Origin of the sequence: Verminephrobacter aporrectodeae subsp. tuberculatae (assembly GCF_026127385.1) — a bacterium.
Taxonomy (GTDB): domain Bacteria; phylum Pseudomonadota; class Gammaproteobacteria; order Burkholderiales; family Burkholderiaceae_C; genus Acidovorax; species Acidovorax aporrectodeae.
Genome location: NZ_QZCX01000001.1, coordinates 1 through 57,671, shown reverse-complemented (window position 1 = coordinate 57,671; position 57,671 = coordinate 1). Strand labels below are relative to the sequence as shown.

The following is a 57,671-nucleotide window of genomic DNA, read 5'->3' as shown; positions in this document are numbered from 1 at the left end:
GACGTCATTGCCCGCGCGCAGCAGCACGGTATTGCCGGTGATGCTGCTGCCGGCGACGCGGGTGCTCTGGCTGCCGTCGGCGCGCTGCGTGGATTTGTTCGAGAACAGGCCGCTCCTGCGGTCGTAGCTCTCGCTCGCCTGGCCGTGCCCGGTCGTCGCGTTCTGGACCGTGACGTCGTTGCTTGCGATCAAACTCGCCTGGCCCGTGCCCGCAGCGATCGTCGCGCCCACCGCGGTGACGTTGCCCTGGCCATCCGCCTTGGCGCCGTTGGCAATCAGGGTCGCGTTGCGCCCGGCAGTGAAGGCGCCGCCGACCAGGGTCTCGTTGGTCTGGGCGATGCGGTGATAAGCATCCTTGCGCGCGTTCTGCTGATCGATGGTCAGGCTGTTCTTGGCCGCTTCGATGTGGACGTTGCGGCCTTGGACCGTCAGATCGGTCCCCGCAGTGGCGTTCGTTCCGCTGAAGTGCGCGTCGCCGACCGCAGAGATGCTCAGGGCCTGGCCGGCATTGAGCGTCGTCAGCTGCTGCGTCGTCGCGGCGCTGTGGTACTGGCTCGATCGGCCCTGGGCGCCGCCTTGGCCGAGAGGCACGTTCAGCGCATAGCCGGTTTGCAGCGCATGGCTCGTGATCGCGCCGCCGGCCGTGGCCACCAAGTCGCCGCTGGCCTGGACGCTCGCACCCCGCAGGTCGATGTTGTTGCGTGCGGCCAAGCGCACGCTATCGGCGCTCAGGGTGGCTACCCGGTCAACGTTGGTGTGCGTCCCCGTGCTGCTCCCGTTGGGCCCGGCGATCTCGCGCGCGCTGGTCTGCGTCGTCGTGCGCAAGATGACGTCGCGTGCGTTGAAGGCGATGTGGCTTGATGCGCCAAGGCCCTGCACCACGCCGCCGGCGTTGTCCAGCGTCTGCTGCGCGTCCACGCTGATTGCGTTGCCGGCCAGGGTCCCCGTATTCACGACGTTGCGGCCAGAGATCGTCAGCCTGCCGTCGCCCGCGAGCGCGTCGCCGGTGGCGAGGATGGTTCCGGTATTGCTCAGATCGCCCGGGCTGCGCACGCTGACGTTTGCGCCGGCGATCAACGCGCCGGTGGGCGTCAGATCCCCGGCCACCGGGCGCCGCAGATAGACCGTAGGAACCAGGGTCTGGACGGTGCTGCCATCGGGCAGATGGGTCTCGCGGGCTTGCAGCCACACGATGTCGGTGGTCAGCAGCGCCATTTGCTCGGCGGACAAGGCCACGCCCGGAGACAGCTGGTAGCGCTGCGCGAACATCACGCCCGCGTCCAGCAGGTCCTGGTACTCGTCTTCGGTACTTTGGTAGTTGGACAGGAAGCGGCGCCCCGTCAGGGCCATGATCTGATCGTCGATCAGGCGCTGCTCGGCAAAGCCGTCGCCGTACAACTTCAGAGTGCGTTCGGGGTTGATGCTCAGCTGCGTGAGCATGTAGGCGCTGCTGATCCAGGTGCGGTAGTTGGTGAAGGCCGGGTCGGTCTCGACCAGCGCAGCGCGCGGCAAGTGGTTCAGCGTAAACAGCTGGTTGTCCGGCGCGCGCACGGCGCCGGTGGCCATGACGGTGGTGTAGCCAGCGGCCTTGATCTGAGCCGGGCCCGTGCGCCGGGCGCTGGTGGTGTCCACCGCCGCGGCCTGGATTGGCTGCACCTTGGCCGCGTCCGCGAAGCGCGTCAGCGACGTGGTGATTGCTGCCAGCTGGCCCGCGCGCAGGCCCGCGGCGAGGACGCTGCCGGGCAGGGCGGCCTGCGGCGCGGCGTCCAGGCTCGCCGTGAGGGAATTGGTGGTGGTGCTTCTCGGGCGGGTCCCGGCGTTCGCTGCCACCGCGGGGGTCTGCGCGTCCGGGCGCTGGCCTGTCTCGACGTTCACGGCAGCGCCGCGGGCGATCAGGGTGCCCGCCACGTCCGGGGCGCCGGGGGCCCGGGTCGTCGTGGTCGTCTGGACTTGCGGCGCAGCGCCTGCGTCTGCGCTGAGCGTGCCGCCGCGCGTCGCGTCCGTGACCGCGTCTGCGGGGTTTACACGGCGCGCGGCGCTGGCGCTTGCGCCCACGTCCGGCACGCTGGCCGTTGCCCCACCCACGGGCGTGCTCGTTCCCCCGCGGGTAGGGGTCTGGGGACTGCCGTGGCTCTGGAGTTGCACGATCGGCAGGTTGAAGCTTTGCGTCACGGACGCATCCGGGATGGGCTGGGGGGCGCTGACCTCCCGGCTGTGTTCGTTCCCGAATAAACCGGTCAAGCCGCCGTGGTGTTTGCGGCGGCTGAACACCATCGTGCCGATGCTGGTGGTCACGCGCGTTCCGGCGGACGCGTGGTTGTTCACGCCTGCGGCATCGACGGAGCCGCCGGCAATGATCACGCTGTCGCTGTTCGTGCCACCGTTCAGGCTGATGTTTCCGCCCGCGAGCACATAGCCCGGCTTGCTGGACTCGACGCTCGTTTCGTTGATGGTCCTGCCCGTGATACGGGTTTCGTACCAATTGGCCACGCTGCGGGTTTCGAGATTACTGTTGAATGCCTCGATGGACGCGTCCAGCTGCGTCTGCTTGGCAGCGACTGCCGTGGCGCGAGCATCGACGCTCTCCCAATACGCACCGCAGGCGCCGCCACTGGTGCGTTCGGTTCTTCCTTGTTCGCCCCCCGAGGTGCTGGTGCAGCCGCGGTCGGAGATCGACACATCGGTCGGCAGGACGGGCTGCGCGAGCGTGCTCGGGGAAGCGATGCCAAAGCGCGTCCAGATCGGGTCGTCGTCGCTGTAGAGGAAGCTGGACGTGCAGGGGTCCAGGATGTTGCTGCATGTCTGCTGCCCGCCCGGGCGGATCCAGAGCGAGCCAAAGGTGTCAGCCGGGTAGGTTCTGCTGGGCAGCACGTACGTGCCGGCCTTGGAGGCAGTCCAGTCCAGTTCGGATGCGTTGTACCGGGTCGTGTCGTGCTCGGGGGTGATGTACAGCTCCGAGACCACCTCGTTGCGCATTTGTGTTCCCGTGCGCAGGTCCGCATTCGTATTGCTCAGGGTGCCGGTGATGGCCACGTTGCGCATGGCGTTGATCGTGGAGCCATGGTTGCGCGCGGCCCCGTTGATCTGGATGCTGCCCAGGGAGAAGACCTGCGCGCCGTCGGTGTTGTGCAGCGCGCCGTGGAGCGTCACGTCCCCGCCGCGCGAGGCGATGACGGCGCCGCCGCCCGCACCGGCGCTGTTGTGGGTGGCGCCGGTGATGGCGATGCCGTCGCCGTAGATGCGGCCGGTGTTGTTCACCACAGCGGCGGTGATGCGCGTCAGGCCGTCCGTGCTATTGATCAGCCCCTGGTTGTTTACGTTGGCGCGCGCGCTGAGCGTGGTCGTGCGCGAGTCGATGGTGGCGCCGCTCTGGTTGTCTATGCTTTGCGCGCTCAGGCTCAGGTCGTCGCGCGTGCTCACGCGGCCCTGATTCGTGTAGCTGCCCGTGGTCGAGATGCTCAGCTTGCCGTTGCTGCTCACCGTGCCGGTGTTCACGTAGTCGCCTTGCAACTGCAAATCCATGGCGCCATTGCTGGCCAGCACGCCGTCGGTGCCAAGCCGCGCGACCTTCAGCGTCATGCGCTGCTGCGCGTCCACGCGGCCCGCGGTATTCGTCAGCACCGGCGTGTCCATGGTGACGCTGTCACCGGCAATCTGGCCCTGGGTGTTGTCCAGACTGCGGCGCGCCTGCACGCTCGTCTCGTTCAGACTGACGATCGCGCCGCGCGTGTTGTCGATAGTCGCGGAGCGGATGCTGGCGCTGCCCCCGGCGAGCAGGCCCGTGGTGTAGCTGCCGTTCTTGGTGTTGCTGTTGTCGATCGAGGTGGCGCTGACGCTCAGGTCCTGCGCGGCGTAAATCGTCCCGGAGTGGCTGTTGTCCAGCGCGGCGGCGCGCACGTCCAGGTCCGCGCCGCTCAGGATGCTGCCGCCCTGGTTGTTCAGCGTTCCGCGCGTGCTGACCGAGCTATTGCCCTGGCCCAGCAGCGTGCCGCCCCGGTTGTCGATGCTGCTCGACTGGGTGACGTGCAGGCCGCCATTCGCGCCGACGTAGCCAGCCTGGTTGTCGATCGCGCCGGCCGCGACGTGGATGGAGCCCTGGCTGACGATGCCGCGCGTGCTGCCGCTGCGCGTGTTCTTCAGGGCGTGGCCCTGGGTGTCGATGCGGACGCCGCCTGCGCCCGACTCGATCACCCCGGCGTCGTTGTCCAGGTCCAGGGTGGTCATGGACACCGAGTGGCTGCCGGAGATGACGCCGGCGCTGTTGTGCACGGCGCCGCCGACGTGGACGTTCTGTCCGGTGACCTGGCCGCTGGTGTTGAGCAAGCTGCCGCTGCCGGCCTGCGCCGTGGTGCGGGTCGCGCCGGAGATCGTTGCGGACCGGTTGTCTATCCCTTCGGCCGTGATGCTCGCGGCCCCGGTATTCGCGATCAGGCGCCCGCCCGCGTTGTTCACGCTGCCGCTCAGCTGGGCCGTGAGGTTGCGCCCGGCGACGATGCTGCGGCCCGCGTTGTCCAGCGAGCCGCCGCTGATGCGCACGTCGGTGGCCGCGCTCACCGTGCCGCTGGCGTTCGCGATGCTGCCGCCGCTCAGGCTGAGCGCGCCCTGCGTGCTGTACGTCTGCCCGCCCGCGTTGTTCAGGACGCCGCTGCCCGCGCTGACCGTGGCTTGGCCATTGGCCGCGATCACGCCATCCTGGTTGTTCACGCCGGTGCCGCGCACGCTCGCGTCGCCCGTGGCCTGCAGGGTCGCGCCCTGGTTGTGCAGCGCGCCGCTGCCCGCGTCCAGCGTCAGATTGCGCGCCGTGATGCGTCGGCCGGCCGTGCTCATGCCCTGGGAGCGCACCGTCAGGTCGCGCCCGAATTGGTATTCCTGCGCGGCGAAGTCGAAGTGCGCACCTTGCCCCAGGGTCAGGTCGCGCCCGGCCAGGGCCTGCATGCCCGCCGTGGTCCCGGCGCCCGTGCCGGTGGCGGTCAGGTCCTGTCCCGCGCGCAGATTGGCGTTGCCGAGGTGCAGCGCGCCGTTGCTCGCCACCACGCTGACGTCGCCCAGGCTCGTGATGCGCGCGCGCGTCGCGTCAATGCGGGTGCCGGTGACGGCGACCGACTGGTTCGCCGAGGCCGTGGCGTCCGCGAAGCGCGTCAGCGACGTGGTGATCGTCGCCAGCTGGCCCGCGCCGTCGGTGTTGTGCAGCGGGCCGTTGATCGCCGCGCCCCCGCCGCACGGGAACATCCCGACGGCGCAGGAAAGCACCAGCGCGAGCAGCTTCGAGCAAAGCGAGGCGATGGCAGCGCCGCGGCCCGCACCGGGGCGGTTGTTGCTTGCGCCGGTGATGGCGATGCTGTCGCCGGGGATGCGGCCGGTGTTGTTCACCACGGCGGCGGGAATGCTCGTCAGGTCGTCCGAGCTGTTGATCAGCTCCTTATTGTTGGGATAACCCATGACCCATTGAGCAGGGGCGCATACCTCGGTCCGAAGTCCACTGGGGGGCTGCTTGCCTGGATCAGAGGTTCGTTGGTAAGACGAATAAATCCTGATCTCAGCAATTTCTTCAACTCGGCTCGCCGCGCAGAGAACAGCGCAAAATTGTCTGCCACGTCGAAAATATTTTCAGTGAGAGTCACCAAGTGTCCATCGCCCATTGCCTCGACGGCAAAGCCATTGGCGCGCAGCTTTTCTGCGTCGATTTCCTGGGTGTATTCCCGGCCAAAGAAGGTTGCCCAGGCCAGGTTTGGAATGCCTCTGTCCTTCAGAATTGCAGCCGGCGGGCCCATGAGGAAGTCGTCTGTGGCAATAATCGCGTGCTCGTCTGCCCCAAATGCATCGTCCCTTGTTTCAACATCGGTGAACAAATGCAGAATCGCGAACTGCGGGTTGGCGAGTTCAACAAGGCGGTGAAACAAGCCGCTCCAGTCAATTTTTCTGTCGGCGTCAGCATCACCCTTGAGCCATCCGGGACGAAGCTCTCCGAACTGGTTCACCATGGTATGGATCATGTCATATCGATACTCCACCGCTTCGGACCGCGTCCACCCGCAATCCCATTTGACGGATACGCGACCACGCCCGGATTTATTCGCGTTTATGATGCCTTCCTTCGCCCAGTATTTCTCGCATGCAGCGACGCCACGAAACAGTTTCCAGATTTTTGCGTCGGAATCAAGGCGACCAGGAGCCAAGCGTGAATCGGTTTCATAAAATGCCTCCAGCACTTTTCTGCCAAACTCCCATTTTGTGGTGTCGATATCAGTAACGATGGAAATTTTAATATATGGCACCCTCATTGCAGATTTTGGTCTTCTCAAAATCCGAATCGTTTCTATGGTTGTTGGCGGATTGATTTGGTAAACGGTGCCCTGCACCTCATGAACTCTATCCCACAGCTCTTTTGATATGACCTGATTCAATGGAGTTACCAACAGGGAGTATGGAGCTTTCGTACTGGCAGCGATCTGCAGTTGTGCTTTGAACGTACTATCCAATGACAGGCTTACCCCGCTATTTCCTCCGATCATGCCAGCGGGCTTCCCCGTATTGTCGGGATCGGGCGGGGTCACATGCCTTGATGTGGAGTTCTCCGGGAGTTCGGTTGCTTGGTTCAGAGGTTCATTGGTGAGACGAATAAATCCTGGTCTCAGCAGTTTCTTCAACTCGACTCGCCGCGCAGAGAACAGCGGGAAATTGTCTGCCACGTCGAAAATATTTTCGGTGAGAGTCACCAAGTGTCCATCGCCAATTGCCTCGACGGCAAAGCCATTGGCGCGCAGCTTTTCTGCGTCGATTTCCTTGGTGTATTCCCGGCCAAAGAAGGTCGCCCAAGCCAAGTTTGGAATGCCTTCGTCCTCCAGAACTGCAGCCGGCGGGCCCACGAGGAAATGGTCTTTGGCAATGCTTGCGTGCTCGTCTTCCCCAAATGCCCTGCGCCTGGTTTCAATATCGGTAAACAAATGCAGAATGGCAAACTGCGGGTTGGCGAGTTCAATAAGGCGGTGGAACAGGCGGATCCAGTCGATTTTTCTGTTGGCGTCAGCATCACCCTTGAGCCATCCGGGACGAAGCTCGCCGAGTCGGTTTACCAAGGTATGACTCATAGTATAACCATACTTCACCGCTTTGGACCGCTTCCACCCGCAACTCCATTTGGTGAATGTGCGTCTATGCCCAGAGTCTATGATGGCTTCCATTGCCCAGTACTTCTCGCATGCAGCGATGTCATAAAACGGTCTCTTGATTTTTGCATCGTTATCAAAGCGATCAGGCACCAATCGTGGATCGGTTTCGCAAAATGTCTCCAGCACTTTTCTACCGAACTCCCATTTTGTGGTGTCGATGGCAGTAACGATAGAAATTCGAATATATGATTTTTCCATTACTTAGGCCTTTCTGTAATTCGAGTCATTAATCCAGTTTCCTGATTTAATTGGTAAACGGTGCCCTTCACCTCAACAATTCTATCCCACAGATCTTTTGATATGACCTTATTTTCTGGACTCACCACCAAAGTATATCGAAGTTTCTCATCGACAGCATGCTGCAGTTGCGCTTTGAACTGACTATCCAATGACAGACTTACCACGTTCTTTGCCTCGACAATAGTGGATCGCCCCAAAACGTCAGGAATAGTGGTGACTTGTGTCCCATCGCGCAGGGTCACTTGTTTTGGTGTGAAGTTCTCCGGGAATCCGGGTATCTTGTGGAGTGCGTTTTGAAACTCACGGCCCTTGAGCCAATTTTCCCCAATCTGCGATCCGCCGCCAATAGGTTTTTTCCATTGGATGCCGTTGCCTGTGTCGCTACGCGACACAATCTCCTGCTTGCCCGCGCTGTTAAGCGTGAAGTATTGGCCGCTAGGGCGTTGCTCGCTAGTCCGTTGAAAGACCGGGGTGACGCCATCTGCTGCGGTCCCGGCGTGGGTCAACGAGCCCTTGTCTGGGCCGGTAAAAGTGCCGTCGTCCGAGTTGAATTTGTATCCATGCTGCGTAGCGAGTGCGATGGTCTTGGCATCAGTTGCCGCCGCCGCATTGCCCGTGGCGATGACGGGGTCCTTGAACGTGACGGTGGTGTTGTCGGGGAGAGGGCGCGTCGTTGGTGCTGGGGTCGATGTATTCGGCGTGCCTGCCACGGGCAGCGGGTTGCCCTGCGCATCCGTGGGGGTCGTCTTTCCGTACCCGGAAATTTGTTGCCCGTAGTTTGGCGATTCCCCCTTGGCAGACGTTGCGGGCGCCGCCGCATTGCCTGTGACGGTGGTGTTGCCGGTGGTGTTCGTTGGTGCTGGGGTCGATGTATTCGGCGTGGCGCCTGCCGTGGAAAGCGGGCTGCCCTGCGCATCCGAGGTCGTCTTTCCGTATCCAGGAGTTCTCTGCCCGTAGCTTGGCGATTCAGCCGCGGCAGACATTGCGGCCCTGTTCGGTCCTTTGCCTCCAAATATCGGCCTGCCGGGCATCGCGCTCATTCCCCCGCTCAGTGCAGCGGCCAGTGCGTCGCCGTTCGTTGCCTTCTCCAGCACCAAGTTGCGTTTCAAATAATCGGGGTCTCCCGTTTTTGCGTACAGCAGCTGCAAGTTGTCCTTGCCGAGGGTGGCGATCTGCCGAATGTGGTTGTCGGCGGTTTTGATCTGCAAGGACAGATCGGCGCGTTTCCGCGCGTCTGTCGTGCCACTGAGCTCGGCTTGCCATGCGTCCTTTAGCGTGGCCAACCCCGCCATTGTTTTGCCAAGGTCGTCTTGAATCTGATGGGCCTGCTCGACGCTGATAGAAAACTGAGTGCGCTGCTGACCGAGGGCAATCTGCTCGGTGCTGGTCGCAAACAGCTCGTCCCGAACGGCAGCGTTGCGGCTCACGGACACTGCATCGAGTGCCTTGACCGCTTGGCAGGCATCCGCGCTGCCCCCGCGGCATTCCCTTTGCTTGCGGGCGCGTTCGCTGAGCTCCAAGTGGTTCAGATAGTTGTTCTCAGTCGCCCCCTTGGCCGTTTGCCCGGACAGCGCAACGTCGGTGGCCGTGCCCCCCGTGGCCTTGCCGACCACGGTTCCCAGGGCGGCCGAGCTGGCCAGCATCAGTTGCCGGTGCTCCTCGCTGCCGCGCGGGATGCCGTTGGCTTCGAGGTAGTTGGCCATGGCACCCACGGCCAATTCGTTGGCTGCGCCGCTGACGAATCCGGCGCCGGCGTTGCCGCCTCCGACCAGGGCAAGGCCGGCTCCGAGCGCGCCGTGCAAGAGCACTTTCTGTGCGGAGCCCTCCACCCAACCGTTCTTTTGCGCAATGTCGCCAATCGCTTGCGCGCCCATGCTGCCGATGATTCCCGCGGCCCGGATGTCGTCCTGCGCCTTTTGCTGGTTCTTCGCAATGTCCTGCGCCTCTACCAACGTCAGGTTGTTTTTCAGGCTCTGGTTGGCTGTGCTCGGGTCGCGCGCCGTCAGGGTGGCGAGCGCTTGCGCGCTGCTGCCGTCGGGGTCCTCGCCGGTGAGCGTCACCTGGCCCGGGCTGATGACGCTCTGCGTCTGACTGCGTGCGCTGCCTGAATCGGGCAGGCCGGCCTTGGCGGCGCTACTGCCCAGAATATTGCTGGCCGCGTTGCCCGCAATGGTGGCGATGGCGCCGGCGCCGCCATAGCCGGCGCTGATGCTGTCCGCGTTCGCGTGGGTGTCCTGCTTGTTGTCCAGGTCGATGAAGCGCAGGCTTTCGGTTTGCAGGTGGTTTTTCCCGCTGGGCGCGGTGCTGGTGATGGCGCCGCCCTTGAGTTCCGTGGCGCCCTTGACCCGTATGTCGTAGCCGCCCTCGCCCGCGGCGATGCCGCTCTGCCCGGTGGCGCTTTGGTAGTTGTGGTCTACGGTGGTCTTGCTCGCGCTGACGCTGCCCGTGACGGGCACGCCGTAGCACAGGGGCGGCACGCAGACGCTGACGTTGACCCCGCTGCTGCTTTGCTGGCTCTGGTACTGGCTCTGGTCTTGCAGGGTCTCGATGAGCAGCTTGCCCTGGATGTCGGTGGTGACCCGCTTGCCCGCGAGTTGCGCGCCCCGGATGTCGGTGTCGCCGCCGGATCGGACGTGCAGATGGTTGCTCGCCAGCACCTGCGTGTTGTCGTACGTGATTTCTGACCCATTCGCCTGGCCGCGCGACTGGCCTGCGTTGAGCTGGAAGCTGATGCCGGTTTGCTCGCCGACCCCCAGGGTGACGCCCATGCCAAGGCCGCTGGACTTGTTTTTCGACTGCTGCTGCGTGCTGTTCGTGGCGGCACCCAGGTCGAGTTTTTTGGCGGCGTCGAGCGTGATGTCCTGGGCCTGGAGCTTGGCGCCCCGGGCTCTGAGGTCGCCTTCGCGGGACGTAATGTCCATGCGCGCGGCCTGCACGCTGCTGCCGCGGCTGGTGCTGTCGGATCGGCTGGCGTGCTCCTCGCTCTTGCTTACGCTGAGGGTGGCGCTTATGCCGATCCCGGCGCTGGTATCGGTCAGAGCCTGGGCGCCGCCTTGCTGCACGATATTCGCCAGCTTGTACGCGTCATAGCCAGCCTTGAGCGTCTGGGCCGCTTGCAAGCGGCTGCTGCTGGAGGTGTTGTCTGCGCCGGTGATCCGGTCGCCGATCATCGTCACGGCCGTGCCCAGGGCGCCGGCGAGCTGGCTGCCCGCCGTCACACTCCTGCTGCGGGAATCCATGGCGCTGTGGCTGGTGTCCTGCGTGGCTTGCAGGTCCACCGCATTGCCGGTGACGCTCACCCGGTCCTTGGCCAGCAGCACGGCGCCCTGGCCGATGACGTTGCCCTGGCCCGTGCCCTGGTACTGCGCGTCGGTGCCGGCGGTGAGCGTCAGATTGCCGCCGGTGGCCGAGAGTCCGCTGGTGTGCTCGCGCGTGCTGGTCCCGTGCCCGGCTTGGGACGCGCTGTTCTTGCCGAACATCGTGAAGCGCCCGCTGAGGCCCGTGGGGGCGAGCCCGATCACGGTGGAACGGCTCTGCGCCTGGGTTTGCGTGTTCTCCGTATCGGTCGCGGTGTACAGCAGGATGTTGCGCCCGGCGCGGACGGCGACGTCCTGGTCGGCGAGCACCGTGCTGGCGACGAACGTGGCGTCGCGGCCCGCCGTGATGGCCACGTTGGCGCCGCTGATGCTGCTGCCCACCTGGGTCGTCGATTGCAGCGCCTGCGTCTGTTTTTGCGCGGACTTGCCGAAGCTGATCTGGCCCAGATTCGCCGACAGGCCGCGCCTGTTTTGCTCGAACAAGCTGCTTGCGCTGCTGCTCTCCTGCGCCGTCGTGACGTTCACGTCGCGCCCGGCGCTGATGTATGCGTTGCCGGTCGCGTTGATCTGGCTGGCTTGCAGCGTGACGTCATTGCCCGCGCGCAGCAGCACGGTATTGCCGGTGATGCTGCTGCCGGCGACGCGGGTGCTCTGGCTGCCGTCGGCGCGCTGCGTGGATTTGTTCGAGAACAGGCCGCTCCTGCGGTCGTAGCTCTCGCTCGCCTGGCCGTGCCCGGTCGTCGCGTTCTGGACCGTGACGTCGTTGCTTGCGATCAAACTCGCCTGGCCCGTGCCCGCAGCGATCGTCGCGCCCACCGCGGTGACGTTGCCCTGGCCATCCGCCTTGGCGCCGTTGGCAATCAGGGTCGCGTTGCGCCCGGCAGTGAAGACGCCGCCGACCAGGGTCTCGTTGGTCTGGGCGATCCGGTGATAAGCATCCTTGCGCGCGTTCTGCTGATCGATGGTCAGGCTGTTCTTGGCCGCTTCGATGGAGATGTTGCGCGCCTGCACCGTCAGATCGGTCCCCGCGCTGGCGTTCGTGCCGCTGAAGCGCGCGTCGCCGGCTGCCGTGATGCTCAGGGCCTGGCCGGCATTGAGCGTCGTCAGCTGCTGCGTCGTCGCGGCGCTGTGGAACTGGCCCGATCGGCCCTGGGCGCCCTCCTGGCCGAGAGGCACGTTCAGCGCATAGCCGGTTTGCAGCGCATGGCTCGTGATCGCGCCGCCGGCCGTGGCCACCAAGTCGCCGCTGGCCTGGACGGTAGCGCCCCGCAGGTCGATGTTGTTGCGCGCGGCCAAGCGCACGCTATCGGCGCTCAGGGTGGCTACCCGATCAACGTTGGTGTGCGTCCCCGTGCTGCTCCCGTTGGGTCCGGCGATCTCGCGCACGCTGGTCTGCGTCGTCGTGCGCAAGATGACGTCGCGCGCGTTGAAGGCGATGTGGCTCCCCGTGCCGATTCCCTGCACCACGCCGCCGGCGTTGTCCAGCGTCTGCTGCGCGGCCACGTTGATCGCGTTGCCGGCCAGGGTTCCCGTATTCACGACGTTGCGGCCAGAGATCGTCAGCCTGCCGTCGCCCGCGAGCGCGTCGCCGGTGGCGAGGATGGTTCCGGTATTGCTCAGATCGCCCGGGCTGCGCACGCTGACGTTCGCGCCGGCGATCAACGCGCCGGTGGGCGTCAGATCCCCGGCCACCGGGCGCCGCAGATAGACCGTGGGCACGAGGGTCTGGACGGTGCTGCCATCGGGCAGATGGGTCTCGCGGGCTTGCAGCCACACGATGTCGGTGGTCAGCAGCGCCATTTGCTCGGCGGACAAGGCCACGCCCGGAGACAGCTGGTAGCGCTGCGCGAACATCACGCCCGCGTCCAGCAGGTCCTGGTACTCGTCTTCGGTACTTTGGTAGTTGGACAGGAAGCGGCGCCCCGTCAGCGCCATGATCTGATCGTCGATCAGGCGCTGCTCGGCAAAGCCGTCGCCGTACAACTTCAGATTGCGTTCGGGGTTGATGCTCAGCTGCGTGAGCATGTAGGCGCTGCTGACCCAGGTGCGGTAGTTGGTGAAGGCCGGGTCGGTCTCGACCAGCGCAGCGCGCGGCAAGTGGTTCAGCGTAAACAGCTGGTTGTCCGGCGCGCGCACGGCGCCGGTGGCCATGACGGTGGTGTAGCCAGCGGCCTTGATCTGAGCAGGGCCCGTGCGCCGGGTGCTGGTGGTGTCCACCGCCGCAGCCTGTATGGGCTGCACCTTGGCCGCGTCCGCGAAGCGCGTCAGCGACGTGGTGATTGCTGCCAGCTGGCCCGCGCCGTCGGTGTTGTGCAGCGGGCCGTTGATCGCCGCGTTCCCGCCGAACGGGAACATCCCGACGGCGCAGGAAAGCACCAGCGCGAGCAGCTTGTTCGAGAAAAGCGAGGCGATGGCAGCGCCGCCGCCTGCACCGGTGCTGTTGTTGCTTGCGCCGGTGATGGCGATGCTGTCGCCGTAGATGTGGCCGGTGTTGTTCACCACGGCGGCGGTGATGCTCGGCAGGCCGTCCGAACTGGTGATCAGCTCCTTATTGTTGGGATAACCCATGACCCATTGAGCAGGGGCGCATACCTCGGTCCGAAGTCCACTGGGGGGCTGGTTGCCTGGATCAGAGGTTCGTTGGTAAGACGAATAAATCCTGGTCTCAGCAGTTTCTTCAACTCGGACCGCCGCGCAGAGAACAGCGGGAAATTGTCTGCCACGTCGAAAATATTTTCAGTGAGAGTCACCAAGTGCCCATCGCCCATTGCCTCGACGGCAAAGCCATTGGCGCGCAGCTTTTCTGCGTCGATTTCCTGGGTGTATTCCCGGCCAAAGAAGGTTGCCCAAGCCAGGTTTGGAATGCCTCTGTCCTTCAGAATTGCAGCCGGCGGGCCCATGAGGAAGTCGTCTGTGGCAATAATCGCGTGCTCGTCTGCCCCAAATGCATCGTCCCTTGTTTCAACATCAGTGAACAAATGCAGAATCGCGAACTGCGGGTTGGCGAGTTCAACAAGGCGGTGGAACAGGCGGCGCCAGTCAATTTTTCTGTCGGCGTCAGCATCACCCTTGAGCCATCCGGGACGAAGCTCTCCGAACTGGTTCACCATGGTATGGATCATGTCATATCGATACTCCACCGCTTCGGACCGCGTCCACCCGCAATCCCATTTGACGGATACGCGACCACGCCCGGATTTATTCGCGTTTATGATGCCTTCCTTCGCCCAGTATTTCTCGCATGCAGCGACGCCACGAAACAGTTTCCAGATTTTTGCGTCGGAATCAAGGCGACCAGGAGCCAAGCGTGAATCGGTTTCATAAAATGCCTCCAGCACTTTTCTGCCAAACTCCCATTTTGTGGTGTCGATATCAGTAACGATGGAAATTTTAATATATGGCACCCTCATTGCAGATTTTGGTCTTTTCAAAATCCGAATCGTTTCTATGGTTTCTGGCGGATTGATTTGGTAAACGGTGCCCTGCACCTCATGAACTCTATCCCACAGCTCTTTTGATATGACCTGATTTAATGGAGTTATCAACAGGGAATATGGGGCTTTCGTAGCGGCAGCGAGCTGCAGTTGTGCTTTGAACGTACTATCCAATGACAGGCTTATCCCGCTATTTCCTCCGATCATGCCAGCGGGCTGCCCCGTATTGTCGGGATCGGGCGGGGTTGCATGCCTTGGTGTGGAGTTCTCCGGGAGTTCGGTTGCCTGGGGTTCATTGGTGAGACGAATAAATCCTGGTCTCAGCAGTTTCTTCAACTCGGATCGCCGCGCAGAGAACAGCGGGAAATTGTCTGCTACGTCGAAAATGTTTTCAGTGAGAGTCACCAAGTGTCCATCGCCAATTGCCTCGACGGCAAAGCCATTGGCGCGCAGCTTTTCTGCGTCGATTTCCTTGGTGTATTCCCGGCCAAAGAAAGTTGCCCAAGCCAAGTTTGGAATGCCCCTGTCCTCCAGAATTGCAGCCGGCGGGCCCATGAGGAAATCGTCTTTGGCAACAATCGCGTGCTGCTCTTCTCCAAATGCCCTGCGCCTGGTTTCAATATCGGTGAACAAATGCAAAATGGCGAACTGCGGGTTGGCGAGTTCAACAAGGCGGTGGAACAGGCAGCTCCAGTCGATTTTTCTGTTGGCATCAGCATTACCATAGAGCAATCCGGGAACAAGCTCTCCGAATCGGTTCACCAAGGTATGGGACATGACATAATCATACTTTACTGCTTTAGTCCGTTTCCATTCGCAATTCCATTTTACAAATGTACGCCCCGAACCCAAACCCAGACCAAGTTTGCTCACGTCTATGACGTCTTCCTCCGCCCAGTATTTCTCGGATGCGGCGATGTCATGAAATGGTTTCTTGACTTTTGCATCGGAATCAAGGTGACTAGGCACCATTCGTGGATCGGTTTCACAAAATATCTCCAGCACCTTCCTGCCGAACTTCCATTTTGTGGTGTCGGTGTCAGTAACTATGGAAATTCTGATATATGGCTTACTCATTTGATGGGCCTTTCTGAAATTAGAGTCATTGCCCCAGTTTCTTTATTGAATTGGTAAACGGTGCCTTTTATCTTGTGAATCTCAGTCCACAGTTTTTCTGATATGACCTTATTTTCTGGACTCACCACCAAGGTATATCGAAGTTTCTCATTGACAGCATGCTGCAGTTGCGCTTTGAACTGACTATCCCATGACAGGCTTACCACGTTCTTTGCCTCGACAATAGTGGATTTCCCCAAAACGTCGGGAACAGTGGTAACCCGTGTCCCATCGCGCAGGGTCACATGTTTTGGTGTGAAGTTCTCTGGATATCCGGGTATCTTGTGGAGTGCGTTTTGAAACTCACGGCCCTTGAGCCAATTTTCCCCAATCTGCGATCCGTTGCCAATGGGGTTTTTCCATTGGATGCCGTTGCCTGTGTCGCTACGCGACACAATCTCCTGCTTGCCCGCGCTGTTAAGCGTGAAGTATTGGCCGCTAGGGCGTTGCTCGCTAGTCCGTTGAAAGACCGGGGTGACGCCGTCTGCTGCGGTCCCGGCGTGGGTCAACGAGCCATTGTCTGGGCCGGTAAAAGTGCCGTCCTGGTTGAATTTGTATCCATACTGCGTAGCGAGTGCGATGGTCTTGGCGTCAGTTGCCGCCGCATTGCCTGTGGCGATGACGGGGTCCTTGAACGTGACGGTGGTGTTGTCGGAGGGGGTACGCGTCGTTGGTGTCGATGTATTCGGTGTGCCTGCCGTGGGCAGCGGGTTGCCCTGCGCATCCGTGTGGGTCGTCTTTCCGTACCCGGAAATTTGTTGCCCGTAGTTTGGCGATTCCCCCTTGGCAGACGTTGCGGGCGCCGCCGCATTGCCTGTGACGGTGGTGTTGCCGGTGGTGTTCGTTGGTGCTGGGGTCGATGTATTCGGCGTGGCGCCTGCCGTGGAAAGCGGGCTGCCCTGCGCATCCGAGGTCGTCTTTCCGTATCCAGGAGTTCTCTGCCCGTAGCTTGGCGATTCAGCCGCGGCAGACATTGCGGCCCTGTTCGGCGCCTTGCCTGCAGATATCGGCCTGCCGGGCATCGCGCTCATTCCCCCGCCCAGTGCAGCGACCAGTGCGTCGCCGTCCGTTGCCTTCACCAGCACCAAGTTGCGTTTCAAATAGTCGATGTCCCCCGTTTTTTCGTACAGCAGCTGGAAGTTGGTCTTGCCGAGGCCGGCGATCTGCCGAATGTGGATGTCGGCGAGGTTGATCTGCAAGTGCAGATCGGCGCTTTTCTGCGCGTCTGTCGTGCCACGGAGCTCGGTCTGCCATGCGTCCTTTAGCGTGGCAAAACCCGCCATCGTCTTGCCAAGGTCGTTTTGAATCTGCTCGATCTGCTCGACGCTGCGCGAAAACAGGTTTTCATCAATGGCAGCGTTGCGGCGCAGGGACTCCGCATGGAGTGCCTTGACCGCTTGGCAGGCATCCGCGCTGCCCCCGTGGCACTCCCTTTGCTTGCGGAGGTATTCGTCGAACTCCAGGTGATTCAGATAGTTGTTCTCAGTCGCCCCCTTGGCCGTTTGCCCGGACAGCGCAACGTCGGTGGCCGTGCCCCCCGTGGCCTTGCCGACCACGGTTCCCAGCGCGGCCGAGCTGGCCAGCATCAGCTGCCGGTGCTCCTCGCTGCCGCGCGGGATGCCGTTGGCTTCGAGGTAGCTGGCCATGGCGCCCACGGCCAATTCGTTGGCTGCGCCGCTGACGAATCCGGCGCCGGCGTTGCCGCCTCCGACCAGGGCAAGGCCGGCTCCGAGCGCGCCGTGCAAGAGCACTTTCTGTGCGGAGCCTTCCACCCAGCCGTTCTTTTGCGCAATGTCGCCAATCGCTTGCGCGCCCATGCTGCCGATGATTCCTGCGGCCCGGATGTCGTCCTGCGCCTTTTGCTGGTTCTTCGCAATGTCCTGCGCCTCTACGAGGGTCAGGTTGTTTTTCAGGCTCTGGTTGGCGGTGCTTGGGTCGCGCGCCGTCAGGGTGGCGAGCGCTTGCGCGCTGCTGCCGTCGGGGTCCTCGCCGGTGAGCGTCACCTGGCCCGGGCTGATGACGCTCTGCGTCTGACTGCGTGCGCTGCCTGAATCGGGCAGGCCGGCCTTGGCGGCGCTATTGCCCAGAATATTGCTGGCCGCGTTGCCCGCGATGGTGGCGATGGCGCCGGCGCCGCCATAGCCCAGGCTGATGCTGTCCGCGTTCGCGTGGGTGTCCTGCTTGTTGTCCAGGTCGGTAAAGCGCAGGCTTTCGGTTTGCAGGTGGTTTTTCCCGCTGGGCGCGGTGCTGGTGATCGCGCCGCCCCGGAGTTCCGTGGCGCCCTTGACCCGTATGTCGTAGCCGCCCTCGCCCGCGGCGATGCCGCTCTGCCCGGTGGCGCTTTGGTAGTTGTGGTCTACGGTGGTCTTGCTCGCGCTGACGCTGCCCGTGACGGGTACGCCGTAGCACAGGGGCGGCACGCAGACGCTGACGTTGACCCCGCTGCTGCTTTGTTGGCTCTGGTACTGGCTTTGGTCTTGCAGGGTCTCGATGAGCAGCTTGCCCTGGATGTCCGTGGTGACCCGCTTGCCCGCGAGTTGCGCGCCTCTCAGTTCGGTGTCGCCGCCGGATCGGACGTGCAGATGGTTGCTCGCCAGCACCTGCGTGTTGTCGTACGTGATCTCTGAGCCATTCGCCTGGCCGCGCGACTGGCCCGCGTTGAGCTGGAAGCTGATGCCGGTTTGCTCGCCGACCCCCAGGGTGACGCCCATGCCAAGGCCGCTGGACTTGTTTTTCGACTGCTGCTGCGTGCTATTCGTGGCCGCGCCGAGGTCGAGTTTTTTGGCGGCGTCGAGCGTGATGTCCTGGGCCTGGAGCTTGGCGCCCCGGGCTTTGAGGTCCCCTTCGCGGGACGTAATGTCCATGCGCGCGGCCTGCACGCTGCTGCCGCGGCTGGTGCTGTCGGATCGGCTGGCTTGTTCCTCGCTCTTGCTCACGCTGAGGGTGGCGCTCACGCCTATTCCGGCGCTGGTATCGGTCAGAGCCTGGGCGCCGCCTTGCTGCACGATATTCGCCAGCTTGTACGCGTCGTAGCCAGCCTTGAGCGTCTGGGCCGCTTGCAGCCGGCTGCTGCTGGAGGTGTTGTCTGCGCCGGTGATCCGGTCGCCGATCATCGTGACGGCCGTGCCCAGGGCGCCGGCGAGCTGGCTGCCTGCCGTCACACTTCGGCTGCGGGAATCCATGGCGCTGTGGCTGGTGTCCTGCGTGGGTTGCAGGTCCACCGCATTGCCCGTGACGCTCACCCGGTCCTTGGCCAGCAGGACGGCACCCTGGCCAATGACGTTGCCCTGGCCCGTGCCCTTGTACTGCGCGTCGGTGCCGGCCGTGAGCGTCAGATTGCCGCCGGTGGCCGAGAGCCCGCTGGTGTGCTCGCGCGTGGTGGTCCCGCGCCCGGCTTGGGACGCGCTGTTCTTGCCGAACATCGTGAAGCGCCCGCTGAGGCCCGTGGGGGCGAGCCCGATCACGGTGGCACTGCTCTGCGCCTGGGTCTGCGAGTTCTCCGTATCGGTCGCGGTGTACAGCAGGATGTTGCGCCCGGCGCGCACGGCGACGTCCTGGTCGGCGAGCACCGTGCTGGCGGCGAACGTGGCGTCGCGGCCCGCCGTGATGGCCACGTTGGCGCCGCTGATGGTGCTGCCCACCTGGGTCGTCGATTGCAGCGCCTGCGTCTGTTTCTGCGCGGACTTGCCGACGCTGATCTGGCCCAGGTTCGCCGACAGGCCGCTCCGGCTTTGCTCGAACAAGCTGCTTGCGCTGCTGCTCTCCTGCGCCGTCGTGACGTGCACGTCGCGCCCGGCGCTGATGTATGCGTCGCTGCTCGCGTTGATCTGGCTGGCTTGCAGCGTGACGTCATTGCCCGCGCGCAGCAGCACGGTATTGCCGGTGATGCTGCTGCCGGCGACGCGGGTGCTCTGGCTGCCGTCGGCGCGCTGCGTGGATTTGTTCGAGAACAGGCCGCTCCTGCGGTCGTAGCTCTCGCTCGCCTGGCCGTGCCCGGTCGTCGCGTTTTGGACCGTGACGTCGTTGTTTGCGATCAAACTCGCCTGGCCCGTGCCCGCAGCGATCGTCGCGCCCACCGCGGTGACGTTGCCCTGGCCATCCGCCTTGGCGCCGTTGGCAATCAGGGTCGCGTTGCGCCCGGCAGTGAAGGCGCCGCCGACGAGGGTCTCGTTGGTCTGGGCGATGCGGTGATAAGCATCCTTGCGCGCGTTCTGCTGATCGATGGTCAGGCTGTTCTTGGCCGCTTCGATGCTGACGTTGCGGCCTTGGACCGTTAGATCGGTCCCCGCGGTAGCGTTCGTTCCGCTGAAGTGCGCGTCGCCGGCTGCCGTGATGCTCAGGGCCTGGCCGGCATTGAGCGTCGTCAGCTGCTGCGTCGTCGCGGCGCTGTGGTACTGGCTCGATCGGCCCTGGGCGCCGCCCTGGCCGAGCGGAACGTTCAGCGCATAGCCGGTTTGCAGCGCATGGCTCGTGATGGCGCCGCCGGCCGTGGCCACCAAGTCGCCGCTGGCCTGGACGCTCGCGCCCCGCAGGTCGATGTTGTTGCGCGCGGCCAAGCGCACGCTATCGGCGCTCAGGGTGGCTACCCGATCAACGTTGGTGTGCGTCCCCGTGCTGCTCCCGTTGGGCCCGGCGATCTCGCGCGCGCTGGTCTGCGTCGTCGTGCGCAAGATGACGTCGCGCGCGTTGAAGGCGATGTGGCTCCCCGTGCCGATTCCCTGCACCACGCCGCCGGCGTTGTCCAGCGTCTGCTGCGCGGCCACGTGGATCGCGTTGCCGGCCAGGGTTCCCGTATTCACGACGTTGCGGCCCGTGATCGTCAGCCTGCCGTCGCCCGCGAGCGCGTCGCCGGTGGCGAGGATGGTTCCGGTATTGCTCAGATCGCCCGGGCTGCGCACGCTGACGTTCGCGCCGGCGATCAACGCGCCGGTGGGCGTCAGATCCCCGGCCACCGGGCGCCGCAGGTAGACCGTGGGCACGAGGGTCTGGACGGTGCTGCCATCGGGAAGGCGGGTCTCGCGGGCCTGCAGCCACACGATGTCGGTGGTCAGCAGCGCCATTTGCTCGGCGGACAAGGCCACGCCCGGAGACAGCTGGTAGCGCTGCGCGAACATCACGCCCGCGTCCAGCAGGTCCTGGTACTCGTCTTCGGTACTTTGGTAGTTGGACAGGAAGCGGCGCCCCGTCAGGGCCATGATCTGATCGTCGATCAGGCGCTGCTCGGCAAAGCCATCGCCGTACAACTTCAGATTGCGTTCGGGGTTGATGCTCAGCTGCGTGAGCATGTAGGCGCTGCTGACCCAGGTGCGGTAGTTGGTGAAGGCCGGGTCGGTCTCGACCAGCGCAGCGCGCGGCAAGTGGTTCAGCGTAAACAGCTGGTTGTCCGGCGCGCGCACGGCGCCGGTGGCCATGACGGTGGTGTAGCCAGCGGCCTTGATCTGAGCTGGGCCCGCGCTTCTGGCGCTGGTGGTGTCCACCGCTGCGGCCTCGATCGGCTGCACCTTGGCCGCGTCCACGGGCACGCTGGCCGTTGCCCCACCTACGGCGACGGCGCAGGAAAGCACCAGCGCGAGCAGCTTCGAGCAAAGCGAGGCGGTGGCAGCGCCGCCGCCCGCACCGGTGTTGTTGTTGCTTGCGCCGGTGTTGGCGATGCTGTCGCCGTAGATGCGACCGGTGTTGTTCACCACGGCGGCGGTGATCTCGTCAGGCCGTCCGAACGGATGATCAGCCCCTCAATGTTGGGATAACCCATGACCCATTGAGCAGGGGCGGATACCTCGGTCCGAAGTCCACCGGGGGGCTAGTGGTTGCCTGGTTCAGAGGTTCGTTGGTGCCGGGCGCGGCCAAGGGAGAAACCGGAGGCGGGCTGGTGGTTACTTGGTTCAGAGGTTCGTTGGCGAGTCGAATAAATCCTGGTCTCAGCAATTTCTTTAACTCGACTCGCCGCGCAGAGAACAGTGCAAAATTGTCCGCCACGTCGAAAATATTTTCAGTGAGAGTCACCAAGTGTCCATCGCCAATTGTCTCGACGGCAAAGCCATTGGCGCGTAGCTTTTCTGCATCGATTTCCCTGGTGTATGCCCGGCCAAAGAAGGTTGCCCAACCCAGGTTTGGAACGCCTCTGTCCTCCAGAATTACAGCCGGCGGGCCCCTGAGGAAATCGTCTTTGGCAACAATCGCGTGCTCGTCTGTCCCAAATGCATCGTCTCTTGTTTCAATATCGGTGAACAAATGCAAAATGGCAAACTGCGGGTTCGCGAGTTCAACAAGGCTGTGGAACAGGCGGTTCCAGTCGATTTTTTTGTTGGCATCAGCATTACCATGGAGCCATCCGAGATGAAGCTCACCAAGCCGGTTCACGTAGGGGAAGGTATGGCTCATCTCATAACTATACTTCACCGCTTTGGACCGCTTCCATCCGCAAGCCCATGTGGTGAGCCAGCGTCCTTCCTCACCCGCGTCTATGATGGTCTTCACTGCCCAGTACTTCTCGCATGCAGCGATGTCATAAAACGGTTTCTTGATTCTTGTATCGCTATCAAAGCGATCAGGCACCATTCGTGGGCTGGTTTCACAAAATATCTCCAACACCTTCCTGCCGAATTCCCATTTTGTGGTGTCGGTATCAGTAACGATGGAAATCAGGATATGTGGTTTTCTCATTTTTTTGACCTTTCCAGAAAGTCAGCGTGAGGATTTGCAATGCCCCATAGGTTGCAGAAATCCGGGTTCATATGCAAGTATTTTCAGGGTTCGGGGCAGCGCATCAGGGCAGAGGTTCGTTGGTGAGACGAATGCTCGTCAGGCCGTCCGAACTGGTGATCAGCCCCTCATTGTTGGGATAACCCATGACCCATTGAGCAGGGGCGCATACCTTGGTCCGAAGTCCACTGGGGGGCTGGTTGCCTGGATCAGAGGTTCGTTGGTAAGACGAATAAATCCTGGTCTCAGCAGTTTCTTCAACTCGGATCGCCGCGCAGAGAACAGCGCAAAATTGTCCGCCACGTCGAAAATATTTTCAGTGAGAGTCACCAAGTGCCCATCGCCCATTGCCTCGACGGCAAAGCCATTGGCGCGCAGCTTTTCTGCGTCGATTTCCTTGGTGTAGTCCCGGCCAAAGAAGGTTGCCCAGGCCAGGTTTGGAATGCCTCTGTCCTTCAGAATTGCAGCCGGCGGGCCCATGAGGAAGTCGTCTGTGGCAATAATCGCGTGCTCGTCTGCCCCAAATGCATCGTCCCTTGTTTCAACATCAGTGAACAAATGCAGAATCGCGAACTGCGGGTTGGCGAGTTCAACAAGGCGGTGGAACAGGCGGCGCCAGTCAATTTTTCTGTCGGCGTCAGCATCACCCTTGAGCCATCCGGGACGAAGCTCTCCGAACTGGTTCACCATGGTATGGATCATGTCATATCGATACTCCACCGCTTCGGACCGCGTCCACCCGCAATCCCATTTGACGGATACGCGACCACGCCCGGATTTATTCGCGTTTATGATGCCTTCCTTCGCCCAGTATTTCTCGCATGCAGCGACGCCACGAAACAGTTTCCAGATTTTTGCGTCGGAATCAAGGCGACTAGGCGCCAAGCGTGAATCGGTTTCATAAAATGCCTCCAGCACTTTTCTGCCAAACTCCCATTTTGTGGTGTCGATATCAGTAACGATGGAAATTTTAATATATGGCACCCTCATTGTAGATTTTGGCCTTTTCAAAATTTGAATCACTGCTCTGGTTGCCGGATTGATTTGGTGAACGATGCCCTGCACCTCATGAACTCTATCCCACAGCTCTTTTAATATGACCTTATTTAATGGAGTTATCAACAGGTAATATGGAGCTTTTGTACTGGCAGCGAGCTGCAGTTGTGCTTTGAACTTACTATCCAATGAGAGGATTGTCTCGCTACTTCCTCCGAGCATGCCAGCGGGCGGCTCCATATTGTCGGGATCGGGTGGGGTCGCATGCTTTGGTGTGGAGTTCTCCGGGAGTTCGGTTGCCAGGGGTTCGTTGGTGAGACGAATAAATCCTGGTCTCAGCAATTTCTTCAACTCGACTCGCCGCGCAGAGAACAGTGCAAAATTGTCCGCCACGTCGAAAATGTTTTCAGTGAGAGTCACCAAGTGTCCATCGCCAATTGCTTCGACGGCAAAGCCATTGGCGCGCAGCTTTTCTGCATCGATTTCCTTGGTGTAGTCCCGGCCAAAGAAGGTTGCCCAGGCCAAGTTTGGGATGCCTCTGTCCTCCAGGATTGCAGCCGGCGGGCCCATGAGGAAATCGTCTGTGGCAACAATCGCATGATGGTCTGTCCCAAATGCATCGTCTCTTGTTTCAATATCGGTGAACAAATGCAGAATGGCGAACTGCGGGTTGGCGAGTTCAATAAGGCTGTGGAACAGGCGGGGCCAGTTGATTTTTTTGTTGACGTCAAAATAACCACTGAGCCATCCGGGCTGAAGCTCTCCGAGCTGGTTTACCAGGGTATGGTTCATCGTACAACTATACTTCACCGCTTTGGATCGCTTCCAATCGCAATCCCATTTGGTAAATATGCGTTCATACCCAAATTCACTCGAACCTACATCTATGATGGCGTCCATTGCCCAGTACTTCTCGCACGCAGCGATGTCATGAAATGGTTTCTTGATTTTTGGATCGTTATCAAAGCCGCTAGGCACCAATTGTGGATCGGTTTCGCAAAATGTCTCCAGCACTTTTCTGCCGAACTCCCATTTTGTGGTGTCGATATCAGTAACAATGGAAATTCGAATATATGACTTTCTCATTTTTGAGGCCTTTTTGAAATCAGAGTATATATTCCAGTTTCTTTATCGAATTGGTAAACAGCGCCCTTTATCTTATGAATCGCATTCCACAGATTTTCTGATATGACCTTATTTGATGGACTCACCACCAAGGTATATGGAATTTTCTTTTTGTTAGCGGACAGAAGTTGCGCTCTGAACTGATCACTCATTGACAGGCTTACCGCGTGCTTTGTCTCAACAATGCCAAAGGTCTTCGCCATATGGTCGGGAATAGTGGTAACCCGTCTCCCATCGGGCAGGGTCACAGGCACTCCTTTGAAGTTCTCCGGGAATCCACTTGCTTGACTGGATGCGTCTTGAAACTCACGGCCAGCGATCCGATTTTGCTCAACCTGCGATCCGCCGCCAATGGGTTTTTTCCATTGGATGCCGTTGCCTGTGTCGCCACGCAACACAGTCTCCTGCTTGCCCGCGCTGTTAAGCGTGAAGTATTCACCGCCAGGCCGTTGAAAGACCGGGGTGACGCCATCTGCTGCAGTCCCGACGTGGGTCAACGGGCCCTTGTTTGGGCCAGTATAAGTGCCGTCCGAGTTGAATTTGTATCCATACTGCGTAGCGAGTGCGATGGTCTTGGCGTCAGTTGCCGCCGCATTGCCTGTGGCGATGACGGGGTCCTTGAACGTGACGGTGGTGTTGTCGGAGGGGGTACGCGTCGTTGGTGTCGATGTATTCGGTGTGCCTGCCGTGGGCAGCGGGTTGCCCTGCGCATCCGTGTGGGTCGTCTTTCCGTACCCGGAAATTTGTTGCCCGTAGTTTGGCGATTCCCCCTTGGCAGACGTTGCGGGCGCCGCCGCATTGCCTGTGACGGTGGTGTTGCCGGTGGTGTTCGTTGGTGCTGGGGTCGATGTATTCGGCGTGGCGCCTGCCGTGGAAAGCGGGCTGCCCTGCGCATCCGAGGTCGTCTTTCCGTATCCAGGAGTTCTCTGCCCGTAGCTTGGCGATTCAGCCGCGGCAGACATTGCGGCCCTGTTCGGCGCCTTGCCTCCAAATATCGGCCTGCCGGGCATCGCGCTCATTCCCCCGCCCAGTGCAGCGGCCAGTTCGTCGCCGTTCGTTGCCTTCTCCAGCACCAAGTTGCGTTTCAAATAATCGGGGTCTCCCGTTTTTGCGTACAGCAGCTGCAAGTTGTCCTTGCCGAGGGTGGCGATCTGCCGAATGTGGTTGTCGGCGGTTTTGATCTGCAAGGACAGATCGGTGCGTTTCCGCGCGTCTGTCGTGCCACTGAGCTCGGTTTGCCATGCGTCCTTTAGCGTGGCCAAACCCGCCATTGTTTTGCCGAGGTCGTCTTGAATCTGATGGGCCTGCTCGACGCTGATAGAAAACTGAGTGCGCTGCTGACCGAGGGCAAGCTGCTCGGTGCTGGTCGCAAACAGCTCGTCCCGAACGGCAGCGTTGCGACTCACGGACACTGCATCGAGTGCCTTGACCGCTTGGCAGGCATCCGCGCTGCCCCCGCGGCATTCCCTTTGTTTGCGGGCGCGTTCGCTGAGCTCCAAGTGGTTCAGGTAGTTGTTCTCAGTCGCCCCCTTGGCCGTTTGCCCGGACAGCGCAACGTCGGTGGCCGTGCCCCCCGTGGCCTTGCCGACCACCGTTCCCAGGGCAGCCGAGCTGGCCAGCATCAGCTGCCGGTGCTCCTCGCTGCCGCGCGGGATGCCGTTGGCTTCGAGGTAGCTGGCCATGGCGCCCACGGCCAATTCGTTGACTGCGCCGCTGACGAATCCGGCGCCGGCGTTGCCGCCTCCGACCAGGGCAAGGCCGGCTCCGAGCGCGCCGTGCAAGAGCACTTTCTGTGCGGAGCCCTCCACCCAGCCGTTCTTTTGCGCAATGTCGCCAATCGCTTGCGCGCCCATGCTGCCGATGATTCCCGCGGCCCGGATGTCGTCCTGCGCCTTTTGCTGGTTCTTCGCAATGTCCTGCGCTTGCACCAACGTCAGGTTGTTTTTCAGGCTCTGGTTGGCGGTGCTCGGGTCGCGCGCCGTCAGGGTGGCGAGCGCTTGCGCGCTGCTGCCGTCGGGGTCCTCGCCGGTGAACGTCACCTGGCCCGGGCTGATGACGCTCTGCGTCTGACTGCGTGCGCTGCCCGAGTCGGGCAGGCCGGCCTTGGCGGCGCTACTGCCCAGGATGTTGCTGGCCGCGTTGCCCGCAATGGTGGCGATGGCGCCGGCGCCGCCATAGCCCAGGCTGATGCTGTCCGCGTTCGCACGGGTGTCCTGCTTGTTGTCCAGGTCGGTAAAGCGCAGGCTTTCGGTTTGCAGGTGGTTCTTCCCGCTGGGCGCGGTGCTGGTGATGGCGCCGCCCCGGAGTTCCGTGGCGCCCTTGACCCGTATGTCGTAGCCGCCATCGCCCGCGGCGATGCCGCTCTGCCCGGTGGCGCTTTGGTAGTTGTGGTCTACGGTGGTCTTGCTCGCGCTGACGCTGCCCGTGACGGGCACGCCGTAGCACAGGGGCGGAACGCAGACGCTGACGTTGACACCGCTGCTGCTTTGCTGGCTCTGGTACTGGCTTTGGTCTTGCAGGGTCTCGATGAGCAGCTTGCCCTGGATGTCGGTGGTGACCCGATGGCCCGCGAGTTGCGCGCCTCTGATGTCGGTGTCGCCGCCGGATCGGACGTGCAGGTGGTTGCTCGCCAGTACCTGCGTGTTGTCGTAGGTGATCTCTGAGCCATTCGCCTGGCCGCGCGACTGGCCCGCGTTGAGCTGGAAGCTGATGCCGGTTTGCTCGCCGACCCCCAGGGTGACGCCCATGCCAAGGCCGCTGGACTTGTTCTTCGACTGCTGCTGCGTGCTATTCGTGGCCGCGCCGAGGTCGAGTTTTTTGGCGGCGTCGAGCGTGATGTCCTGGGCCTGCAGCTTGGCGCCCCGGGCTCTGAGGTCGCCTTCGCGGGACGTGATGTCCATGCGCGCGGCCTGCACGCTGCTTCCGCGGCTGGTGCTGTCGGATCGGCTGGCGTGTTCCTCGCTCTTGGTCACGCTGAGGGTGGCGCTCACTCCTATCCCGGCGCTGGTATCGGTCAGGGCGGCGGCGCCTTGCTGCTGCACGATGTTCGCGAGCTTGTACGCGTCGTAGCCGGCCTTGAGCGTCTGGGCGGCTTGCAGGCGGTTGCTGCTGGAGGTGTTGTCTGCGCCGGTGACCCGGTCGCCGATCATCGTCACGGCCGTGCCCAGGGCGCCGGCGAGCTGGCTGCCCGCCGTCACACTTCTGCTGCGGGAATCCATGGCGCTGTGGCTGGTGTCCTGCGTGGCTTGCAGGTCCACCGCATTGCCGGTGACGCTCACCCGGTCCTTGGCCAGCAGCACGGCGCCCTGGCCAATGACGTTGCCCTGGCCCGTGCCCTTGTACTGCGCGTCGGTGCCGGCCGTGAGCGTCAGATTGCCGCCGGTGGCCGAGAGCCCGCTGGTGTGCTCGCGCGTGCTGGTCCCGCGCCCGGCTTGGGACGCGCTGTTCTTGCCGAACATCGTGAAGCGCCCGCTGAGGCCCGTGGGGGCGAGCCCGATCACGGTGGCACTGCTCTGCGCCTGGGTTTGCGAGTTCTCCGTATCGGTCGCGGTGTACAGCAGGATGTTGCGCCCGGCGCGGACGGCGACGTCCTGGTCGGCGAGCACCGTGCTGGCGACGAACGTGGCGTCGCGGCCCGCCGTGATGGCCACGTTGGCGCCGCTGATGGTGCTGCCCACCTGGGTCGTCGATTGCAGCGCCTGGGTCTGTTTTTGGGCGGACTTGCCGACGCTGATCTGGCCCAGGTTCGCCGACAGGCCGCGCCTGTTTTGCTCGAACAAGCTGCTTGCACTGCTGCTCTCCTGCGCCGTCGTGACGTTCACGTCGCGCCCGGCGCTGATGTATGCGTCGCTGGTCGCGTTGATCTGGCTGGCTTGCAGCGTGACGTCATTGCCCGCGCGCAGCAGCACGGTATTGCCGGTGATGCTGCTGCCGGCGACGCGGGTGCTCTGGCTGCCTTCGGCGCGCTGCGTGGATTTGTTCGAGAACAGGCCGCTCCTGCGGTCGTAGCTCTCGCTCGCCTGGCCGTGCCCGGTCGTCGCGTTCTGGACCGTGACGTCGTTGTTTGCGATCAAACTCGCCTGGCCCGTGCCCGCAGCGATCGTCGCGCCCACCGCGGTGACGTTGCCCTGGCCATCCGCCTTGGCGCCGTTGGCAATCAGGGTCGCGTTGCGCCCGGCAGTGAAGGCGCCGCCGACGAGGGTCTCGTTGGTCTGGGCGATGCGGTGATAAGCATCCTTGCGCGCGTTCTGCTGATCGATGGTCAGGCTGTTCTTGGCCGCTTCGATGGAGATGTTGCGCGCCTGCACCGTCAGATCGGTCCCCGCGCTGGCGTTCGTGCCGCTGAAGTGCGCGTCGCCGGCCGCCGTGATGCTCAGGGCCTGGCCGGCATTGAGCGTCGTCAGCTGCTGCGTCGTCGCGGCGCTGTGGTACTGGCTCGATCGGCCCTGGGCGCCGCCCTGACCGAGAGGCACGTTCAGCGCATAGCCGGTTTGCAGCGCATGGCTCGTGATGGCGCCGCCGGCCGTGGCCACCAAGTCGCCGCTGGCCTGGACGCTCGCACCCCGCAGGTCGATGTTGTTGCGTGCGGCCAAGCGCACGCTATCGGCGCTCAGGGTGGCTACCCGGTCAACGTTGGTGTGCGTCCCCGTGCTGCTCCCGTTGGGCCCGGCGATCTCGCGCGCGCTGGTCTGCGTCGTCGTGCGCAAGATGACGTCGCGTGCGTTGAAGGCGATGTGGCTTGATGCGCCAAGGCCCTGCACCACGCCGCCGGCGTTGTCCAGCGTCTGCTGCGCGTCCACGCTGATTGCGTTGCCGGCCAGGGTCCCCGTATTCACGACGTTGCGGCCAGAGATCGTCAGCCTGCCGTCGCCCGCGAGCGCGTCGCCGGTGGCGAGGATGGTTCCGGTATTGCTCAGATCGCCCGGGCTGCGCACGCTGACGTTTGCGCCGGCGATCAACGCGCCGGTGGGCGTCAGATCCCCGGCCACCGGGCGCCGCAGATAGACCGTAGGAACCAGGGTCTGGACGGTGCTGCCATCGGGCAGATGGGTCTCGCGGGCTTGCAGCCACACGATGTCGGTGGTCAGCAGCGCCATTTGCTCGGCGGACAAGGCCACGCCCGGAGACAGCTGGTAGCGCTGCGCGAACATCACGCCCGCGTCCAGCAGGTCCTGGTACTCGTCTTCGGTACTTTGGTAGTTGGACAGGAAGCGGCGCCCCGTCAGGGCCATGATCTGATCGTCGATCAGGCGCTGCTCGGCAAAGCCGTCGCCGTACAACTTCAGATTGCGTTCGGGGTTGATGCTCAGCTGCGTGAGCATGTAGGCGCTGCTGATCCAGGTGCGGTAGTTGGTGAAGGCCGGGTCGGTCTCGACCAGCGCAGCGCGCGGCAAGTGGTTCAGCGTAAACAGCTGGTTGTCCGGCGCGCGCACGGCGCCGGTGGCCATGACGGTGGTGTAGCCAGCGGCCTTGATCTGAGCCGGGCCCGTGCGCCGGGCGCTGGTGGTGTCCACCGCCGCGGCCTGGATTGGCTGCACCTTGGCCGCGTCCGCGAAGCGCGTCAGCGACGTGGTGATTGCTGCCAGCTGGCCCGCGCGCAGGCCCGCGGCGAGGACGCTGCCGGGCAGGGCGGCCTGCGGCGCGGCGTCCAGGCTCGCCGTGAGGGAATTGGTGGTGGTGCTTCTCGGGCGGGTCCCGGCGTTCGCTGCCACCGCGGGGGTCTGCGCGTCCGGGCGCTGGCCTGTCTCGACGTTCACGGCAGCGCCGCGGGCGATCAGGGTGCCCGCCACGTCCGGGGCGCCGGGGGCCCGGGTCGTCGTGGTCGTCTGGACTTGCGGCGCAGCGCCTGCGTCTGCGCTGAGCGTGCCGCCGCGCGTCGCGTCCGTGACCGCGTCTGCGGGGTTTACACGGCGCGCGGCGCTGGCGCTTGCGCCCACGTCCGGCACGCTGGCCGTTGCCCCACCCACGGGCGTGCTCGTTCCCCCGCGGGTAGGGGTCTGGGGACTGCCGTGGCTCTGGAGTTGCACGATCGGCAGGTTGAAGCTTTGCGTCACGGACGCATCCGGGATGGGCTGGGGGGCGCTGACCTCCCGGCTGTGTTCGTTCCCGAATAAACCGGTCAAGCCGCCGTGGTGTTTGCGGCGGCTGAACACCATCGTGCCGATGCTGGTGGTCACGCGCGTTCCGGCGGACGCGCGGTTGTTCACGCCTGCGGCATCGACGGAGCCGCCGGCAATGATCACGCTGTCGCTGTTCGTGCCACCGTTCAGGCTGATGTTGCCGCCCGCGAGCACATAGCCCGGCTTGCTGGACTCGACGCTCGTTTCGTTGATGGTCCTGCCCGTGATACGGGTCTCGTACCAATTGGCCACGCTGCGGGTTTCGAGATTACTGTTGAATGCCTCGATGGACGCGTCCAGCTGCACCTGCTTGGCAGCGACTGCCCTGGCGCGAGCATCGACGCTCTCCCAATACGCACCGCAGGGGCCGTAAGTGGTGCGTTCGGTTCTTCCTTGTTCGCCCCCCGAGGTGCTGGTGCAGCCGCGGTCGAGGATCGACAAACCGGTCGGCAGGACGGGCTGCGCGAGCGTGCTCGGGGAAGCGATGCCAAAGCGCGTCCAGATCGGGTCGTCGTCGCTGTAGAGGAAGCTGGACGTGCAGGGGTCCAGGATGTTGCTGCATGTCTGCTGCCCGCCCGGGCGGATCCAGAGCGAGCCAAAGGTGTCAGCCGGGTAGGTTCTGCTGGGCAGCACGTACGTGCCGGCCTTGGAGGCAGTCCAGTCCAGTTCGGATGCGTTGTACCGGGTCGTGTCGTGCTCGGGGGTGATGTACAGCTCCGAGACCACCTCGCTGCGCATTTGTGTTCCCGTGCGCAGGTCCGCATTCGTATTGCTCAGGGTGCCGGTGATGGCCACGTTGCGCATGGCGTTGATCGTGGAGCCATGGTTGCGCGCGGCCCCGTTGATCTGGATGCTGCCCAGGGAGAAGAGCTGCGCGCCGTCGGTGTTGTGCAGCGCGCCGTGGAGCGTCACGTCCCCGCCGCGCGAGGCGATGACGGCGCCGCCGCCCGCACCGGCGCTGTTGTGGGTGGCGCCGGTGATGGCGATGCCGTCGCCGTAGATGCGGCCGGTGTTGTTCACCACAGCGGCGGTGATGCGCGTCAGGCCGTCCGTGCTATTGATCAGCCCCTGGTTGTTTACGTTGGCGCGCGCGCTGAGCGTGGTCGTGCGCGAGTCGATGGTGGCGCCGCTCTGGTTGTCTATGCTTTGCGCGCTCAGGCTCAGGTCGTCGCGCGTGCTCACGCGGCCCTGATTCGTGTAGCTGCCCGTGGTCGAGATGCTCAGCTTGCCGTTGCTGCTCACCGTGCCGGTGTTCACGTAGTCGCCTTGCAACTGCAAATCCATGGCGCCATTGCTGGCCAGCACGCCGTCGGTGCCAAGCCGCGCGACCTTCAGCGTCATGCGCTGCTGCGCGTCCACGCGGCCGGCGGTATTCGTCAGCACCGGCGTGTCCATGGTGACGCTGTCACCGGCAATCTGGCCCTGGGTGTTGTCCAGACTGCGGCTCGCCTGCACGGCCGTCTCGCGCAGACTGACGATGGCGCCGTGCGCGTTGTCTATGGTCGCGGCGCTGATGTCCGCGCTGCCCCCGGCGAGCAGGCCCGTGGTGTAGCTGCCGTTCTTGGTGTGGCTGTTGTCGATCGAGGTGGCGCTGACGCTCAGGTCTTGCGCGGCGTAAATCGTCCCGGAGTGGCTGTTGTCCACCGTGCCGGTGCGCACGTCCAGGTCCGCGCCACTCAGGATGCTGCCGCCCTGGTTGTTCAGCGTTCCCCGCGTGCTGACCGAGCTGTTGCCCTGGCCCAGCAGCGTGCCGCCCCGGTTGTCGATGCTGCTCGACTGGGTGACGTGCAGGCCGCCATTCGCGCCGACGTAGCCAGCCTGGTTGTCGATCACGCCGGCTGCGACGTGGATGGAACCCTGGCTGACGATGCCGCGCGTGCTGCCGCTGCGCGTGTTCTTCAGGGCGTGGCCCTGGGTGTCGATGCGGATGCCGCCTGCGCCCGACTCGATCACCCCGGCGTCGTTGTCCAGGTCCAGGGTGCTCATGGACACCGAGTGGCTGCCGGAGATGACGCCGGCGCTGTTGTGCACGGCACCGCCGACGTGGACGTTCTGTCCGGTGATCTGGCCGCTGGTGTTGAGCAAGCTGCCGCTGCCGGCCTGCGCCGTGGTGCGGGTCGCGCCGGAGATCGTTGCGGACCGGTTGTCGATGCCTTCGGCCGTGATGCTCGCGGCCCCGGTATTCGCGATCAGGCGCCCGCCCGCGTTGTTCACACTGCCGCTCAGCTGGGCCGTGAGGTTGCGCCCGGCGACGATGCTGCGGCCCGCGTTGTCCAGCGAGCCGCCGCTGATCGTGACGTCGGTGGCCGCGCTCACCGTGCCGCTGGCGTTCGCGATGCTGCCGCCGCTCAGGCTGAGCGCGCCCTGCGTGCTGTACGTCTGCCCGCCCGCGTTGTTCAGGATGCCGCTGCCCGCGCTGACCGTGGCTTGGCCATTGGCCGCGATCACGCCATCCTGGTTGTTCACGCCGGTGCCGCGCACGCTTGCGTCGCCCGTGGCCTGCAGGGTGGCGCCCTGGTTGTGCAACTCGCCGCTGCCCGCGTCCAGCGTCAGATTGCGCGCCGTGATGCGTCGGCCGGCCGTGCTCATGCCCTGGGAGCGCACCGTCAGGTCGCGCCCGAATTGGTATTCCTGCGCGGCGAAGTCGAAGTGCGCACCTTGCCCCAGGGTCAGGTCACGCCCGGCCAGGGCCTGCATGCCCGCCGTGGTCCCGGCGCCCGTGCCGGTAGCGGTCAGGTCCTGTCCGGCGCGCAGATGGGCGTTGCCGAGGTGCAGCGCGCCGTTGCTCGCCACCACGCTCACGTCGCCCAGGCTCGTGATGCGCGCGCGCGTCGCGTCAATGCGGGTGCCGGTGACGGCGACCGACTGGTTCGCCGAGGCCGTGGCGTCCGTCAGGACGAACGCCACGCCATTGAGCGCCACGGACTGCTCCGAGCGCCAATGGCTGCTCGCGGCGTCGAAGGCGCCCGTGCCCGCGTCGGCGCTGAGCGGGCCCGCTGCCTGCACGTCGGCCCGGTTGGCTTGCAGGCCCGTGGTGCGTGCGTCCAGCGCCGCGCCGGACCGGATGCTGGCGTCGTCGAGTTGCGCCGCGCCAGCGCGCAGGAGCATTCCCGCGCCGCTGCCGAAGGTCGAGCCGGTGGCCGTGAGCGCGCCGCCCTGGGTGTCCAGACTCAGGGCCGCACCGGCCACGGTGCTCGCGGCATGGCCCGTGTACGAGCTCACGGTGAGCGTTGCAGCGCCGGTCTGGGCGCTGATCCGGCCGCGGGTATTCGTGAGTGCAGCGCTGCGCAGGTCGAGCTGCTGCGCTGCCGTCAGCTGGCCGCTGGTGTTGTCCACCGCGCCTGCGGAGGCCAGGGTCAGATTTTTTCCGGCCTGTATCGTGCCGTTGTCGTTCGCCACCCCGCCGACGCCGGCCGTGGCGCTGGTGTCGCGGGTGCCGATGATGGCGCCGGACCGGTTGTCCAGCGCGTGCGCGGTGACGCTCGCGTCACGGCCCGCGGCGATGCGGCCCTGCGCGTTCGCTACGGCGCCCGTGGCGGCAATCCGCACGTCGTTGCCGCCCGAGATGTCGGAGCGGCTGTTGTCCACCGGGCCGGTGGCGGTGATGCGCAGGTCCGTGGCGGCGCTGATCACGCTGCCCGCGTCGCTGCCGTTGTCGCGGCTGTTGAGCAGCTCGCCCGTGCTCAGTTCCAGGCTGGACTGCGCGCTGCGGATCGTTCCGCGCCGGTTGTCGGTCCGGGTGGCGGCGTTGGCCTGCGCCGCGTTCAGCACCAGGGCGCCGTTGGCGGCGATCGTGCCGCCCGCGTTGTGCAGGCCCGTGGAGCGTACGTCGGCCGCGCCCACGGCCAGGATGCTGCCCGCCGCGTTCCGGATCTCGCCCGCGCCCGCATTCGCGGAAAGATCCGCAGCAGAAGCAATCGTTGCGCCGTCGTTCCTCAGGCCCTGGCTTTGCAGCCGGATGGCGGTCCCGGTCGTGGCGGCGGCGCTCAGGTTGCCTGCCGTGTTGTCCAGTACGCCGCTGCCGGCGTCGAGGTCGATGGTCTGGGCGCTGACGCTGGCGTGGTGCACGTCGATGCCCCGCGTGGCGCCGAGCGTGGCGCCGCCGCCCGCTGCGATGCGCGCCTGGCCTGCGCTCACGGCCCCGGTCGCCGCTGCGCTGAGGTTGCCCTGCGCGTCGATGCGCGCCTCAAGCGCTTGCAGCGCCCCGGTGCGCAGGGTCGTATGCGTGCCACTGCTCAGCGTGGCACGGTTCAGTGTCGTGCTGCCTGCGCTCAGCGTGAGGGCCTGCCCGCTGCGGATCGTGCCGCCCGTGCCGTCGGTCCCGGCGTTCGCGTGCGCTTGGGCCGCGTCGATCGTGAGTGCACCATTCGCCGCGATCGTGCCGTCCACGGTGCGCAGGCCGGTCGAGCGGACGGTGGCCGCGCCAACGGCCAGAATCTTTCCCGCCGCGTTGCTGAGGTTTTCTGCGCCGGCGTCGATGGCCAGGTCTGCGTTCGCCGTGATCGTCGCCGCGTCGTTCACCAGACCCTGGCCTTTCAGGGTCATGGCCGTCCCTGTGCTCGCGTGGGCGACCAAGTTGCCGGACGCATTGTTCAGGACGCCGCTGCCGGCGTCGAGATCGACGCGCTGCGCGCTGACGCTGCCGCCGTTGACGGCGATGCCCTGCGTCGCAGCGATGCCCGCGTTGCCGCCGGAGGCAATCCTTGCCCGGTCCGCGCTCACGGCGCCCCGCGCCGTCGCGCTGAAATGGCCTTGCGTGTCGATCTGCGCTTGGCTGGCTTGCAGCGCGTCCGTGCTCAGGGTCGTATGCGCGCCGCTGGTGAGGGTGGCGCCGTTCAGCGCGCTGGCACCCGCGGCGAGCGCGATGTCCTGGCCGGCCAGTAGCCGGGCCTTGTCCAGCGTTGCGGCGCCGCGGCCCACGTCGATTTGCAGCGCGCCGGTATTCGCCTGGAAGCTTGCGCTGTCCGCCGTCGCCTGCGTTCCCGTGAGCGCGACCTGGCCCTGCGCCAGCACGTTGGCCTGGTTCAGGCTGAGTGTGCCGGCGCTCAGGGTGACGTTGCCTTGCGTGCTGAGCAGCTTGCCCTGGTCGCCGCTGAACGCCTGGCCTTGGGTGTCGATGCTGAGCTGGCCTTCGGAAGCCAGCAGGCCACCGGTGTTGTTCATCGCGCCGCCGCTGAGGGCGAGCCCCGCGAGCGCGACGATGCGCCCGTCCTGGTTGTCCAGGTGCTGCAACCGTGCGCTCAGCGCGCCGCGGGCCTCGATGACCCCGGCCACGTTGGACAGGCTGCTCAGCGCGCCCGTGGGCGCGCTGATGCTCAGTGCGCTGCGCGTGCTGATGCGGCCCTGGTCGTTGCGCACCAGGCCATTGCCCACGGTGATGTCGAGTGCGCCGTTGGCGTCTACGGTGCCGCCCTGGTTATTCAGCGCTGCGCCCGCGAGGCTGGCCTGGCCGCCGGCAATGATCCGCCCGGCGGTGTTCGTGAGGGCGTCTTGCGCGCGGATGCGGACGTTGGCGCCGGCGTTCGTGAGCGCCCGGGACAGGTCCACGGCGCCGGTCGCAAGGACCTCGATGTCCTGGCCCGCGAGCAGGCCCCTGGTGGGGGGCGTTGCGTCCACCAGCGGGGTGCTGCCCGCCACGTTCACGTTGGCCGCATGCACGCGGATGGCGCCGCTGCGGCTTTGCAGCAGCAGGTCGGGCGCAGTCAGGTCCCCGGAGGCGGCGTCCAGCGTGGCGTTGTTTCCCGCGCCCATGGAGGCGCCGCGGGCGCCGATGCCGACGGCAGTCACCTGGACCGTGTCGCCGGCCAGGACGGTGGCTTGGTCCAGGGTGGCCGCGCCGGTGCGGGCGCTGAGTTCGGTCTTGCCGCCGGCCGAGGCCGTCGCGCCGACGGCCGTGATGCGCGCGCCGGAGAGCTTGAGATGCGCGTTGGTCTTGAGCGTTGCGGCGTCGGCGGACAGCGTGCCGCCTGCCTGAGCGCTCAGCGTCTGGAGCGCCGTCAGCTGCGCCGACCCCAGGCTGATTGCGCCGCCGGAGTTCAGGCTTACGCCCGCATCGCCCGTGATGCGGGCGTCGTCTGCCGCGATGCTGCCCGCGCTGAGCTGCACGTCACCGGCTTGCGCGCCTTGCGCGGCGAGGGTGGCGCTGCGCACGTTCAGTTCGCCCGACGCGTTCATGCTCAGGGTCTGGCCAGCCCGTATGCGCGCCGCGTCCGCGTCCACGTCGGCCGCGCCGGCCGTGAACCGGCCCTCGGTCTCCAGCGTGGCAGCGTCGGCAGTCAGGCGCCGGGTCACCAGGATGTCGAGCTGGCGTGTGCCGCTGATGCGGCCGCGCGTGGTATCGAGTGCCGTGGCCTGAACCTGGGCGGCGCCGCCCGCGCTGATCGTGCCGCTGGCGTTGCCCAAGGTGGCGGCGTGCAGCGTCGCGTTGCCGCCGGCGATGAGTTGGCCGGCCGCGTTGTCCAGGGTCTGGCCGGCGGTATTGATGTGCAAGTCCCGCCGGGTCTGGATGGTCCCGCCCTGGTTGTTCAGGGACATGCCCTGCAGGTTCAGCGCGCTGTCCGTGGACAGGGTGCCGTTGCGGTTGAGCAGCGCGCTGGTCTGCATCTGCAGGGCACCGGCGACCAGGATCTTGCCGCCGGTGTTGTCGATGGCCTGCGTCCCCGCGTTCAAGCCGGCGTCTGCCGCAGAGGACAGCGTGCCCCCTGCGTTGTGGATGCCGTTGGCGCTGATGCTCAGCGCCGTGCCGCTGGTGGCCGTGGCGCTGATTTGGCCGCCGGCATTGCTCAGCGCGCCGCGGCCCGCGTTCAGGGTGACGCTCTGGCTGTCCACCTTGGCGTTGTCGGTGGTGATTCCCTGGCCCTGGGCCGCGATCTTGCTGCCGGCAAGCAGGGCGCCGCCCGTGACGTCGAGCGCGCCCTGGCTGGTGGCAGTCAGCTGGCCCTGCGCCGACCAGTTGCCGCCCGTGATGCTGCTGCCCGCGATCTGCACGTCGCCGTTGCTCGCCAGGGTGGCGCCCACGGCCTGCACCCCGGCGCTGCGGATCACGAGATCGCCGCCGGCGTTGACTGCCGCAGTGCCCAGCTGGGCGTCGCCGCTGCTTGTCAGGTCCATGGCAGCGCCGCTGCCCAGCTTCGCGCCCCGGGCTTGCAACTCGGTCGCGGTGACGGTCATCCGGCCACCCGCAGTCAGCGTGCCCGCTGCGCTATCCACCGTGCCTGCATGCACCGTCAGGTCCGCGCCGGCAAGCACGGTGCCGGCTGCGTTCTTCAGCGCGGCGCTGCCACTGTCCAGGAGCACCGAGCCGCCGGCTTGCAAAAGACCTGCCGTGTTGTCGATGGCTCGGCCGGGCGTGCGCACCGAGAGGTTGCCGGCCGTGACGATCGTTCCCTGGCTGTTGTCCAGCATGGTGCCGCTGATGCTCAGGTCGCCCCGGGTATGCAGGGTGCCGCCGTTGTTCGTCAGTCCCCCCAGGTTCGTCAGCGTGCCCGTGGTGCCCGTGAGCATGCCTTCCTGGTTGTTCAGCAGGCCCCCGCGGGCGTCCAGGGTGAGGCCGCCGTTGGCGCGCAGTTCACCGGACTGGTTGTCGATGCCGGTGGCGCGGACCGTGAGGGCATCGGCTGCCGCAGAGCTGGCCTGGATTCTTCCCGCTTGGTTGTCCAGTCTTGCGGCGCCTGCGTCGATGGATATCTTGTCCGCGCTCAGCGTCGCGCCGGCCGTGCTGATGCCCCGGCCCTGGAGTTGCACCTGCTGCTCGGCCGTGAGCCGGCTGTCGTCGAGCCGGATTTCAGCGCCGGCCCGGATGCGGGCCGTCTGCTTCGCGCCCAGCGTCGACGCGCGCATATCGACGCGGCTGCCCTGGACGCTCAGCGCCGCATTGCTGCTGATGTCTGCCGCATGCGCCGTGACGGCGCCCGGACTGGTGATCTGAACGTCGCCCAGGGCCGCAATCCGTGCGTTCCCCAACGCGGTTTCGCTGCCGGACACGCGGGTCTTCCCGTTCGCGGACACCGTGGTGCCGCTGATGTCCAGAGGGCCCTGGGACTCCAGGGTCACGTCGCCGCCCGCGCTCACGCCGGTGTCGGTTGCGCGCAGGGTCTGCGCCTGCACCGTGACGTTCCCGTTGGCTTGCAGTCGCTGCCCGGTCAGTTGCAGGCTGGTGGCCACGAGCTGCAGGGAGCCGCCGGCCGAGAGCCGGCCCGCGGCGGCGCCGCGGTTCGTGACCGCAGCCGCCTGGATGCTCAGGTCACCGGGCGTATGCATCTGGCCACTGTTTTCCAGGCCCCCGGGCAGCACGAGCGCAAGGCTGCGCCCCGGCGCGGTCTGGGCGATGCTGCCGCTGTTGTCGATGCCCGGCGTGTCCAGTTCCAGGGTCTTGGCCTGCAGGGCACCGCTGTTCACCAGCTGCCCGGGAGCCACGATCGCCACATTGCCAGTGGCCAGGGTCTGGCCGGTCAGCGTGGTCCTGCCGGTGGACACGAGCCGCGTGTTGCCCGCGGAGTAGCTGTCCTTCAGAGTCAGGTCGCCGTTGACCGAGAGCAGCATGTTGCCCGCCGTGGTCGCCGAGCGCCCGACGCTGTTCACGCCCAAACCCTTTTCCGTGGCGATCAAATAGAGCTGCCCGGCGTACATGCCGCCCAGGGCCTTGATGTCCACGGCAAAGCGCGGCGCCGTGCCCGTGCCCTCGTGCGCGCTGGACTCCGGCAAGGCGCCGGGCGCGCCGTACAGCACGCGGTTGGCGCCGATCACGGACTGCAGGTTGTGCGCGTTGATCTGGCCTTCGACGACCAGGCCGCGCGCGTAGAGCTCCAACTGCTGCTGTTCGGTGGCGCTCAGGCCACCCGGGCCCACGTGGATCAGGCCCTGGCGAACGTCCAGGCCGGTGATGGCGTTGTCCGCGCCGAATTGCGGCCTGCCGGTGCTGAGCGTCGCGCGGTCGGTGTTCAGGAAGCCGCAGCCATCGCAGCTGATCCCGTTCGGATTGGCGATCACGACGTCGGCTCTCTGGCCGCCGACCTCGACGCTGCCCCCGAGCCGGCTGGTGTTCGGGCCAGCGACTTCGTTCAGGATGATGCGCGCCGGGGTCAGGCCCAGTTGCAGGTTGCCGGTGATCCAGCCGCCGATCCGGGTTTGTACGGTCCCGGTGCTGTTGTTCAGGATCAGGCCCTGGGGGCCGACATTGAACTGCTCGTATTGGTTGCGGCTGACGCCGGACTTGCTCGGCGGGGCGATCAGAACGATGGGGGTTCCGTTGGCGGCCGCGTCGATCAGGGGTTTTTGCCCCGAGGGCGCGCCCGGCGTGGCCCGCAGCTGCGCGTAGGCGGGGGGCATGGCCAGCAGGGTCTGGGCCAGGAACAGGGCGCTGAACACCCGCGCTGTGCGGCGCAGCCAGGGCCGTGGCGCGGGCGTGCACCCGGCAGAAGAGCCGTTCAGATGCGGTTCGGTATGGCGATTCACAGTCGTTGTTCTTGGCATGGCTTCAGAAACTCTGGGTGAGCGAGAGATAGAGGTTGTGGCGCCGGCTGGCGAAGCCATCGGGCCGATACAGGGGGCTTGCCAGCGTGGCGCTGAATTGGGTGGCGCGCCAACGGCCGCGCAGGCCCAGCGCCAGGCCCGCCAATTTCTTGCCTGCGAGCAGGGCGTCGCTCGGGCCCCAGACGCGGCCGTAGTCGATGGCCAGGAACGCGCTGGTGTCCAGGTCATCGCGCAGCTTCACGGGCACGCTGAACTCGTTGCGCAGCACGAGGCCGTTCTCGGCCAGCAGCACGGCGTCGCCGTCGAAGCCGCGCACGCTGGAGCGCCCCCCGATGGCGATCTGGTCTACCGACAGCGTGGTGTTCCTCGTCTGCTGGGCGCGCAGGTTTGCGCTGTACTGAAGGGGGCGCCCGGCCAGCCGGAAGTCGCTCGTGTACGCGCCGTTGAGCATCCAGATCTTGGGACGCAGCGTCAGCCCGCCATCTGCTGCCGTGCTGAAGTCTTCCTGGGCACGGTGCCAGGGCATGCCGCGCTTGTAGCCCAGGTCGAACTCGACGCTGGACTTGGCGAACAGCTGCTTGTAGCTGAGGCCGGTTTCGAGATTGCTGGTGCGGCGGCGCTGGACGATGATTTCCACGTCGTCGAGGTAGCTCACGGCCCGGCGCGTGGACACGCTGGCGTAGAGCCCGAGCTTGGTACTCGCCGAGCGCCAGACCGTGCGCTGGAGCCGGGCTTCAGCGGTCTTGCTGCGCCCGCTGGAGAGAAATTGTGCGGTCGTTCCCTGCACGTGCTGCGCGAAGCGGCTGTTGCCGGCACTGAAGGTGAGCAGCTGGTAGCCCCAGGGGACGGTGTAGTTGACGCTCGCGCTCTGGCTGTGGTGCGTGCCGGCGAACTGCTCGGCGTTGGTATTCAGACTGGCCGTGAATACGTCGTTCAGGCCCGCAGGGTTGTCGAAGGAGACGTTCGCCGAGAGCTGCGTGCGGCCCAGTTCGGCACCGCCGGAATTGTCCAGCGTCACACCCCCGCGCAGCCGGTCGCCACCATCTTGGCGCTCGATGTACACGATGCTGCTGCCAGGAACTTCGCCGGGCTCAAGCCGCGTGGTGACGCGCTGACTGGGCAAGCGCTGCATGTTCTCGACGCCCTGCTCCAGATCCCGCAGGTTCACGACGTCACCGGCAGACAGGGGAAAGGCGTTGCGCCACGTGCCCCAGTGTTCGTCGGGTGCGGTGGACGTTTTCCGGGCATCGTCGGCGCGCACCATGCGAATGTCCGCGGCACGACCGGCATCGATGTGAATCAGCAACTGGCCTGTCTGCAGGTTCTGCGGGGGCAAATCGACGCGGGTCGTGACGAGGCCCAGCTTGCGCAGCCTGTCATCGAGCGCCCCCGCGATGGCGCTCAAGCCCTTCACGCCAATGCAGCCAGGCAGCTGCGGCAGGGCCGCATCCAGCAGCCAAGGGAAGCGGGCCGCGTCCTTGCCGACCAGCGACAGCGTGGTCACCGGCATGCAGGGGGTCTCCTGCGCCAACTCGGCCTGGGCGTCCGGGCTCTTTTCGGGCACCAGTTCGTCGGCCATGGGCTCCAGCGCCTTTTGCTGATCGCGGCTGCGTTCCTCCTGACGGCGCAGACCTTGCTCGATGATTTGCGCGGGGCTGAGCGTCGGCGCTGTAACACCCGCTGGCGCCTGGGCCAGCGCTGCCAGCGGCCAGCAGCAGGGAACGCAACAGGCTGCCATGGCGCGCAGCAGCCAAGGGCCGAAGGACGCGGTGCCCTCCCTGGCACGGGCTACTCGTTCGTTGTAGTTCAAAGAAAATCCCTCCAGATGTATGTATTATTTATTGCCAAAACGAAACTATTGTAATTTATCGGCCAGCGGGCGCGCAAGCCCATCAACCGAAGTGAGGCGGGAAGTGGCGCGCTCCGGAAGGCTTAAAAGGGTTCACGCCGTGTTCGTGCAGGGCCCGCCAAACAGGAGCGGATGGCGCAGCAGGCAGGCCGCATCGGCCGCCGTCCGGCAGCCGCTCCCAGGTTCTGCCTGGGTCCTGGCGCTACGCGCCGTGGCTGGTGCACGGGGCGGGTGGGCCCGTCATGCACCGCCAAACGCCATCGCGGTCATCGCACGGGCGATCGAAGCGGAATGGGCCGGCAAGCCCCCTGGGCCTTCAGCGCAGGGCTGTATGAAATAAGAGACGACAACGGTCCTGACGACACGCAGCAGTCATCGCGGCGTGCTTGTCGCAGCAGGCGCGGGGCGTTCGCGCCGCAGCCCGGCGCAGGCATCGTGCGGCGCCAGGGCCGGTGTTTCGATGACCGTGTCGGCCTCGCCGTGGAGGGCGTCGGGCGCGGGCGCCGTGTGCGCGATCACCACCCGGGACCGCAGGCTGGCAGGCCAGTGGGTGGGCACGCCCAGGCTGCGCAGCGCGTGGCCGCTGCCGGCCAGCAGCACAACGGTCTGGCCAGGGCGCAGGGCCTCTTGCGCGGTCCGGGCCAGGCTGGCGTCGCGCGCGATCTGTACGCGGGCCATGGGGGCCAGCTGCGCCTCGGGCAGCAGCCCGCAATGGCCCTGGCGCAGCGCCTCGTACTGGCGCTGTAGCGCCGGGGCGGGAAGGTGCTGGTCCCAGGCGGCGTCGTCCATCGCGGCGCGCATCTGGCTGCGCGGCAGGTTGCCGCCGCGCACCGGCACGCCGGCGGCGACGGCGGCCATCACCACCGGGCCATGCACGCTCCAGGGCCAGGCGGCATCGTTCCATTGCAGTGCGGCCCGGACCTGGGCCGCGCTGGCATGGCCCGGCAGGCCCCGGGTGCTGTGCCCGCGCTCGGCCATTTCGATGACCACCGCGGCCAGCTGCCCACGCGCCGCGAGCCATTGCACGGCTGCGCGTTGCAGGCGCTGGTGCTCGGCCGCGTCATGCTGCTCGCCGAGCAGCAGCACGTCGGCCGGGAGCAGGGCCTGCAGGCGCTCGGGCCAAGGGGCTGGCGGCGCAATGCCGGCGCAGCCGGCGAGCAGCGCGGCAAGCAGCGCCCGGCATGCGGGCCGCCAAGGGATGGGGAGGCAAGGCAACGGGGGGTGCATCGCGCGATGCTATCTGCTCAAGACCATGGACCGCGACCTGCTCGCGCAGTCGATACGTCGCGCGGCCCGGGGCGATCCGGTGCTCAGCCCCGAGCGGATGGGCCCGCTGGTGGCAGCGTTCCGGGCGCAGGGCGCACCCGATGCGCAACCGGGCGCCAGCCTGCCCCCGCTGTCGCCGCGCGAGCAAGAGGTGCTGCGCGAGATTGCGCGCGGCGCAAGCAACAAGGCCATTGCGCGCACCCTCGATATCGCCGAGACCACGGTGAAGATCCACGTGCAGCACATCCTGCGCAAGGTGGATCGCCAGCGCGAATGCACGGCTGCGCAAATCATGCGTGCTTTCCCCTGGCCGTCAGCGTCATTCACACAGCGGCAGGGCTGCGCCCGGCCAGCCAGTCGCGTGCTTGCGTCTCGGCCTCCCAGCGCGTGGCGACAACCCGATAGGGATAGGGCGCGCGAGCGGACGCGTTCCACCCCTGGGCCCTGCGCGTGAACGCACGCCGCAGCGTTTCGTCCGCCTCGATACGGATGGCGCCCAGACAGTAACGCTGTTGCTCGGTGAAGCGATCCCGGCTCCACTGCGCGCAGGTCGCCATGAAGCGCCCCGACTGGCGTGGGAATTCAACGCCATCCATCAGCAACACGAAGGGTTGCGCGCGTGCGTACAGGGATTCGAACTGCGCGATCATTTCGTTTGCCTGTTCGTCGGCCACCCGGTGCGGCATGTGCAGGCTGACCAATGGCCAGTGCCGTGTGTCGATGAATTCCTTCATGTGCGCCATTCCTTGTGACGAGCCGCCGAATCGGCACGCGGTCGGGAGTGCGAGCGCGCCGGGGAGTGTGTATATGCGCCTGGTGCATGTCTGGAGCGGCTTCGGCACGCTCGCCTATCTGCTGCGCCCCCTACCCGCTGCTGCGCGCACGCCGCCTGGCGCGCTGATCCGCAGGGGCCGCGCGCCGCGCCGCTGTCCGGTGGTGGACAGTGGGCGCGGCAGGAACACCCATAGAATGCCGCATGCTCCAGCAACGCAGCCTCAAAACATTGACCCGCGCCGTGGGCGTTGGCCTGCACAGCGGCCAGCGCGTCGAACTGACGCTGCGGCCTGCGCAGCCGGACACGGGAATCGTGTTCCGGCGCGTGGACCTGCCCCAGCCCGTGGACATTCCGGCGCGGGCCGAGGCCGTGGTGGACACCCGGCTCGCGTCCACCATTGCCGCGGGCAGCGCCAAGGTGCATACGGTGGAGCATCTGATGTCGGCCTGCGCGGGCCTGGGCATCGACAACCTCTACGTGGACATCACCGCCGATGAAGTGCCCATCCTCGACGGGTCCTCGGCGTCCTTCGTGTTCCTGCTCCAGAGCGCGGGAATCGAACTGCAAAACGCCCCCCGGCGCTTTATCCGCGTGACACGCCCCGTGGAGGTGCGCGAGGACGCGGGCAGCAGCCCGGACGCCACGACGAAATGGGCGCGCCTGACCCCCTACCACGGCTACAAGCTGAGCTTCGAGATCGACTTCGACCACCCGGCCGTCGATTGCACGGGCCAGCGCGTGGAATTCGACCTGGGGCAGGGCAACTACAGCCGCGACATTGCGCGCGCGCGCACCTTCGGCTTCACGCGCGACGTGGAGATGCTGCGCGCCAACGGCCTGGCGCTCGGCGGGGGGCTGGACAACGCCGTCGTGATGGACGACTACAAGGTGCTCAACAGCGGGGGGTTGCGCTACGACGACGAATTCGTCAAGCACAAGATCCTCGACGCCATGGGCGACCTGTACCTCATCGGCCGGCCCCTGCTCGCCGCGTACAGCGCGTTCCGCTCCGGCCATGCGATGAACAACCTGCTGCTGCGCACCTTGCTCGTCCGGCGCGACGCCTGGGAACTCGTCACCTTCGACGACGAGCGCCAGGCCCCGGGCGGCTTCGCGCGCCCCGCCCGCGCCTGGTAATCCCCGCGATGCTGATTTTTCGCTGGCTGACCATGCTGCTGCTGCTCGCGGCCGCCGTGTCCTTTGCGTTCTACGCGGGAACGGGCCAGCCCCGCTACAAGCGGATGGGGCTGGTGATCCTGAAATGGACGGTGACCGCGATCGTCTTCTTCTTCGCGGTGGTCCTCATCGGGCGCCTTGCCTAGTGGCCTGCCCTGCGACTAGCCGCGTGCGTTCGCGTTCTGCGTGAAGCGAAGAACCATCACCCTCGAGGACGTGGCCGTGGCCGCGAGTGTCTCGCGTGCGACGGCTGCGCGGGCGCTGAGCCACCATGGCTACGTCGGCGACGAGACGGCGACGCGCGTGCAGGAAGCTGCGGACCGGCTTGGCTACCGCGCGAACCGGGTCGCGCAGGCGCTGCGCAGCGGGCAATTGCCGATCGCCGGTTTCATTCCGGGCGACATCCAGAACCCCTTCTTCGCCGGCATCGCGCACGACCTCGAAGTCGAACTGCGCAAGCACGGGCACAACCTGCTGATCGCCAGCAGCGGGGACAACGCGGCGCAGGAGCGGGAGTTGCTGGAGAGCCTGCGCGCGCTCGGCCTGTGCGGTTTCGTACTCACCCCGGCGTCGGCGGCGAGCAGCCAGCACATCGCGAAACTGGCGCGCGATGGCGTTCCCTGCGTGCTCATCGACCGGGTGGCCAAGGGCGCGCGCTGCGACAGCATCGTCGTCGACAACGTGGGCGGCGCGCGCGCGGCCGTCGATTACCTGGTCGCCAACGGCCACCGGCGCATCGGCTTTCTGCGCGACGATTCGCAGATCTTCACTGCCCAGGAGCGCCTCGCCGGCTATCTGCGCGCGCTCACCGGGCACGGCATCGTCCCGGAGAAGCAACTGATCGCCAGGTCGCGCTCGGTCGTGGAGCACGCCATCGCCGCCACCACCCGCTTGTTCCGCCGCCGCAACAAACCGACGGCCCTGTTCACCGTGGACAGCCTGATGACCCAGGGCGCGCTGCTCGGGCTGCGCGCCATGGGGCTGCAAGTCCCCCACGACGTGTCGCTGATCGGCTTTGACGACTTCAGCCTGGCCACCTTCACCGACCCGCAGATCACGGTAGTCGCGCAGCCGACGGCCGAGATCGGAGCGCTCGCGGCGCGCCTGCTCATCGAGCGTCTCGCAGGGGACATGGCGGACCCGCAGCACATACGCTTTCCCACCCAACTCATCGTTCGCGGCTCCGTTTCCTGCCCTCCCGCGCGCTGAGCTGCGCTGCGCGGAGGCTGAGCCCGCGGGCCGTGTCACGCAGCTTCCAGTTCCCGGGACTTGCCGACTTGTCGGGCACGCCGTTCGTGTGTTAGCTTGTGTGTGAGATCGATCTCACACCGAAATCACACCAAAACGCAAGGAGTCCGAGAATGCTGCACTTCGACCGCGACCGCTTCCTGCGGATCCAAAGCCATGCCCTGTGCATCGCCGAGCAGGCGCGCCCGCTGATGCGCAGGCTGCTTGCGGACGGCGTCGAGCGGCTGTTCTTCATGGGAACGGGCGGCGTGCAGCTGCTGACCTTGCCGGCCATCGAAATCGCCCAGCGCCTCTCGACCTTCCCGGTGAGCGCGCAGTTCCCGGCGCAGGTGGTGCTCGATCCACCGGCCGGCCTGGATTCCAGGGCGCTGGTGGTGCTGCCCTCGCTGTCCGGTACCACCCGCGAGAGCGTGGAACTGCTCGCCGTTCTCAAGGCGCGCGGGGTGCGCAGCTTCTCGCTCACCGGCCACCAGGACACCCCGCTGGGGCGCGGCGCGGAGTACAACTTCAGCAACTTCGCCGAGGACGACACCTCGTGCGAATCCTTCTATCTGCAAACGCTGATCATCGTTCTGGCGCTGCTCGCCGAGCGCGGCGAGTTCGACGGCTTTGACGCCGTGCTGCGGGAACTCGGGCAGTTGCCACAGGCGCTGGTCGAGGCCAAGCAAGCCTTCGAGCCCGACGCTGCGCACCTGGCGGCCGAGATCCGGGACGAGCGCTACCACATCTTCACCGGGGCTGGCTCGGTATGGCCGCAGGCGCATTACTACGGCATGTGCATCCTCGAAGAGATGCAGTGGATCCGCACCCGCCCGGTCCACGCCGCCGACTTCTTCCACGGAACGCTGGAACTGATCGAGCCCGGGGTCAGCGTCTTCGTCTTCAAAGGCGAGGACCGCCTGCGGCCGCTGTGCGAGCGCGTCGAGAACTTCGTGCGCCGCTACACCGAGCGCGTCCACGTGCTCGATTCCGCCGCCGCGGCCCTGCCCGGCATCTCGCCGCAGCTGCGCGAGCTGCTCTCGCCGATCGTGCTCGCGACCCAGCTCGAGCGGCTCAGCGCCCATCTGGCCGTGCTGCGCAAGCATCCGCTCACGACCCGCCGCTACTACAAGCGCGTCGAATACTGATCGGCCCGCGCAACGGATCAAGGAACGGACCCAAGGAGCAACGCATGCACCGCGCATTACCCATCGTGGCGTTCGCACTCAGCCTGGCGGCCAGCCCGGGCGAATGCGGCGAGGCCGTCGTGGCCGACCCCGACGCCCAGGTCGAATACAGCGGCACGCTGTCGATCCTGACCAAGTTCGGCATGCAGCAGCTCGCGCCCTACTTCGTCGGCGTCGCCAAGGAGTACGAGAAACGGCATCCCGGCGTGAAGATCGAGCTGATCCAGGAGAGCGACGAAAGCATCAAGGGCAAGACCCGGACGCTCGTCGCCGCCAACGCCCTGCCGGACATCTACTTCTCCTGGCCCGGCAGCTGGGGCAGGAACTTCGTGCGCAGCCACCGGGCGGTAGACCTCTCCAGACTGCTCGGCCCGGAGACCGCCTGGGGCAAGACCCTGGCGCCTGCCGCCGTCAGGGCCTTTGAATACAACGGCAGGTTCTACGGCATTCCGCTCTACCTGGACGCCAAGTTCATGGGCTACAACAAGTCGATCTTCAAAAAGGCCGGCGTTGCCGTGCCGGGCAGTCTGGAGCAACTCGTCGCCAGCTGCGCTGACTTGCGCAAGGCCGGAATCCCTCCGATCGCGCTGGGCAACAAAGAGGGCTGGCCAGCGCTGCACTTCGTCGGCCAGCTGGTCGTGTACAACGTTCCCCGCGCCACGCTGGAGCGCGACTTCGACCCCGCCAAGGCGCGGTTCGACGACCCCGGCTACGTGCTCTCGCTCCAGCAGTTCAAGCAGCTTGCCGACCACTGCACCGACGGCGTCGCGGTGAATGGCAGCTCCTACGCGGCGGCGCTGCAAAAATTCAGCAACGCCGACGCGGCGATGTACTACCAGGAGATCATCGAGTTCGATCAGAGCGCCGTCGCCGGCACCCGGCTGCGGCCTGCCGATTTCGGCTTCTTCCGCCTGCCGCCGCCCGCCGGCGCCCAGGGCGACGTGAACGCGATCGAAGGCGCACCCGAGGGCTACATGCTCAACGCCAGCTCGAAGAAGATCCCGCTGGCCATCGACTTCATGAAGTTCCTGACCGCGCCGGACCATGCCAGGCGGCTCTCGGCCCCGCCCTACGGCCAGCCCAGCGCGACCATCGGCGGCGCTTCGGCCAGCGACATGACCCCCGCCGTGGTCGCCGGCCTCCAGGAGATCGCCGCGGCGAGTTATCTGATGCCCTGGCTCGACACCGCGAACTCGCCGCGGGTCGCCGCCGCATGGCTGTCCAGCCTGCAAGCGCTGCTCGGCGGCAGCATGGACGCGCACGCGGTGATGGGCGCGGTGAAGAAGGCCTCGGCAGCGGATGCCAAGCACCCGTGACACCGGGCGCCCGCTGCTGCGCGGCTGGCCGTCCCTGCGCTGGGTCGCGCTCGCGCTCATCCTCGTGGGCGGGTTCGTCTACTACCCGATTGCCGACAATTTCATCGTCAGCATGACCCGGCAAGACATCTACAGCGGCGAGGTCGCGTACGTCGGCGCGGAGAATTACCGCCGGCTGCTCGATGACCCGGTGGCCTGGACGGCGCTGCGCAACAACGTGCTCTACGCCGCCATCTCGGTGCTGTTCCAGGTGTTCGCCGCGTTCGTGCTCGCAGCCATCGTCGAGGGGCTGGAGAACGAGCGCTGGCGGCGCTTCTGGCGCGCGGTGTATTTCATTCCCTCGGCGATTTCGGTCACCGTCGCCGGCCTGCTCTTTTACTTCATCTACGAGCCCAAGACCGGTCTGCTCGACGGCGCGCTGAGCATGCTCGGGCTCGGCGCCCTCATACGGCCCTGGCTGGGCAGCGAGCAGACGGCGCTCTACGCCGTCATCGCGATGAGCCAATGGCAGGGCTTTGGCTATTGCAGCCTGCTGTTCGGCCTGGCCATGCAGAAGATCCCGCGCGAGATCTACGACGCCAGCACCATGGACGGGGCCGGGCCGCTGCGCAGGCTCTGGAGCATCACCTTCCCGATGACACGCGAGATGACCGGCCTGATGCTCATCGTGACCGTGACCGGCGCCTTCCAGGTGTTCAACGAAGTCATGGTCATGACCGCCGGCGGGCCGAACAATTCGAGCCAGGTGCTCGGCACCTGGCTCTACCAGCAGGGCTTCATGCAGAACGACTTCGGCTACGGCGCGGCGATCGCGGCGGTGATCTTCGCCATCACCCTGGGCAGCGGCATGGCGCAGCTGTGGTACACGAAGCGGCGCAGGGTGCGGCCGTGAACACGCCCGGGGGTTCCTGCGCGAGCGGCGGCGTCCATGCCGGGAGCATCCTCATCGGCAAGACCCTGCTGCCCGCCCTGCTCGTGTGCCTGGGAATCGTCGTGCTGTACCCGCTGGTGTGGATGGTGCTCAACGGCTTCAAGGACAACGCACTCATCTTTGGCCAGCCCTTTGCGCTGCCGACCCACTGGAACTGGGGCAACTACGTACAGGCATGGAACCAGGGTGTGCGCGACTATCTCACGGTCAGCATCCTCGTCACGGCAACGTCCGGGTTGTGCACGGTGCTCATCAGCGCCTGGACCGCGTATGGCCTGACGCGCTCGCGCATGCCGCTCAAGCCGCTGGCCACGGGCCTCGTGCTCGGCGGCCTGATGCTCAGCCCGACGGTGGCGCTGATCCCGCTCGTGAAGATGCTGCAAGCCCTGGGGCTGTACAACACCTACTGGGCGCTGATCGTCCTCTACACCGCCTTCCGGGTGCCGTTTGCCACCTTCCTCATCCGCGCCTGGATGCTCGACCTGCCGCGCGACCTCGACGAGGCGGCAAGCATGGACGGCGCCACCGAGGGGCAAATCTTCTGGCGCATCATTCTTCCGCTGTGCCGGCCGATCATCATCTCCTGCGTGATCCTGCACGTGCTGTTCGCGTGGAACGAGTATTTGTTCGCGATGATTTTCACCAGCGGCGCGGACATGCAGACATTGCCCGTCGGCCTGACGTCGATCATGGCCCGGCACGGCACGAACTACGCCGTGGTCTTCGCGGCGATGAGTCTCTCGGCGCTGCCCATGGTCGGCGTCTTCTTCGCCGCGCAGCGCTATTTCATCCGCGGACTCGCCGAAGGCATCGGCAAGTAAGGCGCGCACCATCATCGTGGCAGCAAGGAACAGCATGACCCGGACAACCGACCCCGTGCGCGCGCGCGCCAAGCTGGTGGCAATAGGCGATAACTGCCTCGACGCCTTCGTCAACAAAAACGTGCTCACGGTCGGCGGCAACGCGCTCAACGTCGCCGTGTACTGGCGGCGGGCGGGCTGGGACGCTGGCTACTTCGGCGCCGTGGGACGTGATCCCGAAGGCGATCTGCTGCTCACCGAAATCGCAGCGGCCGGCCTGGACCCGGAGCACGTCGAGCGGCGCTGCGGCGACACGGCGGTCACGCTGCTGTGCGACGACGCGGGCGAGCGGCGCTTTCTGCTCGAGGCCTTCGGCGTCGGCGCGCACTACATGCCATCGCCGCAGCGCTACGCCCAGGCCGCGGCAGCCGACTGGGTGCATCTGGGAACGAACGCCAACCCGGAGCTCGTGCGCCGGCTCGTTGCCGACGCCGTGCCGTTCAGCATCGACCTGTCAACCGCCCCCCTGGCCCTGCCGCTGGACGGCGTCCCGCTGGTCTTTGGCTCCGCCAAGGAGCCCGTGGAGCCGCTGCTTGCCGCCCTGCGTGCGGCGGGGGCCCGGCAGGTCGTGCTCACCTGCGGTCGGGCGGGCGCGTACTTCCACGACGGCACGCGCTTGCGGCACGTTGCCGCCGTCCCCGTCGAGGTCGTGGACACCTGCGGCGCCGGCGACAGCTTTATCGCCGCCTTCCTCACGGCCTGGCACTTCGGGGACGGGGACCGCGACGCCGACCTGGCGCTCGCGCAGGCGGCCCACGCCGCGGCCCGCACCTGCACCCATCTGGGCGGCTTTCCACAGGCGCTGCGTCCGCTACCGGACTGGTTCCCGGCAAAGTACGCGGGCGTCATCCAGGCACAGGCAGGGCAGGGGGGCTGACATGGCGCCGATCCGCTTGCGCACACCCGCCATCGCCGCCCCGGGCGAGCGCTCATTCTGGCTACAGGACATTGCCGCCGCAGCGGTCACGCCGCCGCTGGTCGGCAGCGCGTGCACCGACGTCGCCATCGTCGGCGGCGGCTATACCGGGCTCTGGACGGCGCTGCGCATCCGGGAAGCCGCCCCGGGAATGCGGATCACGATCCTCGAAGCCGACTTTTGCGGATCGGGCGCATCGGGACGCAACGGGGGGCAACTGCATTCCTGGTACGCCGAGATCGACCGCCTCAGCGCCGTCGTGGGCCTCGACGAGGCGCTGCGCCTTTGCGCCGGTACGGTCGAGGCCATCGACGAGCTGGTGGAACTACAGCGCAGCGGCAGCATCGCCATGGACCTGCGGCTCGGCGGCTGGATGTGGACTGCGAGCGCGCGTGCGCAGGAGGGCGCGTGGACGCGCGCCGTGCAAATCACCGACGCCGCCGGCGCCGCGCGCTTTCGCACGCTCACCGCGGCGGAGATCGCCAGGCGCTGCGGATCCCCGGTCTCCTACGCCGGCGTCGTCGAGGAGCATGCCGGCACCGTCCACCCCGCCAAGCTCGCTCGCGGCCTGCGCGACCTGGCTCTCGCCCGGGGCGTCGAAATCCATGAAAGCAGCCCCGTGCGCGATATTTCTCCAGGGCCGCCGGCGACGCTGCGCACCGCGCGCGGCGAACTGCGCGCGCAGAAGGTGGTGCTTGCCGCGAACGCCTGGCTCGCGGCGCTGCCGCAGCTGCGGCGCCATCTCTACGTCGTGGACAGCCAGCTGATCGCGACCGAGCCCATCGCCGACCGGCTCGACCAAATGGGCTGGGAGCCGGGCCTGGCGATCTGCGACGCGCAGCAGCAGGTGCTCTACTACCAGCGCAGCCGCTCGGGGCGCGTGGTGTTTGGCCGCGGCAGCGGGGGCATCGCGTTCCGGGGAGATTTCGGCGCAGGCTTCAACCGCCATCCGGAGCGTGGCCAGCACAATGTCCGCGAACTGCACCGCGTCTACCCGGGCCTCGCCGGCGTGCGCGTGGACCACGACTGGGCCGGACCCATCGACTGCGTGCCCGAGCAGGTCCCGGTCTTCGACCACCTCGCGGGCCACCCGGACATCGTCTTCGGCATGGGCTTCAACGGCTCGGGAATCGCCCAGACGCCGGTCGCCGGGCGCATCCTCGCGAGTCTGGTGCTCGGGCGCAAGGACGCCTGGAGTCGCAGCGGTCTGGTGGGCCTGGCGCGGCGCGCGCGCCTGCCGCCTGAACCATGGCGCTACGTTGGCGCGCAGCTGGTGCGGCAGGCCATCCGCTGCAAGAACGACGCCGAAATCCGCAACGCAGGCGCGCCGGCCTGGACCCGGCTCGCGCTGCGCCTCATGCCCGGGAGTCGCGGGGATCGCTGAATCCCCGGAGCCCCTTCTCAAGAGAGATCGGCCCGGGGGAGGCCGGCTTCAGAACCAGAGCCCGCCAGGCGGCAGATCCGGCGCCTGCCCGGTGATGGACAGCGGCATATGCGCTGCGGCGCCGGGCGCGGTGATGACGCCGTCGGCTTGGCCGTCGGCGTCGAACGGCCCGCCATCGGTGATCGAGAAGTCCAGCCGCAGCCGCCCGCCCTCGTTCACCATCTTGCCGCCGTAAGGGCTGCTGGCCAGGTTCACCCAGGTGCCGTCCGTATGGTCCTGCAGCCAGTAGCCGTTCACGCCGATCTCCGGGTCCACGTACAGGCTGAAGGTCTGGCTGCTGCCGGTGGTCTTCAGCGTGGTCTTGAAACTCGTCAACGCGATCGGCGTCTCCAGCGCCCGGGGCGTCTGGGCGAGGGCCTCCTTCTGCTCCAGGCCGGTGATGCGGGCGTGGCTGCTGGGGTGGACCTTGCCCTCCTGGCTGTCGGCCACCAGGGTCACCGAGGTGCTGGAATTGCTGTTGGTCCGGGCGCTGAATGAGCTGACTGCGGGCTGCGCGCTGTCCGGGATGCCGTCCCCGTTGCCGTCGCCAGGGTCAGAACCCGCGGGGCCGACGATGTCCTGACTTTCCTGGGGGTCTTCCGTACCGGGCGCTCTGTGGCTGGGTGCTGGTGTGCGGTTGTTCACGGCCTGGTTGCTGAAGTTCTCCGCATCGTTGCCTGCTGCGTCCTGTATCGCGTCGTCGCCGGACGCAGGCTTGGCGTAGCTGATGCTCAGCATCTCCCCATGGACCACGGCGCGGCTCAGCGTGAGCGTGATGGTATTGGCCGTCGCATCCACGACCGCGCTGCGCACGGTAATGGCGGTGCCAGCGGAACTGCTGACCGTAAAGCCGGCGTTGCCCGTGAGGGTGGCATCGTTCAGGGTATTGGCTTCGGTGTAGCTGAGCACCAGTTGGTCGCCGTTGACCGTGGCGGTGCTGATCACCGGGGGCGTGGTGTCTGACGCCGGCGTGCTGTTGGTCACAGCCTGGTCGCTGAGGTTTGCTGCGTCGTTGCCGGCCGCGTCCTGCACCACGGCGCCGGATGTGGGCTTGGCGTAGCTGACGGTCAGCGTCTCACCATGGGTCACGGCGCGGCTCAGCGTGAGCGTGACGGTCTTGGCCGTCGCATGCACAACGGCGCTGGTGACGGTAATGGCCGGGCCCGCGGTGCTGCTGACCGTAAAGCCGGCATTGCCCGCGAGCGCGGCCCCGTCCAGGCTATTGGCTTCTGTGTAGCTGAGCACCAGCTGGTTGCCGTTGACCGTGGCGGCGTTGATAACCGGGGGCGTGGTGTCTGGCGCAGGCGTGTTGTTGGTCACAGCCTGGCTGCCAAAGTTTGCTGCGTTGTTCCCGGCAGCGTCCTGGACCCCGCCGGTCGCGGGCTTGGCGTAGCCGACGGTCACTGTTTCAGCGTGGGTCACGGCGCGGCTCAGCGTGAGCGTGACGGTCTTGGTCGTCGCATGCACAACGGCGCTGGTGACGGCAATGGCGGTGCCCGCGGTGGTGCTGACCGTAAAGCCGGCGTTGCCCGCGAGCGTGGCCCCGTTCAGGGTGTTGGCTTCCGTGTACGTGAGCACCAGCTGGTTGCCGTTGACCGTGGCGCTGCTGATCACCGGGGGCGTGGTGTCCGGGGTGGTGTTGGTAATAGTCTGGTTGCTGAAGTCCACCGCCTGGTTGCCGGCAGCGTCCTGGATCCCGCCGGTCGCGGGTTTGGCGTAGCTGACGGTCAGCGTCTCCCCGTTGGCCGCGGCGCGGCTCAGTGTCAGCGTGACGGTCTTGGCCGTTGTGTTCACGCTGGCGCTGTTGACGGTGATGGCGGTGCCCGCGGTGGTGCTGACCGTAAAGCCGGCGTTGCCCGCGAGCGTGGCCCCGTTCAGGGTGTTGGCTTCCGTGTACGTGAGCACCAGTTTGTCGCCGTTGACCGCGGCGCTGCTGATCACCGGGGGCGTGGTGTCCGGGGTGGTGTTGGTAATAGTCTGGTTGCTGAAGTCCACCGCCTGGTTGCCGGCAGCGTCCTGGACCCCGCCGGTCGCGGGCTTGGCGTAGCTGACGGTCAGCGCCTCGCCGTTGGCCGCGGCGCGACTCAGTGTCAGCGTGACGGTCTTGGCCGTTGCGTTCACGCTGGCGCTGTTGACGGGGATGGCCGTGCCCGTGGTGGTGCTGACCGTAAAGCCGGCATTGCCTGTGAGCGCGGCCCCGTTCAGGGTGTTGGCTTCCGTGTACGTGAGCACCAGTTGGTCGCCGTTGACCGTGGCGCTGCGGAGCAGCGGGGCCACGGTATCTCGGGTGTCCACGGAGTAGTTGGCGCTCGTGGTTTCACCCTTGCCGGGGTTGCCAGCGTTGTCGGTCACCCTGGCGAGGTCTATGTTGATGACATTCGACGGGACGTTGATGTTGGCCGTGGGCGTGAAGGTGGCCGTCCAGACCGTGCGCGCGGCGTTGGTCGCGGGCGTGCTCAGCGTGCCGCTCGTGCACACGATGTCGCTGGCGTCAAAGCCGTTGACGGGCTCGCTGAAGGTGAAGGTGAAGGTGGTGGTCTCGCCCGCGGTGAGCGCGCTGTCGGCGATCGTGATATCGACGGTGAGCTCCTCGTTGGGCACCCGGGGCGTGGTGTTGGTGACCGCCCGGCTGTTGAAGTCCACTGCGTCGTTGCCGGCAGCGTCCTGCACCACGGCGCCGGATGAGGGCTTGGTGTAGCTCACGGTCACCGTCTCCGCGCTGGTCACGGCGCGGCTCAGTGTCAGCGTGACGGTCTTGGCCGTTGCGCTGACCACGGCGCTGTTCACGGTGATGGCCGCCGTGCCAGCGGCGGTGTTGACCGTAAAGCCTGCGTTGCCCGCCAGGACTGCCGGGTCCAGGGTGTTGGCTTCCGTGTACGTGAGTACCAGTTGGCTGCCGTTGACCGCAGCGCTGCTGAACTCCGGGGCCGTGTTGTCTGCTGGCGCAGGCGTGTTGTTGGTCACCGCGGTGGCAGCAAAGCTGGCTGCGTCGTTGCCGGCGGCGTCCTGTATGGCGTTGGCGTCGTTGCCGGTCGTTGGGTCGGCGTAGGCGACGGTGACCGTCTGGTCGCTGGTGACCGCCGTGGTCAGCGTGAGCGTGACGGTCTTGGCCTGGGAATCGACGGTGACGCTGGTGACGGCGTTCGCGACGCCATTGACCATCACCGTAAAGGCTCCGCTCGCCGGCTTGTGGCTCGCGTCCGCGTCCAGGTTGCCCGTGTCGCTAAAGCTGAGCACCAGCTGGTCGCCAGTGACCTTGGGACGCGAGTCGCCGGTGATGATCAGTTGCGGGGCAGCGGTGTCTGCTGGCGCTGGTGTGTTGTTCGTCACCGCGGTAGCAGCAAAGCTGGGCGCGTCGTTGCCTGCGGCGTCCTGTATGGCGTTGGCGTCGTTGCCGGTCGTTGGGTCGGCGTAGGCGACGGTGACCGTCTGGTCGCTGGTGACCGCTGTGGTCAGCGTGAGCGTGACGGTCTTGGCCTGGGAATCGACGGTGACGTTGGTGACGGCGTTCGCGACGCCGTTGACAAGCACCGTAAAGGCCCCGTTGGCGGGTGTGTGGGTCGGGTCCGCGTCCAGGTTGCCCGTGTCGCTAAAGCTGAGTACCAGTTGGTTGCCAGTGACCTTGGGACGCGAGTCACCGGTGATGATCAGCGCCGGGGCAGCGGTGTCTGCTGGCGCTGGTGTGTTGTTGGTCACCGCAGTGGCCGCAAAGCTGGCCGCGTCGTTGCCGGCGGCGTCCTGTATGGCGTTGGCGTCGTTGCCGGTCGTTGGGTCGGCGTAGGCGACGGTGACCGACTGGTCGCTGGTGACCACCGTGGTCAGCGTGAGCGTGACGGTCTTGGCTTGGGGCTCGACGGTGACGTTGGTGACGGCGTTCGCGACGCCATTGACCATCACCGTAAAGGCTCCGCTCGCCGGCTTGTGGGCCAGGTCCGCGTCCAGGTTGCCCGTGTCGCTAAAGCTAAGTACCAGCTGGTCGCCAGTGACCTTGGGACGCGTGTCGCCGGTGATGATCAGCTGCGGGGCCGTGGTGTCTGCTGGCGCTGGTGTGTTGTTGGTCACCGCGGTAGCAGCAAAGCTGGTCGCGTCGTTGCCTGCGGCGTCCTGTATGGCGTTGGCGTCGTTGCCGGTCGTTGGGTCGGCGTAGGCGACGGTGACCGTCTGGTCGCTGGTGACCGCTGTGGTCAGTGTGAGCGTGACGGTCTTGGCTTGGGAATCGACGGTGACGTTGGTGACGGCGTTCGCGACGCCATTGACCAGCACCGTAAAGGCCCCGTTGGCCGGCTTGTGGGCCAGGTCCGCGTCCAGGTTGCCTGTGTCGCTAAAGCTAAGCACCAGTTGGTCGCCAGTGACCTTGGGACGCGAGTCGCCGGTGATGATCAGCGCCGGGGCCGTGGTGTCTGCTGGCGCTGGCGTGTTGTTCGTCACCGCGGTAGCAGCAAAGCTGGTCGCGTCGTTGCCGGCAGCGTCCTGTATGGCGTTGGCGTCGTTGCCGGTCGTGGGGTCGGCGTAGGCGACGGTGACCGACTGGCCGCTGGTGACCGCCGTGGTCAGCGTGAGCGTGACGGTCTTGGCCTGGGAATCGACGGTGACGCTGGTGACGGCGTTCGCGACGCCATTGACCATCACCGTAAAGGCTCCGCTCACCGGCTTGTGGGTCGGGTCCGCGTCCAGGTTGCCCGTGTCGCTAAAGCTAAGTACCAGCTGGTTGCCGTTGACCTTGGGGCGCGAGTCACCGGTGATGATCAGCGCCGGGGCCGTGGTGTCTGCTGGCGCTGGTGTGTTGTTGGTCACCGCCGTGGCCGCAAAGCTGGCCGCGTCGTTGCCGGCGGCGTCCTGTATGGCGTTGGCGTCGTTGCCGGTCGTTGGGTCGGCGTAGGCGACGGTGACCGACTGGCCGCTGGTGACCGCCGTGCTCAGCGTGAGCGTGACGGTCTTGGCCTGGGAATCGACGGTGACGCTGGTGACGGCGTTCGCGACGCCATTGACAAGCACCGTAAAGGCCCCGTTGGCGGGTGTGTGGGTCGGGTCCGCGTCCAGGTTGCCCGTGTCGCTA

The 57,671-nt window shown here is 65.8% G+C and carries 21 protein-coding genes and 2 pseudogenes (1 of these 23 running past the window's edge); 11 read left to right on the top strand and 12 right to left on the bottom strand.

Going from position 1 to position 57,671, the window contains the following annotated elements; translation table 11 throughout:
• The 10 genes from D5041_RS00110 to D5041_RS00065 all read right to left on the bottom strand — a co-directional run.
• On the bottom strand, positions 1-5,439 hold the 5' portion of the coding sequence (locus D5041_RS00110) for a hemagglutinin repeat-containing protein (protein WP_265283548.1). Its footprint begins 978 nt before the window's first position; only the first 5,439 of its 6,417 coding nucleotides appear in the window; the start codon lies at positions 5,437-5,439; the stop codon falls past the left edge of the window.
• Entirely contained in the window at positions 5,412-7,367 is a 1,956-nt protein-coding gene (locus D5041_RS00105; protein WP_265283547.1) for a hypothetical protein, read from the bottom strand. Before D5041_RS00105 ends, D5041_RS00110 begins: the two co-directional genes overlap by 28 nt.
• Positions 7,367-13,294: a hemagglutinin repeat-containing protein gene (locus D5041_RS00100; RefSeq protein ID WP_265283546.1), complete on the bottom strand. Its 5,928-nt coding sequence runs from the start codon at positions 13,292-13,294 to the stop codon at positions 7,367-7,369. The genes D5041_RS00105 and D5041_RS00100 overlap by 1 nt, the downstream gene beginning before the upstream one ends.
• Positions 13,267-15,237 (bottom strand): hypothetical protein, encoded by a 1,971-nt coding sequence (locus tag D5041_RS00095; protein ID WP_265283545.1) that lies wholly within the window; start codon positions 15,235-15,237, stop codon positions 13,267-13,269. The genes D5041_RS00100 and D5041_RS00095 overlap by 28 nt, the downstream gene beginning before the upstream one ends.
• The gene (locus D5041_RS00090; RefSeq protein ID WP_265283544.1) at positions 15,234-20,963 is read right to left on the bottom strand and encodes a hemagglutinin repeat-containing protein; all 5,730 of its coding nucleotides are present in this window, start codon (positions 20,961-20,963) and stop codon (positions 15,234-15,236) included. The genes D5041_RS00095 and D5041_RS00090 overlap by 4 nt, the downstream gene beginning before the upstream one ends.
• A gap of 37 nt (positions 20,964-21,000) precedes the next feature.
• Entirely contained in the window at positions 21,001-21,939 is a 939-nt protein-coding gene (locus D5041_RS00085) for a hypothetical protein (RefSeq protein WP_265283542.1), read from the bottom strand.
• Between the two features lie 159 nt (positions 21,940-22,098).
• Complete coding sequence (locus D5041_RS00080; protein WP_265283541.1) at positions 22,099-24,060, bottom strand: hypothetical protein; 1,962 nt, start codon at positions 24,058-24,060, stop codon at positions 22,099-22,101.
• A complete protein-coding gene (locus D5041_RS00075; RefSeq protein WP_265283540.1) occupies positions 24,057-39,689 on the bottom strand; it encodes a hemagglutinin repeat-containing protein in 15,633 nt (5,210 codons plus the stop codon). Before D5041_RS00075 ends, D5041_RS00080 begins: the two co-directional genes overlap by 4 nt.
• Positions 39,690-39,693: 4 nt before the next feature.
• Entirely contained in the window at positions 39,694-41,499 is a 1,806-nt protein-coding gene (locus D5041_RS00070; protein ID WP_265283539.1) for a ShlB/FhaC/HecB family hemolysin secretion/activation protein, read from the bottom strand.
• 411 nt (positions 41,500-41,910) lie between these two features.
• Positions 41,911-42,765 carry a ChaN family lipoprotein gene (locus D5041_RS00065; RefSeq protein WP_265283538.1) on the bottom strand — a complete coding sequence of 285 codons (855 nt, stop codon included), beginning with the start codon at positions 42,763-42,765 and terminating at the stop codon, positions 41,911-41,913.
• A 1-nt stretch (position 42,766) separates the two neighbouring features.
• On the opposite strand from D5041_RS00065, the pseudogene D5041_RS21985 reads away from it, so the two are divergent.
• A pseudogene (locus tag D5041_RS21985) lies at positions 42,767-43,090 on the top strand (LuxR C-terminal-related transcriptional regulator); the annotation flags it as partial.
• A gap of 37 nt (positions 43,091-43,127) precedes the next feature.
• Here the strand turns inward: D5041_RS21985 and D5041_RS00055 are convergent.
• Complete coding sequence (locus D5041_RS00055) at positions 43,128-43,538, bottom strand: hypothetical protein (RefSeq protein ID WP_265283537.1); 411 nt, start codon at positions 43,536-43,538, stop codon at positions 43,128-43,130.
• 70 nt (positions 43,539-43,608) lie between these two features.
• Between D5041_RS00055 and D5041_RS22050 the strand changes: the two are divergent.
• The 10 genes and pseudogenes from D5041_RS22050 to D5041_RS00010 form a co-directional block, all read left to right on the top strand.
• Positions 43,609-43,705, top strand: a pseudogene (locus D5041_RS22050) (respiratory nitrate reductase subunit gamma); the annotation flags it as partial.
• A 75-nt stretch (positions 43,706-43,780) separates the two neighbouring features.
• Positions 43,781-44,716, top strand: coding sequence for a UDP-3-O-acyl-N-acetylglucosamine deacetylase (gene lpxC / locus D5041_RS00050; protein WP_010105971.1), 936 nt, complete (start codon positions 43,781-43,783; stop codon positions 44,714-44,716).
• Between the two features lie 8 nt (positions 44,717-44,724).
• On the top strand, positions 44,725-44,901 hold the full coding sequence (locus D5041_RS00045) for a hypothetical protein (protein ID WP_010105972.1): 177 nt from the start codon (positions 44,725-44,727) through the stop codon (positions 44,899-44,901).
• A 40-nt stretch (positions 44,902-44,941) separates the two neighbouring features.
• Positions 44,942-45,964 (top strand): LacI family DNA-binding transcriptional regulator, encoded by a 1,023-nt coding sequence (locus tag D5041_RS00040; protein ID WP_265283363.1) that lies wholly within the window; start codon positions 44,942-44,944, stop codon positions 45,962-45,964.
• 152 nt (positions 45,965-46,116) lie between these two features.
• Positions 46,117-47,130: an SIS domain-containing protein gene (locus tag D5041_RS00035; RefSeq protein ID WP_265283536.1), complete on the top strand. Its 1,014-nt coding sequence runs from the start codon at positions 46,117-46,119 to the stop codon at positions 47,128-47,130.
• Positions 47,131-47,174: 44 nt separating this feature from the next.
• Positions 47,175-48,485, top strand: a complete 1,311-nt coding sequence (locus D5041_RS00030) for an ABC transporter substrate-binding protein (RefSeq protein WP_265257658.1) — start codon at positions 47,175-47,177, stop codon at positions 48,483-48,485.
• Positions 48,469-49,377 (top strand): carbohydrate ABC transporter permease, encoded by a 909-nt coding sequence (locus tag D5041_RS00025; RefSeq protein ID WP_265257657.1) that lies wholly within the window; start codon positions 48,469-48,471, stop codon positions 49,375-49,377. The genes D5041_RS00030 and D5041_RS00025 overlap by 17 nt, the downstream gene beginning before the upstream one ends.
• Positions 49,344-50,237: a carbohydrate ABC transporter permease gene (locus D5041_RS00020; RefSeq protein WP_265257656.1), complete on the top strand. Its 894-nt coding sequence runs from the start codon at positions 49,344-49,346 to the stop codon at positions 50,235-50,237. The genes D5041_RS00025 and D5041_RS00020 overlap by 34 nt, the downstream gene beginning before the upstream one ends.
• 34 nt (positions 50,238-50,271) lie before the next feature.
• On the top strand, positions 50,272-51,153 hold the full coding sequence (locus D5041_RS00015; RefSeq protein WP_265283535.1) for a PfkB family carbohydrate kinase: 882 nt from the start codon (positions 50,272-50,274) through the stop codon (positions 51,151-51,153).
• Between the two features lies 1 nt (position 51,154).
• Positions 51,155-52,576, top strand: coding sequence for an NAD(P)/FAD-dependent oxidoreductase (locus tag D5041_RS00010; RefSeq protein ID WP_265283367.1), 1,422 nt, complete (start codon positions 51,155-51,157; stop codon positions 52,574-52,576).
• 48 nt (positions 52,577-52,624) lie between these two features.
• Here the strand turns inward: D5041_RS00010 and D5041_RS00005 are convergent.
• On the bottom strand, positions 52,625-57,671 hold a 5,047-nt coding region (locus D5041_RS00005), incomplete at its 5' end, for a beta strand repeat-containing protein (protein ID WP_265283534.1).

Excerpts from the sequence above, each read along its gene's own strand:
- D5041_RS00010 (WP_265283367.1), top strand. The coding sequence starts at position 51,155 with ATGGCGCCGATCCGCTTGCGCACACCCGCCATCGCCGCCCCGGGCGAG.
- D5041_RS00080 (WP_265283541.1), bottom strand. The coding sequence starts at position 24,060 with ATGAGAAAGTCATATATTCGAATTTCCATTGTTACTGATATCGACACC.
- D5041_RS00030 (WP_265257658.1), top strand. The coding sequence starts at position 47,175 with ATGCACCGCGCATTACCCATCGTGGCGTTCGCACTCAGCCTGGCGGCC.
- D5041_RS00105 (WP_265283547.1), bottom strand. The coding sequence starts at position 7,367 with ATGGAAAAATCATATATTCGAATTTCTATCGTTACTGCCATCGACACC.
- D5041_RS00095 (WP_265283545.1), bottom strand. The coding sequence starts at position 15,237 with ATGAGTAAGCCATATATCAGAATTTCCATAGTTACTGACACCGACACC.
- D5041_RS00025 (WP_265257657.1), top strand. The coding sequence starts at position 48,469 with ATGCCAAGCACCCGTGACACCGGGCGCCCGCTGCTGCGCGGCTGGCCG.
- D5041_RS00065 (WP_265283538.1), bottom strand. The coding sequence starts at position 42,765 with ATGCACCCCCCGTTGCCTTGCCTCCCCATCCCTTGGCGGCCCGCATGC.
- D5041_RS00015 (WP_265283535.1), top strand. The coding sequence starts at position 50,272 with ATGACCCGGACAACCGACCCCGTGCGCGCGCGCGCCAAGCTGGTGGCA.
- D5041_RS00100 (WP_265283546.1), bottom strand. The coding sequence starts at position 13,294 with ATGGGTTATCCCAACAATAAGGAGCTGATCACCAGTTCGGACGGCCTG.
- lpxC (WP_010105971.1), top strand. The coding sequence starts at position 43,781 with ATGCTCCAGCAACGCAGCCTCAAAACATTGACCCGCGCCGTGGGCGTT.
- D5041_RS00075 (WP_265283540.1), bottom strand. The coding sequence starts at position 39,689 with ATGCCAAGAACAACGACTGTGAATCGCCATACCGAACCGCATCTGAAC.
- D5041_RS00085 (WP_265283542.1), bottom strand. The coding sequence starts at position 21,939 with ATGAGAAAACCACATATCCTGATTTCCATCGTTACTGATACCGACACC.
- D5041_RS00055 (WP_265283537.1), bottom strand. The coding sequence starts at position 43,538 with ATGAAGGAATTCATCGACACACGGCACTGGCCATTGGTCAGCCTGCAC.
- D5041_RS00035 (WP_265283536.1), top strand. The coding sequence starts at position 46,117 with ATGCTGCACTTCGACCGCGACCGCTTCCTGCGGATCCAAAGCCATGCC.
- D5041_RS00045 (WP_010105972.1), top strand. The coding sequence starts at position 44,725 with ATGCTGATTTTTCGCTGGCTGACCATGCTGCTGCTGCTCGCGGCCGCC.